This is a genomic window from Solwaraspora sp. WMMD937, from assembly GCF_029581175.1.
GTDB lineage: Bacteria > Actinomycetota > Actinomycetes > Mycobacteriales > Micromonosporaceae > Micromonospora_E.
The window spans coordinates 1959661-2017331 of record NZ_CP120738.1 but is presented as its reverse complement, the minus strand read 5'-3'; the positions used below and the strand labels follow the sequence as shown (position 1 = coordinate 2017331).

Sequence of the window (57671 nt, the reverse complement as noted above, 5' to 3'; positions counted from 1 at the left end):
TGCAGCCTTGCTCAGGTTCGCCTTCATGCCACCGGCCAGCTTGGCCAGCAGCACCTCGCGGGACTCGAGGTCGGCCAGCTTGTTGACCTCGGTCGCGGTGATCGCGCGCCCCTCGAAGACCCCGCCCTTGATGACCAGCATCGGGTTGGCCTTGGCGAAGTCGCGCAGGCCCTTCGCGGCCTCGACCACGTCGCCGGAGACGAAGGTGAGCGCGGTAGGACCGGTGAACAGCTCGTCGAGTCCGTCGATGCCCGCATCCGACGCGGCCCGCTTGGCCAGGGTGTTCTTCGCCACCGAGTAGGTCGCGCTCTGCCCCAGCGAACGGCGCAGCTGGGTCAGCTGGGCGACGGTGAGACCCCGGTACTCGGTGAGCACCGTGGCACCCGATTCACGGAACCGTTCGGTCAGGTCGGCGACCGCGGTCGCCTTGTCGGCACGAACCGGCTTGTCCGCCATGTCCCTCCTCTCTGGTGCTCCAGGCTGGTGGACGGCCGGCGGGTCGCCAGCCGGCCGTGAAGATCCCGCGCCCACGAAAAACGCCCCGGGCGCAGGGCGCACGGGGCGAGACAGCCGTCAGTTGACGGCGATGACTCATCGTCCGTTCCGCCCCTGCGCGGGCCGCCCGTGGAAACGGGACCTTCAACCGTGCCGAGGCACGGTGACCAGCGGTCTTTGGGTGTGGATATGGCAAGCCTACGGCACCGCAGCGGCAGGCACCAAATCCGCACGACAGACGGTGGGGGCGGGATCCGTCAGATCCCGCCCCCACCGTCTGTCGAACTGGACCGCTCAGCCTTCGTTGGTCGCCTCGTGCAGGTCCTTGACCACATTCGGGTCCACCGGCACGCCCGGCCCCATGGTGGTGGTCAGCACGACCTTCTTGAGGTACTTGCCCTTGGCCGCGGACGGCTTGGCCCGCAGCACCTCGTCGAGGACAGCCGCGTAGTTTTCGATCAACTGGGCCTCGCCGAACGAGGCCTTCCCGATGATCAGGTGCAGGTTGGAGTGCTTGTCCACCCGGAAGGCGATCTTGCCGCCCTTGATGTCCGAGACGGCCTTGGTCACGTCCATGGTGACCGTGCCGGTCTTCGGGTTCGGCATCAGGCCGCGCGGGCCCAGGATCCGCGCGATCCGGCCGATCTTCGCCATCTGGTCCGGAGTGGCGATCGCCGCGTCGAAGTCCAGCCAGCCGCCCTGGATCCGGGCAACCAGCTCGTCGGTGCCGACCTCGTCCGCGCCGGCGGCAACGGCCTCCTCCGCCTTCGCCCCAGCGGCGAAGACGATCACCCGGGCCGTCTTGCCCGTACCGTGCGGCAGATTGACCGTGCCGCGGACCATCTGGTCCGCCTTACGCGGGTCGATGCCGAGGCGCATCGCGACCTCGACCGTGGCGTCGAACTTCGCCGAGCTGGTCTCCTTGGCCAACTTCACCGCCTCGGCCGGGGCGTACAGCTTCGTCCGGTCGATCTGCTCGGTGGCCTTGCGGTAGTTCTTACTGCGCTGCATTGTCTCTGGCTCCTGTGGTCACTGGCGGGCGACGCCGTGCGCGCCCTCCCACGTCGGTCGGCTACGACCCGCAGTCGCGGGTCGGGACGGTCACTCCTTGACGGTGATGCCCATCGACCGGGCGGTCCCGGTGATGATCTTCTCCGCCTGCTCGATGCTGTTCGCATTGAGGTCGGCCATCTTCTTCTCGGCGATCTCCCGCAGCTGGGCGGTGGTCACCTGGCCGACCTTGGTGGTGTGCGGCACACCCGAGCCCTTCTGGATCCCGGCGGCCTTGAGCAGTAGCCGGGCAGCGGGCGGGGTCTTCAGCACGAAGGTGAAGGACCGGTCCTCGTACACGCTGATCTCAGCGGGCACGATGTCGCCCCGCTGGGATTCGGTCTGCGCGTTGTACGTCTTGCAGAACTCCATGATGTTCACGCCGTGCTGACCCAGCGCCGGACCGACCGGCGGTGCCGGGGTGGCCTGACCCGCCGGCAACTGCAGCGTGAACGTCTTGACGAGCTTCTTCTTCGGAGGCATGTCACTTCCTGGGGCTTGATCTGGTGTTCCGCACCGGATCTGCGGGACGTCACCGGCGACTGGCCGTCGTCCGGCACGGGCTGGCGAGCCCTCGACACGCGCGCACGGTCAGGCGCGGCCCAGGGCCGACGTTCTAGGTTAGCGCAGCTGACGGCGGCAACCCCAGCTGGGGTTGCCGCCGTCGGTGCAGCAGGTGGTTACGCAGGCTCCGAAAGACCCGCCGGCCCGGCTGAGCCGGAGTCAGATCTTGGCAACCTGGTTGAAGTTCAGCTCCACCGGGGTCTCCCGGCCGAAGATCGACACCAGCACCTTCAGCTTCTGCTGGTCGGCATTGATCTCGCTGATCGTGGCCGGCAACGAGGCGAACGCGCCGTCGGTCACGGTGACCGAGTCGCCGACCTCGAAGTCCAGCACCTTGACCTCGGGCTTGGCCTTCTTGGGCTCGGCCGCTACCGCCGGGACGAGCCACTTGAGCACCTCGTTGAGCGACAACGGCGCCGGCCGGTCGGCCCGGTCGGTCGCCCCGACGAAGCCGGTGACGCCCGGGGTGTTACGCACACAGGAGTACGACTCCGGGGTGAGGTCCATCCGGACCAGGATGTAGCCGGGGAAGACCTTGTTCTGCACCTGGAGCCGCTTGCCGTTCTTGACCTCGACCTCCTCCCGGGTCGGCACCTCGACCTGGAAGATGTACTCCTCCATGTCGAGGCTGGTGATCCGGGTCTCGAGGTTGGTCTTGACCTTGTTCTCGTAGCCGGCGTACGAGTGCACCACGTACCAGTCACCCGGCGCGTAGCGCAGCTTCTGCCGCAGCTCGGCGACCGGGTCGAACTCCTCGTCGTCGGCCGCAGCGGCGGGTTCGGCGACGTCGGCCGCAGAACTGTCCGGACTGTCCGGCCCAACGGCGGAACCGTTGGCGTCAGCCGGGGACTCGTCCGCCCCGGCAGTGGGGACCGGTGGTGCGCTGGCGGCCTCAACCGACTCATCAGCCGCCGCCGTGGCCACCGTCGACTGGTCGTCGGTGACGCCGGCGGTCTCGTCGTACTCAGGCACGCTTGCTCACTTCCGTCACAGAATCAGCTGGGGTTGCCGAATACCCACAGCACACCCTTGGCGAACACGAAGTCCAGCCCGGCCACGATGGTCAACATGACCGCGATGAACACGACCACCACGGCGGTGTAGGTCAGCAACTCCTTACGAGTCGGCCAGATGACCTTACGCAGCTCGGCGACCACTTCGCGGACGAACCGGATGATCCGCCCGAAAAACCCCACCCCGGCCCCGGCTTTCGCCTTCGGTCGCCCCTCCGACGTCTCCGCCTTGGCCTTGCTCCGGGTGGCCGTACCACCCCGTGCCGCCGGCTCGTCGTCGTCGACCTCGTCCTCGACCGACGTCTCGTCGATCGACTCCTCCTCGGGGCGGTCGTCCGCGGCGTCATCGCCACGCCGGTTCCTCTCGGCCATCTCGCCCTCCGTCGCGGTGGTCGGGTCGCGCGCCAGGTCAGACGCGCTGCGTCGTGCACGTCGGCCATTCCCCTTGCGGGACGGCCGCCAACGGGGACGGCAGCCGACCCACCGGGTCGGTCAGGCCTTGGGCGCAGGGGTGACAGGACTTGAACCTGCAGCCTGCGGTTTTGGAGACCGCTGCTCTGCCAATTGAGCTACACCCCTGTGCGGGTCGGCAACCCCACCCAACCCCGCGAGGCGCACGGCCACGCAGGACTGAACAGGGGTCACAGGCCCCACGGCGGACCAGTGTACGGGTAGAGCCACCACTTTCCCAACCGGTACCGGCACCGCGCGTACCCGGACCGGTACCACCGGCCGTCAGCGCGAGGTACGAACCAGTGCCCGGGCCTGGCTGAGCACCTTCTCGCCGACGCAGACGGCCGTGACGTCGATCCGGGTCAACCCGTCCTCGGTGGTGCCCTTGACCGCCCCGGTCACCTCGATCTCGGTGCCTTCGTCGTCGTCCGGGACCACCACCGGGCGGGTGAACCGGACCGAGTACTCGACCACCGCGTCCGCCGATCCGGCCCACTGCGTCACCGCGCGCCCGGCCAACGCCATGGTGAGCATGCCGTGGGCGATGACACCTGGCAGGCCGACCCCGGTGGCGAACCGGTCGCTCCAGTGGATGGGGTTGAAGTCGCCGGAGGCTCCGGCGTAGCGGACGAGGTCGGCCCGGGTGACCCGGAACCGTTGCGGAGTCAGCTCCATCTCAGTCCTCCCCCCGGACGACCAGCTTCATCCAGACGGTGACCACCGGTTCACCGGTCGCCGCGGTGGCGACCTCGGTGCGGATGGTCAGGAAGTCATGTCCACTACGGGACATGATCTCCTCGATGGTGTCGGTGCACACCAGTTCGTCGCCGGCGACCACTGGGCGGACGTACCGGAACCGCTGGTCGCCGTGCACGACCCGGCTGTAGTCGATCGCGAGATCGGGGTCGGAGATCACCCGCTCGGACGAGGACATGGTGACCGCCACCGGGAAGGTCGGTGGCGCGACCACGTCCGGATAGCCCGCTTTGCGGGCGACGTCCGGATCGTGGTGAACGGCATCGCTGGCCCCGATGGCGGCGGCGAACTCGCGGATCTTCTCCCGCCCCACCAGGTACGTACCGCCGGGCGGGTAACTGCGACCGACTAAGGACGGATCCATGGGCATGCGCAGCAACCTACCCGCTGGCCGGCGCCCGGACGACGTGCGGGCCGCCCGGAACGGCGATGGTCAGCGGGTCTCGCGGTGCAGCGTGTGCTTGCCGTCCCGGGGGCAGAACTTCTTCAGCTCGATGCGGTCCGGGTCGTTACGGCGGTTCTTCCGCGTGATGTAGTTGCGCTCCTTGCACTCCACACACGCCAAAGTGATCTTTGGACGGACGTCGGTCGCCTTGGCCACGGCGGGGTGCCTTCCTCGCTATCGGAACAACTACAGCGTGCCAGCGTAGCCTGCGGCAGCGCGGACATGCAAAGCGGGCGCCCGCGGCGCCCACCCGTACTTCGTACCACCGGCCTCACCCGCGAAGCCGACCGTAGCGGTGGCCGGACTTGAACCGGCGACACAACGATTATGAGCCGTTTGCTCTACCACCTGAGCTACACCGCCGTGACGGGTCCAGTGGAACCCACTGAGCCCCCTTACGGAATCGAACCGTAGACCTTCTCCTTACCATGGAGACGCTCTGCCGACTGAGCTAAGGGGGCCGAACACCCACCCGCCTGGGCGGATGCGCACGGGTAAGAGTACACGGCCCCGACCGCGAGGTGAAATCAGCTTGGCCCGTCTGCGCCGCCGCAGGTCAGAGGCCCTGCCCATCGCGAATCAGGCGCTGCCGGTCGGGGCTCAGGGCACGGCCCGCAGCCGGCGAACCTCGCTGGACTGCAGGCTCTCCGGGTCGGCCTGGGCCTCGTACCAGGCGGCCAGCCGCTCGTACGGCAACGGACGGCTGAACAGGAAGCCCTGCCCGACCTGGCAGCCGATGTCCTGCAGCAGTTCCAGGGTCAGTTCGCTCTCCACCCCTTCGGCCACCACGGTCAGGCCGAACTGCTGGGACAGCGTCACGACGGCGTTGACGATCGCCAGGTCCCCCGGATCGGTCGCCATCCCCTGCACGAACGACCGGTCGACCTTCACCTCGTGCACCGGCAACCGGCGCAGGTGCGCCAGCGAGGTGTAGCCGGTGCCGAAGTCGTCGACGGACAGCCGCACCCCGAGGTCACGCAGGCGCCGCAGCGTCGGCATCGGCCGGTCCGTACCGTCCAGCACACCGGCCTCGGCGATCTCCAGGGTGAGCAGCTCCGGAGCGACCTGCGCGTCATCCAGCAGGGTCCGGACCAGCTCGGGAAACTCCGGATCGGTCAGGGTACGGGCGGACAGGTTGACGGCCACCGGCAACGGCTGCTGACCGACGCTCCACTCCCGGCTGCGGCGCAGCCCTTCGCGCAGCACGAACTCGGTCAGCCGACCGAGCTGGCCGGTGTGTTCGGCGACCGCGACGAAGTCCTCCGGCGAGACCGAACCGTGCGTCGGATGCTCCCACCGGGTCAGGCACTCGACCCCGACCAGCCGGCGGCCGTGCAGCGTCACCTTCGGCTGGTAGTAGACCTCCAGCTGCATCTCATCGAGCGCGACCCGCAGGTCACCGGCGAGACCGAGCCGGCGTACCGAGCGGGACTCCAACGCCGGATTGAACAGCTGGACGCCGCCGGGCACCGACTTCGCCGCCGTCGCGGCCAGGTCCGCCCGCTGCAGCAGCGTCGCGGCGTCGCTGCCGTGGTCGGGGTGCACCGCGACACCGGCCACGGTGTCGACGTCCAGGGTCAACGCGCCGAAGACCATCTGGTCGCGAATCTGGTCACGGAGCTCGACCGCGAGCTGTACGGCGTACTCCGCAGCCTCCATCCGCAGGGTGACCACGAACTCGTCTCCGCCGCTGCGGCCGACCAGCGCGGCCGACGGGGCGCGGTCCCGCAGCCGCCGGGCGACCTCGGCCAGGACCTTGTCCCCGGCCGCGTGGCCGAGGGACTCGTTGACCTGCCGCAGCCCGGCAACGTCGAAAAGCAGGACGGCGACCACTTCACCCGGGGTCCGGATGGCCACCGACTCGTCGAGCGCTGCGGTCAGCCGGCGGCGGTTGGCCAGCCGGGTCAGGCCGTCGTGGGCCGCGTCGTAGCGCAGCCGGTCGACCAGGCGCGAGTTCTCCACGGCGACCGCGGCGTGCACCGCGATCGCTTCCAGTAGCCGCAGGTCACCGGGCCCGAAGTGGGAAATGTCCCCGAGCCGGCCGGACACCTCCAGGCAGCCGATCACCAGGGAACCGGCTCGCAGCGGCACTACGACGGCGTCCTTGGCACCCCATTCCCGAAGTGCGGTGTCGAACGGGCCGTCGCCGAATTTCGCGCCGACAGCCAGGGAATTTCCGGTCTCGAAGACGTGTTCACGGATCGATTCCGGGGCGCCTACCGTGTCGACCAGCCCCTGTCCGTCAGCGGTCGCGGACAGCAGCACCTCGGGGTACCGCCCCTGTTTCGGCAGCCAGAGGGTGGCGTACTCGGACTGCAGCACCTCGCGGACCCGCTTGAGCAGTACGTCGACGATCGTCCCGTCGTGCGGTGTGTCGGCGATCGCCCGGGTCAACGCGTAGATCTCGGAGAGCGTGCGGTTCTGCCGCAGTGATTTCGCGTATGACCGGTAGGCCAGCACGAAGAAGGTGATCAGCGCGACCAGCAGGATCAGCGCCCAGTCGCTCTGCGCCAGCAGGATCAGCACCACCAGACCGAAGGTGATGTTGATGGATGCGACGACCAGGGCGGGGACCGTCGTGGTGGTGAGCTCCTTGGTGGACAGTCGACCCTGGGCCAGAGTGATCACCACGAGCACGGCGACCAAGGTGATGATCTGGTAGGCGATCATCGCCCCGACCAGTGTCAGCCAGGTACGCGGCTCGGCTGCGTCGAGTACGTCGGCGTTGACGACTATCGCGGTGGCGATCGACGTGCCAGCGGCCACGTTCGCGACGTTGAACCACAACTTGACCGGTGGTTGCCGCCGGCTGAGATGGCCGAGTACGGCGGCCAGCACCCGGCCGATGATCAGAGTGAGTGGTGGCAGGAAGAACAGACCCAGCAGAAACGGGATCTCGCCGATGTTGAGGGTGAACGACTGCCGGCGTACCTCGAACAGCAGGATTGCCGCGTGCGCGGCGAGGAACAGCCCGAAGAACAGCAGGCCCAGCGGCCAATCTCCGGTCGGATTGGGGTGGCTGATGGCCAAGGCCACAGAGATGAGTACGGCTATCAGAGCGAGTGGCCCGGTTACGAACCAGGCCCGCCTGGAAGAATGCCGTGAGATCGCCTGTGGCCTTGGCACTCGATCCCCTTGGTGTCGGCTGCGGCGATCAGGTCCAGCTGAAGTCGTAGAGCGAGACCTGCGCATCCACCGTGGCGTCGAAGCCGTACTTGTCCACCGGGGAAACCACAGGCACTTCGTCACCGACCGTAACCCAGGCTTGGGCAGCCTGGGCGGCGGTCCCAGCGGTGAACGAGACAGCAATCCCGAGTGCGGCGACCGCGACGACCCTGCCGAGCCGGCGGCCCATCGTGTGTCCACGCATGTTACAGACTCCCGTCCAAGGAGGCGAATGAGTTACGCGAATGAGGGGCAGAGTCCTGATGGTGCCACACCGGACCGCACCAACGGTAGGTTGACGCGGCCGGCCTGCACCTTCGGCACCGCCCATCCTAGCCAATCGGACGAGGAGAACCTTAGCGGCGGCTTTGCCCTGCGGCTTTCGTCCCGCTGCTGCTCCGGCTGGGTGATCCGGCTCGACGACAGGCGGTGGCGCCGCGAAGAGGATTAGCAGGCACGGACACTAGGCAAACCTCGCACTGAGCGACGCGACCGGGTCAATATCATGACCGACATGCCGGATTTATTACGAATCAGCGAAGGAAGTGATTTGTTGCTCTTTTATGCAACTAAAATCCGGGATATATGGTCAACTGACCGAGTCATCAGCCTGCCGACAACCGACCGTCGCCGGGTCTCGACGCTAAGCCCTGCCGACCATTCGATGGCACCCTTTTCGGTCACGGCTCGGTGTCGGTGGCTACTCGCCAGTTCGGAAAACGCAGCCCAAACGGTGTACCGCAACCGAGAACGCTACCCGGGGTGCGGGTCGACGACTCGCCGAACGCTCAATGGCCCGTTCGCACACCGCGTGCCCACCAGCCGGCGGGCACGCGGGACTGTCGTGCCCTCCAGACCCGCTGGCGACGATGAGCGCCGACTAGTTGACGCAGCGTCACAGTCCCAGGGTCGGCTGCACCAGTCGAGCCTGATGCCACAGGTGCATCAGGATGCACCTGTGGCATCAGGTCCGCAGAAGCACCTTGGGTCCGCAGAAGCACCTTGGGTCCGCAGAGCACCTTGGGTCCGGAGCCTTGGTCCCGGAAACCGGGGACGGCTGGACCTGGCCGGACCGGGCGGGACGGCACGCCGGCCCGTACGACAACAGCCCTTGACCTGTTGGTGCAGGTCAAGGGCTGTTGGTGCGCCTGGTGGCGGGTAGAGGATTCGAACCTCTGTAGCTTTCGCGACGGATTTACAGTCCGCTCCCATTGGCCGCTCGGGCAACCCGCCAGGGCGTGCCACCTCGTCACGCGAGGCGACGCAGGAAAGGATAGCGGCATGACGGGGCTCTCCCGCAACCGGGTACCGTCAGCGGGAGTCAACTGTCCGGCAACGTCCGATACACCGTCCGAGACCCGCGCACCGTCCGAGACCCGCACTGGCAGGGAGCAGACCATGGCAGCCAACCCGTCGTTCGACATCGTGAGCAAGGTCGACCGGCAGGAGATCGACAACGCCCTCCGGCAGACCGAGAAGGAGCTGTCCACCCGCTTCGACTTCCGCGGCACCGGCGCCGAGATCGCCTGGTCCGGCGAGGAGGCCGTGACGTTGCAGGCGGAGACCGAGGAGCGGGTCAAGGCCAGCCTGGACGTGTTCAAGGAGAAGCTGGTCAAGCGGAACATCTCGCTCAAGTCGCTGGACGCCGGTGACCCACGCTCGTCGGGCAAGACCTACAAGATCGACTGCAAGGTCATCCAGGGCATCGAGTCGGACAAGGCGAAGGCGATCAGCAAGAAGATCCGCGACGACGGACCCAAGGGTGTCCAGGCGCAGATCCAGGGCGACCAGCTGCGCGTCACCGCCAAGAAGAAGGACGACCTGCAGGCGGTCATCGCGCTGCTCAAGCAGGAGGACTTCGGCATCGCCCTGCAGTTCACCAACTACCGCTGACCCAGGCCCCTGTCACTGGGCCGATGACGACCGGGGCGCCGGTCGGATCAGGCCGGACCGCCGAGCAGGGCCCGGTCCAGGTCGACCGCCGCGCGGGCTTCGGCACGGCTGATCGGGCCGGCCGGCCAGCCGGCCAGCAGCGCAGCCAGGGCGAGCGCGGCGGCGGCGAACAGGAAGGCCGCCGCCGGGCCACCGGCGCGGTCCACGAGCACCCCGGCGACCGCGCCGCCGGCCGCGCTGGCACCGACCGCCATGGTGGTAACCCAGGTGTACGCCTCGTTCAGCATGCTGACCGGGGCGATCCGGCCGACCATGGTGTTCTCGACGGTCAGCGCCGGGGCGATCACGGCACCGCCGATCGTCAGTGCCACGCCCAGGGCCAGCGGGTGCGACATCACCGCGTACACGACGAAGCTGGCGGCGACCCCGGCGAGCAGCCAGGCGAACTGCCGGGAGGCGTCCACCGCCGGTCGGCGGATACCGAAGTAGATCCCGCCGGTGGCGCTACCGACGGCCCAGACGGCCAGCAGTACGCCGGCGAGGCTGCCGCCGTCGTCGTTGGTGCCCAGGTAGTTGGAGGCGTACGCGGGCACCGCCACGCCGGCCGTGCCGAAGCCGATGCCCAGACCGCCGACACAGGCCAGCAACGCAGGGAAGCCGGGCACCCGCAGCGGGCCGAGGCCCCGGGCGTGGCCTTCGCGTGAGTGGGGTCGCCAGCCACGCATCGCCCTACCGAGCGCCACCATGGTGGTGCCAGCCAGGGTAAGTACGGCTGCGGCGACCAGTGCGGCTGCGGCGTCGGCGAGCACGATGAGCCCGGCGACGAGCAGCGGGCCGATCACGAACACCACCTCGAAGATGGTGGTCTCGGCGGCGAGCGCGGTGTTGCGCAGCGGGTAGCGGCCGCTGGCCGGGCTGGTCAGGTTGTTCCAGGCGCCCCGGATCGCGGCGCTGAGCGGCGGATAGCTGGCACCGGCGAGGCCGGACACCAGGAACACGGCCAGGATCGAGCCGCCGCTGCGGGTCGCGAACAGCAGGGCGATCAGGGCGACCGGGTGGGCGACCCCGGTGACCAGCAGCACCGGGCTCGGGCCGAGCCGGTCGGCGATCCGCCCGGCGACCGGGCTGACCGCCGCCCCGGCGAGGGCGTAGACGCCGCCGGCGATCGCGGCGAGCGAGTACCGGCCGGTGGAGTCGCTGATCACCAGCAGCAGGGCGAGGGGGGTCATGCCGATGCTGAGCCGGCCGATGACGCCCGGGATCAGCAGGGTGGGCCCGCCGGGGATGCGCCAGACGGCGACATATTTCCGCAATCCGGACACTGTTCCGTCCCTTCACCGGCTGGTGGCACCGGCGGCCCGACGTGCTGCGGACTGGCCGATGGGCCGGCGGCGGTAACGACCGCTCGGCCTGCCGACCCTAACCCGCTGACGGCCCCGCACCCCACCGGTTTCGGTCCGGTACGGGGTGCGAGGCCGCTCACACAGGCGGATTCACAACCGGCGCTGCACCGGGCCGCCGGCACCGGCGTACGCCAACTGCTCCAGCCGGGCCACCCGCTGCTCCATCGGCGGGTGGGTGGAGAACAGCGCGGCGAACCCGCCCTTGCGCAGCGGGTTGTCGATCATCAGGTGGGCCGAGCTGGCCAGCTGACCCTCGGCCGGCAACGGCATCCGCTGCGTACCCATGTGGATTTTGCGGAGCGCGCTGGCCAGCGCGAGCGGGTCGCGGGTCAGTGCGGCGCCGGACGCGTCCGCCTGGTACTCGCGGTTGCGGCTGATCGCCAGCTGGATGATCGACGCGGCCAGCGGGCCGAGGATCAGCATGGCGAGCAGCGCGGCCGGGTTGGCGCCCTCGTCGTCGTCCCCGCCGCCGAACGGCAGGAACCAGGCGAGGTGGGCCAGCATGGTGACGATGCCGGCGAGCGACGCCGCGACGCTGGAGATCAGGATGTCCCGGTTGTAGACGTGGGACAGTTCGTGCCCGATCACCCCGCGCAGCTCGCGGTAGTCGAGGATCTGCACGATCCCCTGGGTGACGCAGACCGCCGCGTTGGCCGGGTTACGCCCGGTCGCGAACGCGTTGGGCTGCATGGTCGGGCTGACGTAGAGCCGGGGCATCGGCTGCCCGGCGTCGGCGGCCAACTCCCGGACCATCTGATGCAGCGCCGGGAACTGCGCTTCGCTGACCGGCTGGGCCCGCATCGAGCGCAGCGCGATCTTGTCGGACCAGAAGTAGGTGCCGGCGTTCATCGCCAGCGAGACTCCTACGGCGATCATCAAGCCGCCGCTGCCGCCGAACCAGTAGCCAACGCCGAGGATCATGGCGGTGAGCAGGCCGAGCAGGGCTGCCGTCTTGAGACCGTTGTGGTGGCTGTGCACGTTCACTCCCTCTCCACCGGGTCGTCTGGAGACCCCACGGCAGGTGCAACGCCCACGTACCCACTGCGCATCCCGCAATAGCTGAGAGTTGGCTGTCAATCAAGACCTGGCGGGCATGTTTCACTCAGGCAGGAACTCGCACTCAGCCCGCGACGACGTCAAAGACCACCTGTGGCGCAAACCCGAGCAAAACCGCCAGAACGGTCGCGACGGCGAGCGTCGCCACCACCGGCCACGCCACCGGACCACCAGGTGCCGACGGCGGCGTCGGCTCCGGCTCCGGCTCCCGGGCGTACAGCGTGGCACTGACCCGCAGGTAGTAGACCAGGCCGAGGACCGCGTTGGCCGCGACCACCAACGCCAGCCAGCCGGCCCCGCCGACCAGCAGCGACCGGACCACCGCCACCTTGGCGAACAACCCGGCCAGGCCCGGCGGCAGACCGGCCAGCCCGATCAACGCCAGCGTCAGCGCCGCACCGATCCACGGCCGACGGCGGGCCGCGCCCGCATACGCGGCGATCGAACCGCCGTCGCCGGCCGCCGGCCGCAACGCCACCACCGCAGCGAAAGCGGCAAGCTCCAACAACACAAAGAAGACGGTGTACGCGAAGACCGCCGCGACGGCCACCGCCTGCTCCTCGACGCCCCGACCGGCCACCCCGGCGGCCGCCGCCAGCGGCACCAGGATGTAGCCGGCCTGCGCGATCGACGACCAAGCCAGCAGCCGCACCATCCGCCGCTGCCGCAACGCGACCAGGTTGCCGACCGTCATGGTCGCCACCGCCAGCACCGCCAGCACCGGCCCGGACGCGGCCAACTGCGGCGTGAGCCCCTCAGTCACCACCGCGACGATCGCCACCACGCCGCCGAGCTTCGACGCGGTCGACAGGTACGCGGCGACCGGCAGCGGCGCGCCGTCGTAGGTCTTCGGTGCCCAGGCATGCAGCGGCACCGCCGCCACCTTGAACGCCAGGCCGGTCAGCAGCAGCACCACGCCGACCCGGGCCAGCCGGGCCTGCCCGTCGGCCGAGCCGCCGACGACCGTACCGGCCGGCTCGGCCAGACCGCTGGCTCCGGCGAGCAGGTCGAGGTGCACCGCGCCGTACGCCGCGTACAGCAACGCCACGCCGAGCAACGCCACCGCCGTGGACACCACGCTGACCACGAAGAAGCTCACCGCCGACTCGGCCGAGGCGGCCCGCTGCCGGCGCAGCCCGACCAGGATGTACAGCGGCAGGGTGAGCGTCTCCACCGCCACGACCAGGGTGATCAGGTCCCCGGCGGCACCGAGCACCACCCCGCCGGTCATCGAGCAGGCCAGCAGGAAGCAGTACTCGCCGGCCGGCACCGCACCGGAGTTCAGCAGCGGCGCGGACAGCGCGAGCACGCCGGCGGTGAGCGCCGCGAACAGCAGCGCGACCAGGGCGGCCCGGCTGTCGGCGACGTACGAGCAGGCCAGCCCACCGACGGCCAGTCCGCCGTCGGGCAGTCCGCCCTCGGCGGGTACGCCGGACGGCGTACCGCAGAACGTGGCCCGCGCCGGATGCGCCAGCGCCACCAGCGCGGCGAGGCCGACCCCGGCGGCGCCGGCGACAGCGGCCGCCCCGGTGACCGCCCGCCGGCCGACGAACAGGTCGGCCAGCAGCACCGCGACCGCCGTCGCCGCCGCCAGGTACGCCGGCAGCAGCGCCAGGTGGTCGATCGTCTGTGCCGCGGTCCCGTCGGTCACCGGATCACCTCCAGCAGGATCGTGACCGGCGACTCGGCGACGCCGAGCACCAGCGCCGGCACCAGCCCGATGGCCAACGCCAGCAGCACCAGAGGTGCCCAGGCCAGCGCCTCGGGGCGGCTGATCGCGAAGACGGGTGTGTCCCGGACCGCCGGCCCGGCCGGGCCGTGGGTGACCCGGCGCAGCATCCGCAGCAGGTACGCGGCGGTCAGTGCCGCCCCGACCGCCGCCGCCACGGCCAGCGTCGTCCACAGCGGCCCGCCGCGCTGCCAGGCGGCGACGACGGCGAACGCCTCACCCCAGAAGCCGGCCAGGCCGGGCAGGCCGAGGGAGGCGATCGCCGCGTAGCCGAGCAGCCCGGACAGCGCCGGGGAGGATTCCCGCAGCCCGCCGAGATCCGCCAGCTCGCCGGTGTGGTAGCGGTCCTTGACCGCGCCGGCGAGGAAGAACAGCAGGCCGGTGATGACGCCGTGGGCGACGTTGCCGATCAGCGCGGCCTGGATGCCGGTGGCGCTCAGCGTGGCGATGCCCAGCAGCACGAATCCCATGTGTCCGACACTGGAGTAGGCGATCAGCCGTTTCAGCTCGGTCTGCGCCAGGCACACCAGGGAGCCGACGATGATCGCGGCGACGGCGAGGGCGCCGAGCACCGGGGCGGCCCAGCGGGCTCCTTCGGGGGCGACGCCGACGGCGACCCGGATCAGCCCGTACGTACCCATTTTGAGCAGCACCCCGGCGAGGATCACGCTGCCGACGGTGGGTGCCTGGCTGTGCGCGTCGGGCAGCCAGCTGTGCAGCGGCCACAGCGGTGCCTTGACCGCGAAGGCCAGCGCCAGCAGCGTGAACGCGAATAGCTGGGTGCCCCGGCCGAGTCCGTCGCCGCCGGTGAGCACGGTCAGGTCGGCGGTGCCGGCGGCGGTCGTCACGGTCACCACGCCGACCAGCAGCAGCACCGACCCGGCCAGGGTGTAGACGGCGAACCTGGTCGCCGCCCGCCGGTGCGCGCCATCGGCCCGGTCGCCGCCACCGGCGGTACGGTCGCTGCCGCCCCAGCCGGCGATGATCGCGTACATCGGCAGCAGCACGACCTCGAAGAAGACGAAGAACGGCACCAGGTCGAGAGCGAGGAAGGTGCCGACGATGCCGACCTCGACGACCAGCAGCAACGCGACCAACGCCCGCCCGTTGCGGCCGTGCGGGGCGCGCCAGACGGTGTACGCGCAGCACAGCAGGGTCAGTCCGGTGGTGAGCAGCACCAGCGGGTACGAGATGCCGTCGACACCGAGGTGCAACCGCAGGTCCAGGGCGGGCACCCAGGGCAGGTCGAGCTGATGCCAGGGCAGCACCCCGGGTGGGCCGTCCAGCGGCGGACCGTACGCGAACCAGCCGACCCCGGTCGGGTCGCGCAGCAACGGCAGGCTGACCAGGAACGTCACCGCCGCGAAGACGGTGCCGGTGATCCGGCCGGCCCGGTCACCGCCGACCGGCAGGGCGAGCAGCAGCGCGCCGAGCGCCGGCACGACCAGCGCGGCCAGCAGGGCGAGCTGCCCGACGGTCCACCCGTCGTCGGCGTACGTCATCATCGGCGGCCCCCGCTCATCCCGCGCTCCCCAGGGCGGCGGCCGCCGTCGCCAACCCGATCAGCAGTACGCCGGCGAGGACCATGGTGACCGCCCGGGGCAGCGGGGCGGTGTGCCGGCGGCGCAACCAGTCGCCCAGCCCGGTCACGGTACGCCCGGTGCCGGTGACCGCGCCGTCGACGCCGGACTCGTCGCCGACCCGGGCCGCGGCGGCGAGCGCCGTCACCGGGCGGACCACGACGGCCCGCTGCACCGCGTCGAGCCAGAACGCCGCCGCGAACGCCGGCCGCAGCGGGCCGAGCGCCCGCGCCGGGTCGGCGGCCGGGTCACGTCGGTGCAGCCACACCGCCGCGCCGACGCCGACGGCCAGCAGCAGCACCGGCAGCACCAGGTCGGGGCCGAAGTGGATTAGCCCGTCCGGCGGGGCACCGAGCCAGCCGGTGAAGGTGGGGCTGAACGCGGCCAGGCCGAGCAGCCCGGCCGGCACGGCCAGGGCCAGCACCGGCCAGCGCATCAGCGCCGGCGGGTCGTGCGGGTGCACGCCGGCGCGCACCCGGGACGGCCCGAGGAAGGTACGCAGCAGCAGCCGGGTGGCGTACCAGGCGGTGACCGCCACCCCGACGAGACCGGCCGTCCAGACCAGCCAGCCCAGCCACGCCGGCACCGGCCCGTCGCCGGGGTGGCGGGCGGCTTCGCCGGCCGCGTACAGCACGCTCTCCTTGCTCCAGAAGCCGGCCAGCGGTGGCAGCCCGGCGAGCGCGCCGAGCCCGACGGCGGTGGCGGAGAAGGTGACCGGCATCGGCCGGCGCAGCCCGCCCATGGCCGACATCAGGTTGCTGCCGACGGCGTGGATCACGCAGCCGGCGGCGAGGAACAGCAGTGCCTTGAAGGCGGCGTGGGTGAGCAGGTGGAACAGGGCGGCCGGTGGGGAGCCGACGGCCAACGCGCCGGTCATGTAACCGAGCTGGGACACGGTCGACCAGGCCAGTACCCGTTTGATGTCGTCTGCGGCGGTCGCCGCGAACGCGCCGAGCAGCAGGGTGACGACGCCGAGTACGCCGAGCAGGATCAGCGCGGCCGGGGCGGCGACGAAGACCGGGTAGAGCCGGATCACCACGTACACCCCGGCGGCGACCATGGTGGCGGCGTGGATCAGCGCGGAGATCGGCGTCGGGCCGGCCATCGCGTCGGGCAGCCAGGTGTGCAGCGGGAACTGGGCGCTCTTGCCGGCCACCCCGGCGAGCAGCAGCAGCGCCGCCGTGGTGACCGTCGCCGGCGGGTAGTCGTGGGCGAGCACCTCGGCGATCCGGAAGCTGCCGGCACCGATGCCGAGCACCGCGATGCCGAGCAGGAATCCGACGTCACCGACCCGGGTGACCAGGAACGCCTTCATCGCCGCCGCCGGCGCCTCGGGCAGCCGCCGATCGTGCGCGATCAGCAGGTACGAGCAGGCGCCCATCACCTCCCAGCCGACCAGCAGCATGATCAGGTCACCGGCGACGACGACCAGCAGCATCGCGGCGGTGAACAGGCTCACCTGGGCGGCGTACGCCGGGTAGCGGTCGTCGCCGGCCAGGTACGCGACGGAGTACAGCTGCACGGCGAGCGCCACCGCGCCGACCGCGACGGCGACCAGGGCGGCGGGGCCGTCCAGCCGTACGCCGAAGGTGACCGCCAGCCCGCCGACGTCGACCCACGGCCGGGACTGCTCGACGGTCGGTGCCCCACCGGCCAGCAGCGCGACGGCGGTGACCAGCGCGGCGGCGGCACCGCCGACGCCGAGCCCGGCGGCGACCCGGCGGCGGGTGGCGGTCAGCGGGTCGGGCCGCAGGCTGACCAGCAGGCCGGCCAGGGCGGCCGCGAACGGTACGGCGGGCAGCAGGTGGCCCAGGGTCGACCCGGTCACCGGGTCACCTCCTGCCGCTCGGCGACGCTGCCAACCTGCACGGCAGCGGTGTCGGCCGGCGGGTCTGCGTCGGCCCGCCCGTCCGCGTCACCGTCGAGTGGCACCTCGTCGACGACCACGCTGGACCGCAGCCGGTACAGGTGCAGCACGATGGCCAGCCCGACGCCCACCTCAGCGGCGGCGATCACGATGATGAACAGGGCGAACGTCTGCCCGGTGTACGGCAGTGCGGCGCGCACCGTGGTGTCGGCGGTGACCAGGACCAGGTTGACGGCGTTGAGCATCAGCTCGACCGACATCAGCAGCAGGACGGCGTTGCGGCGGCGCAGTACGCCGTACAGGCCGAGCCCGAACAGCGCGGCGGCGACGAGGTACGGGATGACCGGGCGCATCAGCCGCGCCCGCCCGGTCCGGCCTGCCCAGCCGGCTCGCCCGGCCCGGCCCGCCCAGCCCGCTCGGGCTGCTCAGCCTGCGCGCCGACGTCGGGGCGGGACAGCACGATCGCGCCGATCAGCGCGGACAGCAGCAGCACCGACAGCACCTCGAACGGCAGCACCCAGCTGCCGAAGACGGCCGCGCCGAGCCGGTCGGCGGTGCCGGCGTCGGGCAGCTCGACCCGCGACCAGCGGTACGCGTCGACGAACAGCGCGGCCAGCCCCAGCCCGGCCCCGCCGCCGATCAGCGCGGCCGGCCAGCCGGGCCGGTCCAGGTCGGTGGCGGCGCCGATCGGCGCGCGGGTGAGCATCACCGCGAACAGCAGCAGCACCACGACCGCGCCGACGTAGATCAGCACCTGCACCCAGGCGACCAGTTCGGCGGTCAGCACCAGGTACAGGCCGGCGACGGCGCCGAGGCAGACGACCAGGTACAGCCCGGCGCGGACGATGTGCCGGGTGGTCACCACCAGGGCGGCGGCACCGACGGCGACCGCGCCGAGGGCGAGCAGCAGCACGTCCGTACCGGTCATGTGGTCGCCCCACGGGCAGGCCGACCGGGCGCGGCGGCCTTGCGGGCGGCGGCGGTCTCCTCTTTGGCCGGTTCGCCGTTCGGGTCGTGCGCCGGTGGCGGCGGTACGCTCGCCATCCACTCGCCGAGGTGTTCCTTGTCGTGCAGCAGGTCCCGGATGTCGTACTCGGCGTACTCGAACTCGGGCGACCAGTAGAGCGCGTCGAACGGGCAGACCTCGACGCAGATGCCGCAGTACATGCAGAGCGAGAAGTCGATGTCGAACCGGTCGAGGACGTTGCGCTGCCGGGCCCGTGCCGCACCCGGCACCTGCACCTCCTCCTTGTGCGAGTCGATGTAGATGCACCAGTCGGGGCATTCGCGGGCGCAGAGCATGCAGACCGTGCAGTTCTCGGCCAGCAGCGCGATGACCCCACGGGAGCGGGGCGGCAGATCGGGGGCGACGTCCGGGTACTGCTGGGTGTGGACCGGGGAGACCATCGTCTTGAAGGTCGTCGCCAGGCCTTTCAGCAGCCCTTCGCCGTGCCCGCCGCGGTGCCCGCCCTCGCTGTGCCCGGCACCAACGTGTCCGGTGCCGCTGTGTCCGGTGCCGCTGTGTCCGGTGTCGTGCTCCTCGCCGCTCATGCCGGTCGTCCGCCGCGTCGGTCCATGCGCCTCATCCTGCCGAATCCGTGCCGGGCACGCGAGCACCTGATCTCCGTTGCCTTCGATCTCCGTCGGCCGATCGCCAAACCCGTCACCAGCGGCCGAGGCAGGCGTACCCGGGGTCCGGTTCGACGGCCGGCGGCTGCGGGTCCGGGCCGGCGGCCAGGTCGACCAGCACCCAGGCCGCCGTCGAGGTCGACCAACGGTCGGCGGGGAAGTCACGGATTTCGACGATGGTGCCGAGCTCGGCGAGCTCGGCGGCGACCCGGGTCGGGTAGTCGGCCGGCTCGCCGCTGAGGTTGCGGCCGTGCACGTACCAGACCCGGTCGGCGTCACCGAGCCACTCGTCGAACGCCTGCGGGTCGCATTTGTCGTAACCGGACGGGTACAGCCGCACGGTACGCGGTGCCAGGTCGTGCCGTGGCCCGTACCAGACCACCATCCGGTAGCTGAACCAGTAGGTCAGGATGACGTCGCCGGGCTGGGCACGGGCGGCCACGTCGGCGAGCGCGGCGGGGCCGGCGTCCTTCATCTGTGGGTCGACCACCTGCCGGTACGCCGCGACGGCCGCCGGGTGGGCGATCACCGGCAGCACAGCGGCGGCCACCAGCAGCGCCAGGGACGCCACCGCCACCCGACTGACGCGCCGCGCCCCGGTACCAACGCGCGAAGTCAGCCCGGTGCCGGCCCGCGAGGCCAGTCCGGTGCCAGCCCGCAGAGCCAGCCTTACGCCGCCGTCGAGGCCGGCGACGACCAGGATCACCGTCGGGGCGATCAGCCAGGTCGCCACCCGGTCGGCGAGCGGCAGACCACGGGCCGCCGCGGCGGCCACTGCCACCAGCAGGGTCCCGCCGAGCATCGCCGCCCACAACGACCGGCGCCGCCAGATCAGCACGGCGACGCCGGCCACGGCGAGCAGCAGGACCAGCAGCGGTTGACGCCAGTCCAGGGTCACCGTGACGAAGCTGGACCACATCCGGGGCAGCCAGGCGAGGATGTCCACCGGCCCGGAGCCGGCCGGCGGTGTGCCGTCGGCGAAGTAGTCCGACTGGCCGGGCATGAACGGGAACCGGCGGCGGCGGTGGATCAGGTAGCCGGCGAAGGCGACCGCCGGCGCGGAGCCGGCGAGCAGGACCACCGCGGCGGTCCAGCGGCGGCGCAGCGCGAGCAGCAGGGTCATCCCGGCGACAGCGGCGGCGAGGGCCAGCACCGCGGTCAGGCTGATGAAGACGGCGACCAAGGTGGCCGCCGCCCAGCCGACCGGGAGCAGCCAACGGGACCGGCCCCGGCGGTGCCCGACCGAGGCCAGGTACCGGTCGCCGAGCAGCAGCACCGCCAGGGCGACCGCCGATTCGACGGCGTACTGCTTGAGCTCGCCGACGTAGGTCAGGATCATCGGCGCGGCGGCGATCAGCGTGGTCGCGGCGACCGCCGCCCACCGCCCGACCACCCGGCGGGTGATGATCGCGGTCAGCGCCAGGACGGCCAGCATGCCGGCCAACGACGGCAGTCGCAGCACCCGCTCGCCGTCGCCGAACGCCAACCACAGGGTCTTCTCCAACCACAGCCAGCCGACCGGGGCGACCTGCTGGAACTCCATCCCCCGGGTCAGTTCCAGGAAGGTGCGGCGCAGGTTGATGGCGATGGCTGTCTCGTCGTTCCACAGCCAGTTGCCGGCGGCCCAGACCGCGATCTGCCCGGCTGCGCCGACGGCCAGGGTCACGGCGAGGGCGATCCGGGCCGGCCAGCGCAGCCGGTCCGGGTCAAGCCGGCGCCGCCGGTCGACCGGCGGCTGGCGTAGCCGGTCCCCCGGCGGCCCACCGGTGCCGGCCGGCGGCGGCTCGTCGGGTCGGTCGGGCTCGTCGGGTCGGTCGGGCCGGCCGTCCGCACGCTCCTGGGTGTGCGTGGCGCTGGTCATCCGATGGTCACCTTCACCCCTGCCGTGAGCACCAGCTGGGCCAGGGCGAGCGGCACCAGCACCAGCCAGCACAACCGTTGCAGCTGGTCCTCGCGCAGCCGGGGGAACGACACCCGAATCCAGATGATCACGAACGCGACGGCGAAGACCTTCAGCAGTGTCCACAGCCAGCCGAGCTGTTCGACACCGAACGGCCCCTGCCAGCCGCCGAGGAACAGCACGGTGGTCAGCGCGGCGATGACGACGATGCCGGCGTACTCGGCGAGCAGGAAGAACGCGAACCGCAGCCCGGTGTACTCGGTCAGGTAGCCGAAGACCAGTTCACTGTCGGCGATCGGCATGTCGAACGGCGGGCGGCGGATCTCGGCCATGCCGGCGAGGAAGAACACGATCAGGGCGGGTGCCTGCCAGAGCAGCCACCAGGGCCGCCACGCTTCGACGATGCCCGACAGCGACAGGGTGCCGGCGGCCATCGCGACGCTGGCGGCGGCGAGCACCAGCGGCAACTCGTAGGCGAGCAGCTGGGCGGCGCCGCGCAGCCCGCCGAGCAGGCTGTACTTGTTGGCCGACGCCCAGGCGGCCATCAGCACGGCGACGACGCCGACACCCATCACGGCCAGGACGAAGAACAGGCCGACGTCGAGCGGCTGGCCGACGAGGTCACCCGGCCCGAGGGGGATGACGAGCAGGACCAGCAGGTACGGCACCAGGGCGATCGCCGGGGCGAGCCGGAACACCGGCCGGTCGGCTTCACGCGGGGTGATGTCCTCCTTCTGCACGAACTTGACGCCGTCGGCGATGAGTTGCGCCCAGCCGTGGAAGCCACCGGCGTACATCGGGCCGAGCCGGCCCTGCATGTGCGCCATCGCCTTGTGTTCCAGCTGCCCGACGAGCAGCGGCAGGGTGAGGAACGCGACGACGACGGCACCGACCCGGATCGTCAGCTCCAGCCAGAGCGGCATCAGGGCGTACCCCCGTCGGGTCGGGGTCGGTCGGGGTCGGGCCTGCCGGCCGCGTCGGGGTCGGCGTCGGGCGCGGACCTGGCGGCCTGCGGACCCCATTCGGTCGGCAGCGGTACGCCCGGTGGCCGCATCGGGGCCCGCCGGGCTCCCCCGCCGCCGCCGGCCGGTTCGCCGGGCTCCTTGGCGCCCGGCCACGGTTTGGCGACCCGGGCGGCGAGGACGAACTCCTTACGCAGCGGGTGGCCTTCGAACTCGGGTGGCAGCAGCAGCGGGGTGAGGGCGGGGTGGCCGACGAAGTGGACGCCGAACATCTCGTGGGTTTCCCGCTCGTGCCAGTCGGCGCCGGGGAACACGTCGACCACGGACAGCAGCTCCGGGCGTTCACGCGACACCCGGGTGCGCAGCAGCAGGCCGTGCCGGTGCCGGGTGGACCACAGGTGGGCGACGACCGCGAAGCCGTCGTCGAGCTCGTCGACGGCGGAGAGCCAGTCGAAGAAGTCGCAGGCCAGGGCGGCGTCGTCGCGGGCGGCGGCGAGCGCGGCCGGCCAGCTGTCGGCCGGTACGTCGACGGTGGCCCGGGCGTACCGGTCGCCGCCGCCGGAGACCGTGGCAGTGACCTGCGTGGCCGCCGACGCAGCCGCCGACGCTTCCGTCGGCTGGTCGAGGAGGCTGACCAGGTGCGCACCGATCTCCTCGGGGGTCATGGGACTGATCCTAAGGGCGCGGTGCGCCGGAGACCGCCCCCTGCGGACCATGGCGAAAGGTCAGGGCGCGAACGCGCCGGGCAGGTCTGCCTCACCCGGAGCAGGCGCACCCGGGGCAGGACGAACCACACGACCGGTCAGCTGGTCGCGGCGACGGACGAGGTAAGCGGTCTCAGCGGTGTTGCGGGACAGCTCGATGGCCCTTCCGTACGCCGCCCGGGACGGTCCGCTGCGGCCCAGCCGACGCAGCAGCTCCGCCCGGGTGGCGTGGAAGGCGTGGTAGCCGTCCAGCGGCAACGCGTCCACCTCGGCCAGGGCGACCTGCGGGCCGTCGATCTCGGCGAGCGCGATCGCCCGGTTGAGCCGCACGATCGGTACGGGGTCGAGCCGTACCAGCTGGTCGTAGAGCGCGACGATCTGCGACCAGTCGGTGTCGCGGATGTCGCGGGCATCGGTGTGGACGGCGTTGATCGCGGCCAGGAGCTGGTAACGCCCCGGTGCCTGGCCGGTGGCCAGGCGTGCCCGGACCAAGGCGTGACCTTCGGCGATCAGGTCCCGGTCCCAGGCGCCCCGGTCCTGCTCGACGAGGGGGACGAGGACACCGGTTGCCGACACCCGGGCGGGTCGGCGTGCCTCGGTCAGCAGCATCAGCGCCAGGAGTCCGACCGCCTCGCCGTCGGCCGGTAGGAGCGCGTGAACCAGCCGGGCGAGCCGGATCGCCTCGCCGGTCAGGTCGGTGCGGACCGCCTCCCGGTCCGGGTCCGAGGTCAGGTAACCCTCGTTGAAAATGAGGTAGAGGACGGCGAGCACGCCAGTGACCCGGGCCGGGACATCCGCGCGCAGCGGCACACCGTACGGGATCCTCGCGGCCTTGATCTTCGCCTTGGCGCGGGTGATCCGCTGGCCCATGGTGCTCTCCTGGACCAGGAAGGCGCGGGCGATCTCGGCGACGGTCAGCCCGCCGACCAGCCGGAGCGTCAACGCGACCCGCGCCGGTACGGCGAGTGCCGGATGGCAGCAGGTGAAGACGAGGCGGAGCCGGTCGTCGTCGATCGCGCCGAGCTGCTCGGCGGGGCCGGACAGCATCAGCGCCTCCCGGTGCTTGTCTCCGCGCCGAATGTCCCGCCGGATGCGGTCGACGGCCTTGCGCTGGGCGGTCGTGGTGAGCCAACCGTTGGGGTTCGCTGGGACACCATCGACCGGCCAGCGGTGCACGGCGGCCGCGAACGCCTCGGCGGCCATCTCCTCGGCGAGATCGAGGTCGCCGAAGCGCCTGGTCAGGGTCGCGACCAGCCGGGCCCAGTGGGCTCGGTAGGCCCCGGCGACGGCCTCGTCCACGTCGGTCATGCGGCCAGGAACGGCCGCAGCTCGACTCGGCGGTTGCAATGCTTCGAGCCGAGGGCTGCGAGCCGCAGCGCGACGTCGAGATGTGGTGCGGTGATCACCCAGAAGCCGGCGATGTACTCCTTCGACTCCAGGTACGGTCCATCGGTGATCACTGCCTCCTCGGCGCGGCCGTCGACGACGGTGGCGGTGGACGGTGCGGCGAGGCCACCGGCGAACACCCAGTGACCGTCGGCCACAAGCTGCTCGTTGAAGGCGTCGATCGCGGCCATCTCGGTGGGAGTAGCGCTACCGGTCGCCTCGTCCAGCACGGAGATCAGGTACTGCGTCACGGTCGTCTCCTGTCTGCAGGTGTCTTCAGGTGGCCGCCCTCCGGAGGCTGCCCCATCCTCATTACGCACGCGAGGGCCGCGATCCGACACGACGCCCGTGCCGCGATCGAAACTCAGCCCGGCTTCGCGGTGTAGCTCCCCGCCGTACGGGGCAACCCGCCGGCATGCGTGCGCTGACTGTCACCCCGGGCAAGGCCGACTCGCTGCGGCTCGTCGACGACGCGCCGGAGCCGTCACCCGACGAGGGTGAGGTGCTGGTCGAGGCGGTCGCGGTCGGCATCTGCGGCACCGACGGGGAGATCCTCGCCGGTGACTACGGCGAACCGCCGCCGGGCCGGGACACGCTGGTCCTCGGCCACGAGTCACTGGGCCGGGTGATCGAGGATCCGAGCGGGACGACGCGGCCGGGTGACCTGGTCGCCGGGATCGTCCGGCACCGGGATCCGGTGCCCTGCCGGTACTGCGCGGCCGGCGAGTGGGACATGTGCACCAACGGGCGGTACACCGAGTGCGGGATCAAGGGGATCGACGGGTTCGCCCGGCAGCGGTGGCGGGTGCCGGCCGAGTACGCCGTACCGCTGCGGCCGGAGCTGGGGCTGGCCGGGGTGCTGCTGGAGCCGACCAGTGTGGTCGCGAAGGCCTGGGACCACGTTGACCGGATCGGCGCGCGTGGTTTCTGGGCGCCGCAGCGGGTGCTGGTCACCGGGGCCGGCCCGATCGGGCTGCTGGCGGCGCTGCTGGGCGTGCAGCGTGGTCTGGAGACGCATGTGCTGGCCCGGGGCACGTCGGGGCCGAAGCCGGAGCTGGCCCGCCGGCTGGGTGCGACGTACCACGCGGTGCCGGTGGATGAGCTGGACTTCGACCCGGACGTCATCATCGAGTGCACCGGCGCGCCGCCGGTGGTGCGTGAGGTGTTCAACAGGTTGGCGCCGAACGGCATCGGCTGTCTGACCGGGATCAACACCCACGCCCACCACACCGAGCTGGACCTCAACGAGTTGAACCGGTGCCTGGTGTTGAAGAACAACGTCATCTTCGGCACGGTCAACGCCAACCGCCGGCACTGGCAGCAGGCCGCCGACGCGCTGGCCCGCGCCGACAACGACTGGCTGACGAGCATGATCACCCACCGGTACGGTCTGGACGACTACCAGCGGGCGTACGCCGAGGAGGAAGGCATCAAGACGGTCATCGAGTTCTGACCGCGGCGGCCGACCGGTCGGACACGTGCGCGTCAGGCCGGTCGCCAGTGGTCGGCGTGGGCGGTGCAGAAGTCGCGCAGGCTGGTCGGTGCCCGGCCGGTGACGTCGGCGACCGTACTGGTGGTCCTGTTTTCGGCTCCGGCGGCGATGGCAGCGTCCATGCCGGCCAGCAGGGCGGCGAAGCCGTCCGGGATGCCACTGTCGACCAGCCGGCGGCGCATCGTGTCGACGTCGACGGTACGGTGCCGGACCGGCCGGCCGCCGGCTTCGCTGATCATCGCGGCGACGTCGGCGTAGCTGTGGGTCTGCGGGCCGGTGAGCAGATGTTCGGCGTTGTGCGGCACGGGGTCGGTCAGGGCCCGGACGGCGACGGCGGCGATGTCGGCGGCGTCGATGAAGCCGACCCGGCCGTCGCCGGTGGCGGTGACGATCTCGCCGTCGCGGCGGATGCTGGCGCCGTGGTGATGGTGCTCGGCAACGAAGTTCTGCATGAACCAGGACGGGCGCAGCACCGCCCATTCCGGGAACCGGTCGGTGACGGCGGTGGGTAGTTGGCCGGGGCCGGGGTTGCCGGTGCGGATCGCCGAGGAGCTGAGCAGCACGACCCGGCGTACGCCGGCGTCCTGGGCCAGGTCGAGGAACGCGCCGACCTGGCCGACCGGGTCGGCGCTGACCGGCGGCGGCATCAGGTAGACGGCGTGGACGCCGCCGACGGCGGGGCGGTGGGTGGCCGGGTCGTGCCAGTCGAAGGGGATGTGGTGGGCGGCGGCGGCCGGGTCGGTGGGGCGGTGCCGGCTGGCGGCCCGCACCGGGTGGCCGGCGGCGGCGAGGGCGGCGACGATGTGCCGGCCGATGTTGCCGGTCGCGCCGGTGATCAGGACGGTCCGCTGGTCGGGCATGGTGCTCCTCGGTCGGGGGCGGGTTCCGGGTCGGCTCACGGCGCCGCACCGGTATGATCCGGACTGACGGTCCGGATCAACTATACGGACCGGTGGTCCGGATATCCGAGGCGGGGGCGAGAGGATGGTCAGCCGTGCCGGCAGCAGCACGTAAGGAACGGGTCGACGCCGCCCGCAACCGGGAAACCGTGCTGGCCGCCGCCGGCCGGCTGCTCGACGCCGCCGCCGACCCGGACGAGGTCACCATGGACGCCATCGCCCAGGCGGCCGGCGTCGGCAAGGGCACCCTGTTCCGCGGCTTCGGCGACCGCACCGGCCTGCTGCAGGCCCTCGCCGCCCAGCGCGGCACCGCCCTGCAGGCGACTCTGCACGATCATCGACAGGAAGCCGACCGGGATCCGGCGACCCGGGTCATCGCGATCTTCGACGCGATCCTCGACTACAAGCACGCCAACCGGGCACTGGCGCTGGCGTTGGAGAGCGCCGGCCGGGGCAGCCCGTACCTCAACCCGGCGTACGGCGACCTGCACCGTCACCTGACCGGCATCATCACCGGCGTACGCGGCCCGGAGCACGCCGACTTCCTGGCGCACGCCCTGCTCGCCGCCGTCCGCAGCGACCTGCTGCACCAGCTGCGCGACGAGCCGCCGGAACGGATCCGGGCCGGTGTCGTCACCCTGATCCGCTCCGTACTGAGCTAGGACAGTTCGCCATCGTCCGGTTCGTCGATGTTCAGGCCCATGTACTGGAAGAGTCGGGCCTGGATCTCTTCGAGGCGCTCGGCCGTCAGGACCCCGAGATGGTCCTGGAGATCTGACTTGAGTAGCGGTTGCACCGCGACCACCCGTACCCAGCACTTCTTGGGCAGACCACCCTCGCTGGCCCTGAGCTTGACACAGTACTCCGTCTTGAGGGTAGTCGATGTGGAGATCGGAGCGACCAGGACGGTGGGCCAGCCTGCGACGCTGTTCGTGTTGGGACCACTGAGCACGACGACCGGCCTACGCTCGTCGTGATAGTTACGGCCGTCGTTGGGCGGCAACGAGATGGCTAGATCTTTGACGTAGTAGACCCCGCCGTTGATGACGGACTTATTGATCATCGTCAAGTAGCATCCCGTTTGCTCGTCGGCGCCCTTCGGCCAACTCAGCCATCTCCCGCTCAAGCTCCTGGCCGATACCCGGGTCGTTCTCCTGCTCCGGGAGCCGCCTGAGCACAGCCGACATCCTTCGCGCGAGCTTCGTAAGCTTGGGGCGCGGGCGCGCCAGCGACAGGTCGAGCACCACGCCCCGCTCGCGTTGTAGCGCGTCCTCCATCGGCGGGGTCTGGTAACTCAGGTCCTTGAGAGTCGCAGCCGCCAGCCCGCCCAGCTCGGTGAGAGTCTTCTCCAGAATCGCCATGTCCTCCGCAGGCATGTCGTAACCCGGGAGTTCACCGACGAGCCGGATTTGGAATCCCTGGTAGTAGGGATCGCGCCGCACCACGCCGTGCTCGAACAGCTCATTTTCCAGGAACTGCAGGGTGTTGTTGAACGGGCCGTGGTGCAGCCATCGCCATTCGACCCCGGAGACGGGGTCTTCACCCTCGCGTACCGCAGCTAGGTCGGTCAGGTAGAGAAACTTCGCCATCTTCAGCCGGGTGACCACGTACCCGCGCTCGCGAGCCAACCTCAGCACCGCCACGTACGCCGCGACTGTTCGTCGCGACGCGGACAGCGGGGGCGGGAACTCTACCATCTCTCGCAACGCTACCCCACCCTCGCCCGACGCAGCATACTTGGCACTCATTAGAACACACGTTCGAGCGCTGGGCCAACGTGCATCCCCGGGCGGCCGAGAAGTCGTCGCGGTCAGACCCAGGGCAGTTGGCCGTTGCGGAACAGGTCGACGAAGATCCGGTGGTCGGTGCGGGCGCGGGCACCGTACCGGTGGGCGAAGTCGACCAGGCCCGCGACGAAGCCGGCCTCGTCGGCGTCGATCGCCGCGACGATCGCCTCCTCGGTGGAGTAGTCGACCAGGTCGTGGCTGGACTCGTCGTCGGCGACCGAGTGCATCCGGGCCACCGAGTGGGCCAGGTCGGTGACGATGCCGGTCAGCTCGGCCTGCTCGTTGACGTCGGACCAGTCCAGGTCGGCGGCGTACGGCGAGACTTCGGCGACGAGCTGGCCGACGCCGGCCAGCTCGGTGTAGCCGAGCCACGGGTCGGCGTGGGCCTGCAGCGCCCGCTGCGACTCGGCGGTCCGGTGGCCCTGGTGCCGGAAGTACGACCGGACACCTTCGTCGTGGACGTGCCGGGCGACGGCCGGCACCTGGGCCTGCTTCATGTAGACGACGACGTCGTTCTCCAACGCCTGGGTGTGGCCTTCGAGCAGGATGCTGTACGACGGCAGCCCGGCCGAGCCGATGCCGACGCCCTTGCGCAGCACGATGTCCTTGATCTGGGCGGCGACGGCGCGACCGCCGCCGGCCCGGTGCGGCAACGTGGCCAGGTAGTCGGCGAAGGCGGCGGTGACCGCGGCCCGGGTGTCGTCGTCGACCTCGTACACCCCGTCGCGGATGATGAACCGCCGCTCGTAGTCGTTGATGGTGGTGAGGTTCTCCAGCAGGCCGACGCGGGTGTTGAGCCGGGCCTCCTGCAGCACGTGGCGCAGCACGCCGGTGGCGTTGGCCAGGGTGATCGAGCCGATGGCCTCTTCGCCGCCGGCGACGATGGCCCTCAGCTCGGCCAGGTAGGCGGTGGCGAACTCGCGTACCAGGGTGCCGATGATCTCGTCGGAGAGCGCCTTGGCGTAGCCGATCAGGGCGAGGCTGGCGGCGAAGCGGCGCAGGTCCCAGATGAACGGGCCGACGTACGCCTCGTCGAAGTCGTTGACGTTGAAGACCAGTTCGCCGGAGCCGTTCATGTAGGTGCCGAAGTTCTCGGCGTGCAGGTCGCCGTGGATCCAGACCCGGCTGGTCTGCTTGTCGCAGAAGCTGTCGTCGTTGAACGGCCCGTCGGGCTCGGTCTGGTCGGCGTAGAACAGGCAGGCGGTGCCCCGGTAGAACGCGAACGGGCTGGCGGCCATCTTGCGGAACTTGCGGCGGAAGGCGGCCGGGTCAACCGCCATCAGCTCGCCGAACTCGGCGGTCAGGATGTCGACGATCTGCGTCGCGCGCTGAGAATCACTCACGTCCGCGCAGGCTACCGCGTTTCAGCAACCGCGCCACTGAGTGCCGGGTCAGATCCGGCGGTACGCCGGGTCAGCCCACCGGTCGGTCGGGTTCCGGCTGGCGGGCCGGGTCAGCTCGGTGGCTTGACGACCGGTGCGGTGAGCCGGTCGACCGGCGAGGCGAGCGGGTCGGGCCGGTGCACACCGCCGATGCCGGACCGCTCGGCGGCGATCTTGTCCTGCAGCCGCAGGATGCCGTGCAGCAGGGCCTCGGGCCGGGGCGGGCAGCCGGGCACGTACACGTCGACGGGGATCAGCTGGTCGACGCCCTTGGTCACCGAGTACGAGTCCCAGTACGGGCCGCCGCAGTTGGAGCAGGCCCCGAAGGAGATGACGTACTTGGGTTCGGGCATCTGGTCGTAGAGCCGCTTGATCGCCGGCGCCATCTTGTCGGTGACCGTGCCGGAGACCACCATCAGGTCGGCCTGGCGCGGCCCGTGGGCGAACGGGATGACGCCGAGCCGGATGAAGTCGTGCCGGCCCATGCTGGTGGCGATGAACTCGATCGCGCAGCAGGCCAGGCCAAAGTTGAACACCCACAGCGAGTAGCGGCGACCCCAGTTCAGCACGAACCGGATCGGCTCACCGAGCACCGCCGGCACCTGCACCACCGCGCCGCCACCTCCTCCGGCCCGCTCCGAGTACGTGCGACCCAGTCAACCACAACAGCGGTACGGGCAGCGGTAGCGCCGAGGCGGGTGGCCGGACCCTGGAGCACTATGGTGGCGGCATGGTGGGACAGGGATGAGGCGGACACCCGCCCCCTTGAACGCGGATGTCTCGGCCCAGATGCGCCGGATGCCCCGGGCACGGACCAAACCAGAGATGCTGCTACGGCGGGAGCTGCACCGCCGGGGCCTCCGATTCCGGGTGAACGTCAGCGATCTGCCCGGGCGACCGGACGTCGTCTTCACCAGGGTGCGCCTTGCCATTTTCGTCGACGGTTGCTTCTGGCACATGTGTCCCGCGCATTCAACAATGCCGAAGAATAATGCGGACTGGTGGAAAACCAAACTGGAACGGAACGTTGAGCGGGACAGGGAGAAGGACCAACTGCTGCGCACGGCGGGCTGGCATGTCCTGCACATATGGGAACATGAGGACGCTGTCGCAGCTGCCGACAGGATTCAGGATCTTTGGCGCACGCTGCGGGACGACCTTGTCCACAGGCCGACAGGTCGCCTAACTGATCTTGGGGATCCTGTGGCATCCTGGTCGTCACCGACTACGTGACGGAGGACCCAGTGGCCGGCAGAGCGTGGTACGAGGTGTCGCCATCGGCGGCACGGTTGACGAGTTCACTGCGTGACATCGGCTACGACTTCCAGACGGCAGTGGCCGATGTCGTCGACAACAGTGTCGCCGCCGGTGCCAGCCGCATCGAGGTCACCATCGAGCATGACGGTGCGAACTCACGGGTCCTCATCGCCGACGACGGACGGGGTATGACACCGTCCGGTCTCCTCGAAGCGCTGCGCTTCGGCACCCGTCGCGACTACGAGCGTGGCGAGCTGGGGCGCTACGGTCTCGGGCTCAAGACCGCGTCGCTGTCCCAGTGCCGCCTCCTGACCGTTGTCAGCCGTAGTTCGACGGCAGCCCTCCGCACCTGCGCGAGGGCACTCGACCTTGACCTGATCGGCGAGCTGGACCAGTGGGTCATCGTCGATCCCGCCAGCACGGAGCCGATGGTCGCCCGTGCCCGACAGTGGCTTGCAGAGGGAGCGGGAACGGTCGTGATCTGGCAGAACCTGGACAGGGTTCTCCCTGAGCGACGACCGGAGGGCGGATGGGCGCGGCGACGCCTCGAGACGCTGGCAACCCGGACCGCCGAACACCTCGGGATGGTCTTCCACCGCTTCATCGAGGGCGTGGGCGTACTGCCTGAGCTGGTCATCACTGTCAACGGGGAGAAGGTCGAGCCGTGGGACCCGTTCGCATCGCAGGAGCCTGCGACCGTTGAGCTTCCGGAGCAGCGGTTCGAGATCGAGTCGTCCGGAACCAACGGGAAGGTGGCGCTGCGAAGGTTCGTCCTTCCCGCACGGGACAAGTTCGCCGATCCGGCAGGGTTCGACCGCATGTCCGGTCCACTCAAGTGGAACCGGCAGCAAGGGCTGTACATCTACCGCGCGAACCGGCTGGTCCAGTGGGGCGGCTGGGGAGGCATCCGGGGAATTGACGAACATACTAAGCTTGCCCGCGCAGCTGTTGATTTCGATACCGACCTCGATGCAGCTTTCACGATCAATGTCGCGAAGATGAAGGTCAGCATTCCGGCTCAGCTCCGACAGTTGATCGAGCCGTCGGTCAATGAGCTCTGCATCCTTGCCGACGACGCGTACCGCAAGACGTCCCGCAGCGGGGACCGCGCTCAGGTCCCTGCCGACCTCCGCTCACCGGCCGAGGTCCGAGCTGTCAGCCAAGCTGCGGTCCACGCCGGACTCGCCCTGCGGATGGCAGCGATGCAGGCTGACCAGTGGGCGCCATGGGAGCAGATCGAAGCTGTCCTCCGGCAGACCGCACCGGAGGTGGTGGAGCTGCTCGGCCTCGAACGGTAGCGCCGATCCAGTCGAGGGATCAGAACAGCGGGTCCGACTGGGTTCTGGCCTCGACGCAGTTCTTCGCAAGCGGGCAGGCTGAACACACCGGCTCCTGCGGCCGGCAGAGCGTGTTCGCCAGATCGATCAGACCCAGGTGGGCGCTGCGGGCGTCGCTGTCGATACCGATCATCCGGGCGACCTCGAGACGCCCGTCGGTCAGCCGGTTACGGCTGCCGACCGGGGTGCCGCTGAATCGTGCGGCGACGCGAAGGACGCCCTTGGTGACCAGGACCGGCTCCTCTGCGTTGTCGTCATCACCTGCGGGAGCGACGAGGATGGCCAGATCAGCAACGGACTCGTAGAGTCCAGGCACCCGCCGCAGGGCGTCGTCATCGCGGAGCAGGGTCGGGTCGTCGGCCAAGGTACGCGCCAGCTGCGCCACCGTGTCAGCTCGCGCCTCGCGGGAGATGAAGCGGCCGATCCTGCGGAGGTCCTCCTCGCGGGCGATCGTGTCCTGGGGCTGCCGCCAGGTCTGCAGCATGTGCCATACCTGGCGGAGCACGTCGGGGTGCGTCCTGTCGAGCAGGATCTCACCCTGGATGACCTGCCACCGGGTCTGCGCCCGCAGCCACGGGATGCCGTTGACCTGGTCTCCGTCGAACCACTCAGCGAGAGCGGCCGCAACCTTCTGGGTACTGACCTTCGCCAGTGTCGCGGCCTGCAGCGACGTCGAGATCGCGCGGGCAAGGTGTTCACCCAGCATCGGGGGAACGGCGTTACCGATCTGTTTGAACGCCGCCGACGGTGGACCGGCGAACCGGAAATCGTCAGGGAAGGTCTGCAGCCTGGCCGCCTCACGGACTGTGATGGTGCGGTGCTGCTCAGGATGGATGTACCAGTAGCCGTCCTTCGCGATGTGTGCCGTGATGGTGCGCGACAGCCCGTGCATGTCCAACCGCTTGTACTTGTCGTCGAAGATGTCGTCGCGGTAGCGCTTCATCTCCGCCGGCAGGTCGGAGTAGCGGGTATTCGCGTCCATGAGCCGGAACGCTTCGAGGTCGTCGTCGCGGACCGGACGGGTGATGTGGTCGAAGACCTTGGCCCTGTCCTCAGCAGCCACGTTGCGGCGCATCCGACGCTGAAAGTCCGTCTTTGGCCCCTCGTAGTCGGCCCAGCCTTCGGCGCCACCAGCCGGGCGCCAGCCTCCCTCCACCTCGGGGAGGTCGCTGATGGCGTTCCACACGGTGGGCCGCTCCGGTGACTCAGAGGGCCATTGGAACGAAATGCCGTCTCTCAGCGCTACCAGGATCAGTCGCTGCCGGAACTGAGGGACGCCGTAGCGCCAGGTATCGACGGCACGTTCCTCGACCGCGTAGCCGAGAGACTCCAGTTCGTGCACCATCGTCCGGAGGATGAACATCTCCTTGTCGAGGGCCATGTCCGGCACGTTCTCCATCAGGACCGCAGGCGGACACGCCAGGCGGATCACCTCGAGGAAGGACCGCCAGAGGTCACGGCGCTCGTCGTACGGGTCCCGCAGGCCATTGCGGACCTTGTGTCGGATCATCGACCGCCCAGCCTTGGAGAACGGCTGGCAGGGCGGGCCTCCGGCAAGCAACTCGATGCCGGCGCGCTTGACCAGGTCGGCGACCTCCCGGATGCGCTCGGGGTCGCCGAGGTCCCAGTTGACGCTCAGGCCGGCGTGATGGTGACGGTGGGTCTCGACCGCCTCCGGGTAGTGGTCGACGGCAAGGACTACCCGGTAGCCGGCTTCTTCCAAGCCAAGGCTGAGCCCGCCCGCACCGCTGAACAGGTCCGCAGCGAGCCGCTCGCCACGGCTACGAGCCTGCTCCGCGTACGTGAGCATCGCATCGGGCTCGTCGCATGCGTCCGGATGCTTCGGCAACTGGACGAACGGCCCGCGGATAAGCCTGACCGCGTATGCGCCACGTGCAACGGGTCGACCACGCGCCGGCAAGGGCGGATGCTCCTCGGCGGCAGACACGACCGCTGACACTACCGCCCCACGGCCAGGTCGCCAAGCAACCAGGAGTGTGGCAGACCATCGGATCGCCGATCAGGCGCCGACGGAGCTAGATGAAGGCACCGCCACTCATGTCTCTCGCCGCCACAGCTCCGGCGATACACGCCAAGTTGCCTCGGCAAACGTGGCACCACGTACTAACCCCTACCGTGAGTGGGAGCGTCAGGGTCGAATGGACCTGACCATCGGCAGCCGCGACCTCGACTCAGACCGTTCAACACCAGCCGTTCCGTCATGAACCGCCGGCCAAGCCGAGCATGGACTGGCAACCAAGCCTACGACGACATAGACCCATTCCGAACCAGCCCTAGGGCCATCGCCGTCCCACCGAACGGACAAGGCAGGCATCATCCGTGCCTCTATCGTGAAAACACACCCTGGTCTCGGCCTGTACAACCACCTACCCGCCAACGGTAAGGTGCTGCGGATGGACGCGCTCGATCGGCTCGAACCGCCCCACGGCCCAGACCGCACCAAGGCCTGCGGTAGCAATCAAGCTGCAGATGTCTTGACCAGCAGGTATCACCCAAGGTCTATTGAGGCGAGTCGCGGAGGCCTCCCCGGCCTTCACGACGGTTTTGAGCGCGCCACGCAGGGTCCGTCAACCCGGTCTTCTAGACTCATCGAGTGCCACACAAGAGCCCGAGAGCAAGACTTCAGTGCAGAGAATTTGACTGCTAACTCCCGCGCGATCCTCTCGCAACCGACAGGAGCACCTTCCATCACGTGCCGATCGACATCGCGAGTCTGCCGACGCTACGACCCGCTAATGAGAGACCTCCGCGGCACTCAGGTTCCGCGCATCACAGTCAACCCCCCAGCCACTGAAGGTCGATAATGGACCACACCGCAGTTCGAAAATTGATCATTAGCGCCATGCGTCAGCAAAGAATGTCACTGGACCGGGCAGCTGAATGGATCGCGAACATCTTCGATGCAAAATTGGCTGATCTAGCTCCCGCGGTGGACAGCATTCGGCGCGAAGGCGCCCGCAACAAGCTGCTCGACTCACCACCCGGCGTACTGCAGGAGACGGCCGCCGAGGCTCGAATGTCGAGCTGGTATTCCGGATCAGAGGAGGGCGACGAGCTATGGCCCCGCTTGGAGAGCAGAATCAAGTCAGGTCCGATGGCAGATGTCGTCACAGAGATAGACAATGCATCGACTAAAGTTGTAGCCAACTTGGCAGATCCCTCCGTCTATGGACTACGAAAACGTGGACTAGTAGTCGGATACGTGCAGTCCGGTAAGACCGCGAACTATACCGCCGTTATGGCCAAGGCAGCCGATGCAGGATACGGACTATTTATTGTGCTGTCCGGAATGTACGACAACCTGCGACGGCAGACTCAGGTCCGACTGTCGCGGGACATCGTTGATCACGATTGGGTTCCACTGACGACAGATGATGCAGATTTCGGAAACGTGGTCAACGGAGCCGCGTTCCTTGCACGCGGCACAAAGTCTATCGCGGTAGTAAAAAAGAACCAAGCGCGCCTGCGGTCCCTCCGAGACTGGCTCCGAGACATCCCACAAGACATTCGGCGCAGAGTACCGGTACTGCTGCTCGATGATGAAGCCGATCAGGCTACGCCAAACTCAGCGACGAGGCAGGATCGACAGACCCGAATTAATCGGCTGATACGTCAGATATGGCAGGAAATCCCGACCGGCACATACCTAGGATATACTGCAACTCCGTTCGCGAACATCTTTATGGACCCGAACGATGATCAAGAGTTGTACCCAGCCGACTTCATCATTGATCTACCGCGACCGAAGGCCTACTTCGGAGCGGAACGAGTATTTGGCCGAGAGCCACTCAATGATGCGGATGATCCCGACCCCGGCCTTGATATGGTCCGAGACGTGCCGGACGAAGAGGCCAAGGAACTCCGCCCGCCAAGCAATAGGGAAGCTCGTCAGACTTTCGATCCCGCGCTACCACCATCGCTAATAGAAGCGATTCGGTGGTTCCTTGTTGCTACGGCAATTCGCCGAGCCCGTGCCCAACATGACGCTCACAGCTCAATGCTCATCCACACCACACACTACATCCAACCCCACATTGCAATGCAAGGAAGGGTCCAAGCACTTATTTCAACAATCCGCGCTGATTGGCAGGACGGCAACATCTGGGACCTTGATGGCTGCTACAGGCGAGAGGCCATGCGCGCGAAAGAGGTAGCAAGCGTCGAGCTACCTGCGTGGAGCAAGGTAAAGCAGGCGATTGCCCGGGTTTTAAGCGATGTCCGAATCTTGGTCGACAACGGCGAGTCGGATGACCGCCTCGACTACGACAGAGTCGTGGATGGCAAACCGGTACCCGAGACGGTTATCGCAGTCGGCGGCGGAACGCTGTCACGAGGTCTGACCCTGGAAGGGCTCGTAGTTTCCTACTTTACTCGGACTTCGAACACGTACGATACTCTACTCCAAATGGGACGCTGGTTCGGTTACCGGACTGGCTACGAGGACCTGACACGCATCTGGATGCAGGCGAGCTTGGCTGAGGAATTTAGGTTCCTGGCACTTGTAGAGCATGAGATCCGTCAAGATATGGCGCATATGGAACGGATGCAGGTAACACCGCGGCAGCTGGGAGTGCGGGTCCGAGCTCATCCCGGGCGACTTGCCATCGTCGCACGCAACAAGATGCAACATGCAGACATCGTGCGCATAACCTACGCAGGCAGGCGACTGCAGACATTCATCTTCGATGAGCTCGGTAGATCGGTAATAGCTCGGAATCAGGATGCAGCCAAGGAACTTGTCACGTCGTGTCGCAAAGTGGTACCCGAAAGACAGATACTGGGACTTCCCCGATGGATCTTCACAGACATTCCAGCCCAACAGATCACCTCCTTTCTAAAAACCTATCAATTTCATCCCGACCAGGTAGGCTTACACGGCGACCACATGATCGGTTGGATCGAACGAGCCGCTCCATCAAATCCCTGGAACGTAGTTGTCATTGGTAGCGACAAGATCCACCGCCGTGACGACAATTCACCGATACCGCTGGGCGAGATGGACCTCGGCCTACCGATGCCGGTGCCAGCAGTGAACCGCGCACCATTGCGGATGCCGGAACCGGGGACCGCCAACATAAAAGCCTTGCTATCACATAACGACTGGTTTGCAGACCTGCCCCCAGGCCTTGTGGCAGAACTTGGTGAATCGTCGGCGGATCCCCGCACAATCCGAAGGGAGAGATCCAAGGGAAGAGGACTCTTGATTATCTATCCCGTTAGCTGCCGCTCTACACCGATGGGGCCAGCCCGCAAGACCAACAGCCGTCGTGACATGCAGGCACCCGACCACCTGATCGGGGTCGGCATCATTTTCCCAGAAGTTGAACAGGAAGGACTAGCGAAGGACGGCACCTACTATTCAGTTCATCCTGACTGGGAAGTCGAAGCAGTAGACGAGGAGGACTTGCCGCAGGATCGCGAAGGCAGCCACATAATCGATGGCCACAAGGTGGGAATCCGGCCATGACTACGGTCTCCGAACATTACGTCATGCTTGAATCGCACGCTGAGCAGTTCGGGGCGACATCGCTGCTCACTCGTGATGTCGGCGTACAGGTTGGCGGAAGGGATGTCCTGGCAGCTATTGATGCCGCCGGGCAGAAGCACCTTTTGATACCGGTGTTGCAACCAAAGTTTGGCACCGACTATACAAGCCAAGGCGTTACGTTAGGATCTCGCCTGCTACGTGTCGGTGGACGCAGTTTGATGTTCGCCGACCTTCATTGCCGCCTTACCTCGCTCGACCTAGTTTTCGAGCACTTAGTTGAAGACGTGGTGCAGCGTCTCGCTGACGATGGCTCATCGCCAGTTGCTACCTGCCAAGTTGTGTTGGACGAGTGGCGAAAGCTCCTACAGCCCGCATCTGAGGGCCCATCACAGCAGGCAGTTATTGGACTAATTGGGGAACTAGAAGTTCTACGATTGATGGCAGCGCATGATCCGCTGGTATCACTTGATCTGTGGAAGGGTCCAACGGGAACGACTCACGACTTCGTCCGAGCCCGCCGCGCGATCGAGGTAAAGACTGTAACGTCCGCCGACGGCCTGTTCGTTCGCGTCTCTAACATCGACCAGCTCGATCCGGATGCCTTAGATTCACTCCATCTTATAGTGGTTCATTTGCGACAGGATCAAACTGCTCCCAGTCTGGTTGATCGCATTGACGATGTGTTAGCACTAGGCACTCCGCGGAGTCTACTGCTCGAACGGATAAAAATGGCAGGCTATCTATATGGAAGCCCTCTCAGAGAAAACCAGGATCGGTTTTTCGTTCGATCAGTGCGCGCTTGGGTTGTCGAAGACTCGTTTCCTGGCCTACGGCGCAGCGAGCTCGGGGAGGCGCGGCTCCGGGGAATCAGTCGGATCAGCTACGATTTGACATTGGATTCCACTCCTCTCCACCTCACCGAAGAGCAGTTTGATCGACTACTCCAAGAGTGGACTGTGAACAAATGAACGATCATGATCTCATGCGAGAGTGGGATTCGGTTCGTGAGTACTTCTACGGACGTGACGTAACCGTCAATACGGTTCTTGCGGCGCATCTCCGAGCTAAGAACCTTCCTGCCTCTGGCCGGCCATGGGAAGCGGCTAAGGCGGCGATGAGAGCTGGATCGAGCTTTAGCCAAGCGGTCGCGGCCGCCCAACTGATCCTCGAGGAGGAGGCTGCCGCAGCCCTCACTAACGACCGAGGCCAGGCAGCCGCCACCGCCGCTGCTGGCGACCGAATCTCGACAAGTCTCGCTACTGGCCAAGCAGCTTCGATGGACACCTCGATGCCTGCTCGTACGAACGCCCTTGATTGGTTTCCGAAGCGGTTTGGTCCGGGCGACATCGATGGCGGCGGTGCTCGGCGTCTTCTCGGGACTCCAAATCTAGATTTAGCATCAGTCCTAGTAAGGGAGATGGCACAGAATAGCTGGGACGCTCGGGGCGGCTCTTCCGAAATTGAGTTCACTCTAAACCTGCGACGGCTCAATTCCGCGACTATCGAGTACCTACGAAAGGTGGTGTTCACCGGAGAACCCTCGCGCACGGGCTTGCCTGAGCTTCTATTGAAGGAGGAGATCTGGGCCCTAGAAGTGTCCGACCGCGGAACAGTAGGTCTCACAGGGCCAGTTCGAAACGATAAGGCTGTAGACCCCGGCGAGGACACTAACTTTATCGATCTAGTGCTCAATATCGGGGCACCACGCGATGTTCATCTAGGTGGGGGAACATACGGCTTTGGGAAAACGATTAGCTACCTGGCGAGCGGTGTTGGCACAATACTTATTTGGTCCAGATGTGAGGGTGGAAATGGACTAGAGCATCGGCTAATTGGAAGCGCGATCGGGGCTGGCTATGACGACGGCGAATCGCGCTACACTGGACGCCATTGGTGGGGACGCAGTATCCCAGGCGAGGATCGCGTTGAGCCGGTTGTAGGCGCCAGAGCAGCGGAGATAGCCGAAAAGGTGTTTTCTGCCCGCTATCCTGCGCGCATGGCCGGCACTAGCATTCTGATTCTCGACCCAGCCCTTGGCGGCTCCGATCGCGGTGCGGATATTCAGCGACTAGCGGAGGCGGTTGTTTGGAACCTATGGCCAAAGCTTTTGGTGGACCAGCGGGACCGTTCGCGCATGCGTATCAGTGTCCAAGCGGATGGCGAACCCATTTATCTGCCTTCCATCGAAGACCACCCTACGCTCAGCGGGAATGCCCAATGCTTGCTGGCAGTTCGAGCGGCACAGTCGGGTGATGATCCACCGAAATCTTCACCCCTTTACCCAGTCTCAGTGCATGAGATCTGGTGTAAGCTTCCAGAAAAGCTTCTCGGCCATCTCGCACTAACTCGATTCCCTCATTCCTCGAGAACAGCAACCCCTCCTTCTCATGCAATCACCCTTATGCGGCATCAGGCTGAACTTGTTGTGAAATCCCTGGAGCGACGCGAGCTGGACATACCTGGTGTGCAATGGGCGGGGGTCTTCAAGCCGGTAGCAGACCTGGATGATTCATTCGCGGCCGCTGAGCCACCCGCCCACGACGACTGGGTTGCCAAGGCAGTCCAAGACAAATCTCTTCGTCGCGATGTCAACGTGGCCTTAAGGAGAATCCGTGAGGCTGCCGATGAGTGGCTTGAGCCCAGGAACCGAGATATCTCTTCGGCCGAGAAGGCACCCTCTGTAGCTCACGTCGGGGACATGTTGTCGGGCCTTGTTGTTGGACTCGCTGGATCGGCTCCGTCCAGTCGCACAGGAGTTCTTGGAGACACCTTCGAAACAACCAACGACAGGCATCGGGAGACAAATCGAGCGCCAAAAGGTGGCACTTCCTCTACTCGGGCTCGCGACAGAGGGATAGCAAGCCGACCAAAGGTTGACTTTACAATCTCATCTCAAGTACCCGCTCCAAGGAAAGGCTGGACTCGGACAACTCTCGACGTCTGGGTCGACGGATCGGCTGCAGGAGAGTGCCTTGTGGACCTCGTAGTTCAAGTTGGAGCCGATGGCGGTAGCTGGCTCGATACCTCAGCTGTTATTATCCTTGGCTGGCGAGACAGCTCTACAAACTTGTTCGATCCAAACCCGCGCAAGCTTACACCAGGCGAATCCTGCCACTACACCTTTGATGCCGATTCCTACCTGGCAATCGATGTCCAGTCAAAGATTCTGGAAAGCTGATGCCCAGAAAACGACTTTATCCCCATCGGCAGGCTGCCCCCGGCTCCGTAACCTGGCACGATTGGTGGACTGAACGCGGAGGTCGCCGCGAGCCACTTCCCTCCCTATTGCCAGGATGGGATTATGCAAGCGAGGAAACGGTTGGCGTATCAGTTGAGATCGGAGTAGAAGAAGTTCTTCAAAGCACCGGTCTATCCGATCTAAGTGACCTCGAGGTAGTCGTTCTTGGAGACTGCCAGGAAACGAATCGTCGGTTCGCACAAGCCGTTGGATTAGACGGATATACCGACGGGGATACCTTGGAGATCAGACTTCAGTTACCGCCCGGCCAGGTTGCCGGTTCAGTGCAACTTTCCGCACATCTCGTGCTCGCAAACATGAGGCCGCGAAGCTCGGACCGAGTAGCACATCTTCGCGGATCTCGCTTAGGCTCATCCCCCTCATTCCGCCTTACGCTCGAAGGCGACGCTGGACGCTTCCCAACCGAGTCAGCCGCTTTCTCCGAATCAATGATTGGTTACGCGCCGTGGACAATTATTACGTTCTATGACGACCTATCGGAATCGTTCATGGGGTCAGTTCGTCTGCTAATTAACACCGAGCACCCAGCCGCACAGCTGCTACTAGCGGCAGTGCCAGACCCACGCATCGAGCGCATGATCAAGGCAGATGCGGTCCGCCTTTTAATCGCGCAGACTGCCCGGCAGGCGCTAGACACCAGTGAAAGCACTTACGCCGAAGAGGGAAGTCTCGGCGACGTACTCGACACAATGTCTCGATTTTTCCTTGGGCGCAGCCTTCGAAGCTCGGCGCGACTGTATGTCGAAGATCCCGCCGAGTTCGACATTTTGATACATGATCGCATGCAACCAATGGTGGAGCCGTCGACATGAGCAAGTTCATCTATCCTCGCCTACCGCTTGCAGCCGCGAAAATCCGGATCGTTGAAATTGCTGAAGCGATGGAGAGTGGCGGGCGTGATGCAGTCCTCAAGCTGGCCGATGCAGCGCACCCCCGTTCAGCCCCAGTAGCCACTGGCGGCCGTGTTGCCGATCCCGGCACTATTGCTGATGTTCGTCGAGCAGTGCTGAAGGATCTCGAGGAAGGCGTCCTGTCCGGCGTGGTTACGCGGATGAACGCTGCCGCGTTCGACGTTGAACTTGGCCGCACGCTTCATCGCAACCTCGCTATTGTTCCCGCCGACGCATCCCATGTCGATACGTGGAGCTTCTTGACCCTTGTTGTTTTCCCGGACATCGCCGTAGCACGGTTCCCCAATCTTCACATGGACCGCCTAGTCGGAACACCCCGAAATGTCCTGAGGCGCACTTGGTTACGCGAGGAGTTTCTTGGCGACCTACTACGTTCTGGGGAACGTCCATTGGGTGAAGACGAGCTTGTTGGCATGTTTGAACGCTCCGCTCTAGCACGTAACCAACGGGTCGTACAGCGACTCGCGGTTGCGGTCTTGTCCTACAAGGGACCGACAGCTCGTTCTGAGTGGGCCCGCGAGCTATACAAACGCGTGACATACGCCACAGGACCTCGCCTACTCGATGCCCTTACCGATAGCGATATCGATTTGCTAATCCACGGCGACGAACAGCGTCTTCTCCCTGAGTAGATCTGCGACACCCTCGGTACTGGTGGGAGTGTCAAGTTTACGGCCCTGGTTGATCTCCGGTAGCGACTTCAGGTAACTACCCCGCAAGGGCAACACGTGGGGTTGAAGTTGGAATTCCAAGGCTGGCAAGCTCTAGCCTCGGCCCTTCGTTAGGGGTTGTCCACGGACTGGACCAGAAATGAAGAAGTGCCTTCTGATCAGGGAAAATAGGGCTTGTCGAGAGTCCTATGCAACCCGTCACGGAAGGCACTTGCTGGGTGAAGGCTACCGCAACACGTCCGAAGATCACGGTGACCGGGGACGGGCGGGGCGTGGTCGGTCACGCTGGCGCCCGGCTGCTCGCCGATCTCGCCGACACCACCGGTCTGACCAGCGCGTTCGGGCGGGCCCTGGCCGGTCTGCGGCGACGCCGGGGCGGCCACGATCCGGGCCGGATCGCGGTCGATCTGACGGTGATGCTCGCCGACGGCGGTGAGGCCATCTCCGATCTGGCCGTGCTCCGTAACGAGGCGGCCCTGTTCGGCCCGGTCGCGTCCGACCCGACAGCGTGGCGACTGTTGTCGCAACTCGACGCCACGCTGCTGGCCGAACTACGGTCCGCCAGGGCGCACGCGCGTGAGATCGCCTGGGCCCAGCACGTCGACACCCGTGGTGACCTGCCGCAGCCCACGGTGGCCGGCCAGCAGGTCGACGGCCTGGTCCTGGACATGGACGCCACCATCGTGACCTGCCACTCGGAGAAGGAATCAGCGACCCGTACCTGGAAGAAGACGTTCGGGTTCCATCCGTTGTTGTGCTTCCTGGACAACACCGGCGAAGCTCTCGCCGGTCTGCTGCGTGAAGGCCGGGCCGGGTCCAACACCGCCGCCGACCACATCACCGTGCTTGACCGGGCCCTCGCGCAGATCCCTGACCAGCACCGGCACGGCACCCCGATCCTGCTGCGCTGCGACGCGGCCGGTTCCAGCCACGGCTTCCTCGCCCACGTCCGCGGCCTGCGTGAGCAGCATCTGGACATCCGATTCAGTGTCGGCGCCGCGATCACCGAACCGGTACGTGAGGCGATCCGCGCCGCGACCGGCTGGGTCCCCGCCGTCGATACCGATGGCGACCTACGCGAACACGCCGAAGTCTGCGAGATCACCGGCCTGTTCGACCCGGCCGGCTGGCCCGAGGGCACCCGGTTCGTGGTCCGCCGGGAACGCCCGCATCCCGGCGCCCAGCTGTCGCTGTTCGACACCATCGAAGGCTGGCGGCATCAGGTCGTGGCCACCGACACCCCCGCCGGTGACGGATCCGTCCAGTTCCTGGAGGCCCGCCACCGGGCACACGCCCGCGTCGCCGACCGCATCCGCTGCGGCAAGAACACCGGCTTCGGCCGGTTCCCGTCCCGACACTTCGCGATCAACCAGGCCTGGCTGCAACTGGCCCTTGCCGGTATCGACCTGCTCGCCTGGACCCGGATCCTGCTCCTGGACGGCGACCTCGCCACCGCCGAGCCGAAGAAGCTGCGCTACCGGCTGCTGCACGTCGCCGCCCGTATCACCCGCACCGCCCGGCGGACCCGTCTCGCCATCGCCGCGAGCTGGCCCTGGACCGACGCCCTGACCAGCGCGTTCAGCAGACTCGCCGCACTGCCCCGACCCGCCGGCTGGCAACCCGGCCCACGTTCCGACCAGCGATCACGGAGGAAACCCGGCCCCGCGCCGGGCCCTCGTCATGCCAACAAAACGGTACCGAACACCCAAAACCCGTTTCATCGAATGACGGCTATGGGCCGACGCTCAAGTGAAAGACCGAGGCTAGGAGGGAGATGCCGCAATCTAGGCCGCCATCCTATATGCGCTGTTTGTGCGTACTTGCTCATGCAGCCCACTCGGCCACTAAGAGTGACCGGCAATAGGCGTTACCTGAGTCGGCGGGTTGTCGGCCGGGTGTCCCAGCGGTAGAGCGTGCGGGCTCGTTGGATGAGTTGACGGATCGTGACGATCGCGGCGGCCAGGTAGAGGTAGAAGTCGATGATCGTAGCGTTGCGGTCGGTGCAGCGGCGGATCTTGCCGAAGCCGTTCATCCACGAGTTCGTGCGCTCGACCACCCACCGCCTACCGACTTGGATCGGGGCGGGTACGCCCTTGCGGGCGATCTCGGCGTCGAAGCCGAGTTCATCGAGCAGCTCCCGGGTGCGGTTGCTGTCGTAGCCGCGATCGAGGTGGGCTGTGACCCGCTCAGGCCAGTGATGGCGGAGTTGGGCGCTGCACGCTTCGAAGGTGTCGCGCAGCAGCGGCGAGTCGTGCCCGTTGGCCGGGGCACCGGTGATCCCGAGCGGGATGCCGTAGCCGTCCACACCGGTCGAGCGCTTCATACCGCCCTTGCCGCGGTCGACCGGTGAGCGGCCGGCCCGGTCGCCGCCACACGGCGCTTTCGTGATCGCGCCGTCAGCGCTGACGTCAGTCAGGTCCGGGAGTGTCAAGTTAACGGCTGATCTTGGCTGTTGAGGTGGTCAGTCGTTGGCCGGGGTGAGCCGGCCCTCGAAGGCGATCTGGAAGGCGTTCAAGGGTGCCTTCCAGCGCATGGTCCATCGGCGGCGGCCGGCGCCGGTGGGGTCGAGGCTCATCAACGCCATGTAGACACACTTGAGCGCTGCGGCCTCGTTCGGGAAGTGGCCGCGGGCGCGGACGGCCTTGCGGATGCGGGCATTCACCGACTCGATCGCGTTCGTGGAGCAGATGACCTTGCGGATCTCCACGTCGAACGCGAGGAAGGGCACGAACTCGGCCCAGGCGTTCTCCCACAGCTTCACGATCGCCGGGTACTTGCGGCCCCAGGTTTCGGCAAACTCGAGGAACCGTTCGGTCGCGGCGTCCTCGGTCGCGGCGGTGTAGACCGGCCGCAGCGCTTTAGTGATCTTGTCCCAGTCCTGCCGGGCGGCGTAGCGGAACGAGTTGCGCAGCAGGTGGACTACACACGTCTGCACGATGGTGCGCGGCCACACCGTCTCGACCGCCTCGGGCAGGCCCTTGAGTCCGTCACAGACGAGCATGAGCACGTCCTGGACGCCGCGGTTCTTCAGCTCGGTGAGCACGTGCAGCCAGTGCTTCGCGCCCTCGCCGCCGTCGCCGGCCCAGATGCCGAGGATGTCGCGGTGCCCGTCCACGCTGACCGCCATGGCCAGGTAGATCGGCCGGTTCGCGACCTGCCCGTCTCTGATCTTGGTTCTGTCGACGATCTTGTGATGGTCAGGGGGCGAGTAGGACGCGTTTGCGGAGCAGGCCGAGTCCAGCCCGGCCGAACATCTGCCGTTTGATCATCTTGAGGCGGTTGATGCTGCCCTCGACGGGGCCTGAGCTGTGTGGCATGGTCAGGCCGTTGCGAATCGCGTCGATGTCGCGGCGCAGGTTGCGGGCGAACCCGGCCAGCGGTGTCAGGGTGTCGGTCTCCGCGGCGGTGATCCACTGTTCGAGGCGTTCGCCGTGGCGTCCGGTCATCATCGCCGCGAACGCTCGGACGTGCTTGACCAGGCGGTTCAGGTCTTGGTCGCGGTTGCGGATGTCGCGTAGTTTCGCGGCGTCGCGGGCGTCGACTCGGTCGGGGTGGGTCATGATCCATGACGTGACCTGGCGGACGGTGGGTGGCTTCGGACCCGGGTGCGGGGCGTGCCCACGGCCTCTCCGGAAGCTGCGTAGGTAGCGCTGGACAGCGAGATCCCCGCCCGGATAGCCCTGTTGCTGGATCTCACGGAAGAGCTGGGTGGCGTTGCGTTCCCCTTCGTTCCAGCGTTGATGCAGGTAGCCGGTGAACGGGTCGACCACATGAGTACGTTGCTCGGTGACCGCCGTCAGGTCTTCGACGCTGCGGGCGTTGGCGAACTTGCGAACGGTGGCCGGATGCAGGCTGAGCCTGCGGCCGATCGCCGCTTTGGACATGCCCTGAGCAGCAAGTTCCTGGACGGCGTTGTAGTTTTCACGCAGCCGGGTGACGATCTTCTTCTCCGACGGCGGTTGTAGCATCTTCGGCGCGGTGTCGCCGGTCTGCGGTGGTGTCGGCGCGATGAGTGCGGCCCGGTGAAGGTTGAGCGTCTTCTCGACCGCTTGGCCCAGGTTCTGCCAGAGGTGGAAGCGGTCGGCGACCTGCACCGCGTCCGGGGCGCCCTGGCGGGCTCCCTCGCCGTACCCGCCGGCTCGGTCTCGGCAGATGACCTCGACGCCGGAATGTTGCTGCAGCCAGGCGGCGAGGCTGTCACCGTCGCGGCCGTCGAACAGCTCGATGGGGCGGTGGGTGTCCATGTCGATGAGGATGGTGCCGTAGTGGCGGCCTCGCCGGAACGCGAAGTCGTCGACACCCAGGACCCTCACCGCCGTCACCGTCGGATCGGGCAGCGCTTTGACCAGCTGTAACAGCGTGTCGCGGCCGGCAGGCACCCCGATCGCGGTGGCCAGGCGGGCTCCGGCGCGGCCAGCGAGTGCAAGGCCGATCTCGGTCAGCAGCCCTCTCAGCCCCGGTGTGAACCGGGCGTACGGGGAGGTCACTCCATTGACCTGCTCGACGAAGGTCACCACCGGGCAGCCGAGGTTGTCGCAGCGGAACCGTCGTACCTGCAACTGGAGTAGCAGCCTCAGTCCGGCGATCGTAACGTCGCGTAGTCGTCGCAGGTAACGGCCATGAACACGGGTGGAGCGCTGTCCGCAACCGCCGCATCGGGCGGTCGAGGACCGGACCCGGGTGCGAAGCACGACACCTTCCTTCCCGTGCTCAACACCGTCGATCAGCAGGCCGGACAAGTGCGGCAGCAGTTGCTCCAGAAATGAACACGCTCGACATGATCACCGACAGCCCGGCTGCGCCGAGGCGACTGTCTACATCACAAGATCGTCGACAGAACCCGGATCTTGACGTTGATGGCATCGATGAACACGACCGGGTAGACCCGGTCCAGGGGCCGGTTCTGCCACTCGGCCATGCCGTCCATGACCTTGTCGGTGATCGTGGAGATGGTCTGCTTGGACACCTCCGCGCCATAGACCTCGGCCAGGTGCGCGGCGATTTCGCCGTGCGTCAGGCCCTTGGCCGACAACGACAGCACCATGTCGTCGACGCCGGTCAGGCGCCGCTGCCGCTTGCGCACGATCTGCGGCTCGAACGTGCCCGCCGCGTCGCGGGGGACCCGTACCTCGACCGGCCCGACGTCGGTCAGCACGTGTCGGGGTACCCGCTGTAGTGCAGAGGTGCGTACGGCTTGATGTGCAGAGGTCAGGCGACGTTCATGGTGGTGTTGTCGATGGCGGCGAGGCGGTTCTTGAGGCGGTAGCTGGGGCCGTTGATCGGGACGACGTCGCAGTGGTGCAGGAGACGGTCGAGGATGGCGGTGGCGAGGACCTCGTCGCCGAAGACCTGTCCCCACTCGCCGAAGCTCTTGTTCGAGGTGAGCAGGGTGGAGCCCTTCTCGTAGCGTTTCGAGATGACTTGGAAGACGAGGTTCGCTTCGGCGCGTTCGAGGGGCTGGTAGCCGACCTCGTCGATGACAAGGACGTTCGGGCGGAGGTAGGCCTGCAGCTTTCGGGTGAGTCGGCCGATCGCGCTGGCCGCGGTGAGGTGGCGGACCATGTCGTCGAGGGTGGTGAAGTAGACGGTGAACCCGGCGCGGCAGGCGGCGACAGCGAGGGCGATGGCGATGGCGATGTGGGTCTTGCCGACTCCGGGCGGGCCGAGCAGGGCGACGTTGGCTTTGGCCTGGACGAACGCGAGGGTGGCCAGGTCCCGGACCTTGCGGGGGTCGAGGTCGGGTTGGAAGCTGAAGTCGTAGTCGTCGAGGGTCTTGTGGTGCGGGAGCCGTGACAGGCGCAGACCTGCCCGGTAGCGGCGTTCGTCCCGGACGGCGATCTCTTCTTCGAGGACGAGGTCGAGGAACTCCAGGTAGCCCATGGAGTCGGTCTCGGCGCGGCGGGTGACGTCCTGCAACGCGGTGGCGAGGTGGGACAGGCCGAGTTTGGTGGCGCTTGCGCGGATGCGGCTGGTGACCAGCTCACTCACGGGTGACGTCCTTCGTGGTGTGGTTGGTGAACGGGCTGGCCTGAGCGATCTGGTCGTAGACCGACAGCGGGCGGGCCTCGACGGTGATCTGCGCTGCGGCGGCGCGGGTGAGCAGGGCTTGCAGCGGTCCTCGGGCGGTTTCGTGGCCGGGCCGGCGACGACCCGTGGCGCCGTGTCCGGCGGGGTCTGTGGTAGTGACGGCGCGGGTGTGTCCGTCGGGCAGGCCGTCCCAGTGTGTGTCGTCGACGACGCGGGCGCCGCGACCGACCGCCCGCTGGTGGGTCGCCAGCAGGGTGTTGCCCTCGGTGTCGGGGACGGTCGCGTGGATGGCGATCGTCGCGGCGCTCGCGCGGATCTCGACCAACTGGCGGTGTCGGACCCGGCGGGCGGGCACGGAGTAGAGGTTGCCGGCGTAGGCGACGAGGCAGTCCTTGCCGACATGGCGCAGGTGCCGGTCCGCGATCACGTACGGCCTGGCGGGGATCGGCCGCAGGGCGGCGTGGTCCCGGGCGGCGCGGACACCGATGACCTCGCCGTGGGTGCGATGTGTGCGGGCATGTCGCTGCGGGACCCAGGCGAGGAACGCGGCGTCCAACTCGGCCAGCGAGGAGAACCCTCGACCGGCCAGGACGTGGTCACGCACGATGGTGACCTGGCGTTCCACCCGGCCTTTGCCGGTCGGCCGGTAGGCGGCGAGTACATCGATGTCGAAGTCGTAGTGCCCGGCGAACGCGACCGCTTCCGGGTGCAGCGGCACCGCCTCGCCAGGGGCGACGTGGCGGCGGACCACGGTCTTGGTCCGGTCGTAGACGACCGCGGCCGGTACCCCACCGAAGTGCGCGAACGCCCGTCGGTGACAGCCCCAGAACGAGGCCAGGTCCTGGCTGGTGGTGAAGCAGCAGAACGGGTCCCGCGAGTACGACAGCACCATGTGGAACGAGTAGACCTTCGGGATCCCGACATGGGCCAGGATGCCGCCCTCGTCGCCCCAGTCGACCTGCGCCTGCGCGCCCGGAACGACCTCGAAACGGCGATGCAGCCCCGCCAGCTGGTCCGGGGCGATCCCGAGTTCGGCGGCGATCCGTGGCCGCGCCTGCTGCAGATACAGCTTCACCCGCTGGTAGTTGCCGGTGAAGCCGTACTGCTGCACGAGCCGCTCGTGGATCACCGTGCCCTTCAGCAGCAGCTCCGCCCGCAGCCACGCATCGACGACGTGCGCGAACGCGTCGATCACCTGACCGGTCGACCGCCGGGTCGGCTTCGGCGGTGACACGCCCGCGTCACCGGCCAGGTACTTCTTCACCGTCCGCCAGTTCAGACCGGTCGCACGCGCGATCTCCGACACGCTCGCTCCAGCGGCGTGCAACGCCCGGAACCGACGCACGTCCAGCCACCGCTGCTCATCCAACGCCCCCATCGCCAGCCGCCCCACACAGGTCCGATCACGACCCGGGCAGCGTCACACCACCCCAGCCGATCACGCCGGACAGAGTGTGCGCACCTCTGCACATCAAGCCGTGCTTATCTCTGCACTCGAACCCGTACCCCGACAGCGCGGTCTTGGTCCGGCTGCCGTTACGCGTGTTCCCGCCGTTTCGACCAGCTGGGTCGTGCTTGTCGTAGCCGACGTGGTCGGTGATCTCACCGTCCAGCGCCGACTCCAGAACCCGCTTCGTGAGCTGCTGCAGCAGCCCACCCTCGCCGGTCAGTTGCAGCCCGTCACCACGAGCCCGATCGACCAGCATCGCGATCAACTGTTCATCCGTGACCGCACCCACCGGCTCGGCGGCCGGCTGTCCCACGGTGGTCTCGGTCGTCATCTGGCGTCTCTCCCTTGATCGGTCGATCAGCCGTTATTTGTACAGTCCCGTGACAGCCCAGCGGATGGGCCGGGTCGAACTCGGGTTGTTCGGGCCACAACGCGGCGAACTGGACCCAGATGGGTTCGAGCAACGATGATTGCAGCGCAGGCACGGGACTCCATCGGTTGCAGAGCGTAGAGAACTCCGATGATCGATGGACCCGTGCCTGCCTACTACTTCCAGGTACCCGCATGTCCGGATCTTGGACCCTATTGCCGGTCGCTCTAAGGTCATCACTCACTGTTACCACCCGATGTGAGCCAGGGGTGTTAACTTGACACTCCCGTCGCCGGCGCTAGCCTCGGTCTTGCATTAAGTGTTGATCATGGTCGTTCGACGGCTTGTTGATCTTGATGCGTTGGTCGATGACGTCGGGGCATGGTGGTGGCCCGACGCGGGGTCGGGTTCCTCCAGTGGCTGTTGGTCGGGATCGTGGTCGTGGTGTTCAGGTGATCGGTTGTCCGCGATGGCCTCACCGCCGTCGGCGATCGTCACCGCCAGGCCACCGCGACCCGTCCCGGGTCGTGCCCGCCCCGCCGCTGCCGTGACCCTGACAGGGCTTCGCTGAATGCACTGGTCAACCCTGCCGCGTCGGCGACGTCGGTCAACAGACGGGCGCCGGCGTGGCCGACCACGCCACGTCCGTCGCCGCTGACGATGATCTTCGGGCGTGTTCCGGTAGCCTTCACCTGACAGGTGCCTTCCGTCTGGGATAGATGAGACCCTCAGCAAGTCTTATCTTGCCAGTTCGGAAGGCATCTTTCATTCAAGATCCACTATCTGGACCCGCCCTTAATGAAGGGCTGAGGCTAGGCAGACGACGCGCTTGCATACTCGCCAGCGCCGCCTCGGCCAAGTGCTCCCGCATCCTCGCTCGGCCACCCCGCAGTTCGGTCGTCAGACCGGCGAGTGAGACAAGGCCTTCCGCATCGTGATCCTTCCCGCTAGGTTGCTCTCGCCGAGACGGGGAGGACGATAGATGGCGACCGTGGCTGCTAGTGGGTCGAACGCGTGGCTAGTGCTGGCTGTCGGTGCAGAGCGAGAGCACGGTGGCAACGATGGGTATGACGACGACCCAGACGCTCGCTACAGCTGGGACGATACCGTTCCGAATGCCCGGACCGTAGCTGTCGGCGATCGGATCGTTCTGTGGGACAAGGAGGCGGTCATTGGCGCCTCCGTCATCGAGGCGATCGAGACAGGCCACGCGGAGAAAATCCTCTATCGGTGTCCTCGGTGCAACGGGGCGAATATCAAGAGACGCAAGCGAGAGTCACCGCAGTTCAGGTGCTTCCCCTGCTCCGACACGTTTGTCGTAGCGTCGACGCGGGTTGAGCGGGTTGAGACTTTCCAATCGCGTCATGACGCCAACTGGGTCGATCTCGGCCGTTGCCTGGACGGGCCAACCTTACGCAGCCTGTGCGTCTCCCCAAAGTCCCAGCTCAGCATGCGGCCACTGCGGTGGGATGACTTTGCTGACGCGCTACGTCGCGTTGGCAGAGCGCGGGAGGCAACGTTCCTTGATGAGGCGGCTCCTTGGGTGCACCCACGCCCAGGAGGACATCGGCAGGCAAGGGTGCGCGTTCGTGTAGGTCAGGGTGGGTTCAGGGATCGCCTTCTCGCGGTGCAAGGGCCGGTATGCGCCTTCACCGGGCCCGGTCCGGCTGCCGCGCTGGAAGCGGCGCATCTGTACAGTTACGCAGCAGTTGGCCTACACCACGACGACGGCGGTCTCCTGTTGAGACGGGATTTTCACCGGCTCTTTGATCAGGGAGACATTGCCGTGGACCCTCGCACTCTCACCGTCCGCCTGCGGGACGAACTGCTCAGGTACCCCAGCTACGCCCCTGTACATGGCCAGCCGCTGGCAATAAAGCTCGAGCGGGGACAAGCGGCCTGGATTGAGAAGCACTGGAGGCAGCACCGAGCAGGTGCGCGTTAAAAGCCCATGCACGCCGTAACGGACCGTTACGAAGGGCAGGCGCACAGGTCAGCTCGCGGTCCATCTCGGTCAATAGAAACTGGCCTCCTTCTCAAGTCTGTCGTCTCACATGCGAGAACTGGGATGCGGCCATTGGTCAGGCGGGAGCCTTCCAACGGAGGTACCATCACTGTACGGTGTGAACGTGCCAGAGACTGAGCCCGATCACATCGACGAGCCGGAGCAGGATCTACCCGAAGACCTCGGTCCTCCGCTCGACGTTGACCAGAACGACCCTACAGACGAACCGGAAGCCGAGCTCAGCCTAGATCAAGCGATCGAAGCGGTCCGAAGAGCCGGATTCGATGCAGAACCAAGCCGAATCGACGTTTTTGTTGATCGATTTTCGAGTAGGCCGCGATGGATATCGCTATTCAAAGTTGGTCCAAATGGGAAGAAGCAGCCCATGGGCATCCTTCCCACATACGCAATTTCCTCATTTCTCGACGAGCTGGATGCCAGCTACATAAGGAGCGAGAGCGGGCTATCGATAGCGTCGAGTGACGGCAAGTACGTCGAATTAATGATTTCCCCCGGGGGTTCCGGCGTTAGCCTAATGAGCCTGTTCAGGGGCGACGATGTCCACGACTCGATCCGGCTGAGCTGCCCTCAAGCCGGCAGTGACCCTGAGCATCAGTTCGCGTTCAGGACAGCATTTGGGCGCTCAGATCGGCCGGTATCGGTATCAGACCTGTGGGGATCCGACCGCTACCGCAAGACGGTCGCAATGCATCTGAGCAACATGCACGGGGACTGTCTCGAAATATCAATACCATCCGCTACGATGGCCGGAGCCTTCTATCAGGTTGCAAACGGCTTTCACCCAGTCAATCTTCCGAAGGCCGCCTCGATTAAATTCCGCTTCACAGCTGCCTCCTCGGTGGAACTCGCCATCAAAAAAGCAGAAAAGATAGCCGCATCTCTCTTCTTCGAGCTCGCCGCTTTGGGCCGCCACACGCTCCGACTACATGAGCCACCCAAGGGCCGCCGACGACGACTTCCAAAGCCGCAAGACTACAACAAGGTGCCGCGTTACCCGCCCCAGTACGTGGACCCGCGCGCAAGTTCGTTCTTCGTTGGCGCCGCGGATGCCCCAACTCCCCTAAGCGCTTATCTCTCTTACTACCAGTCCATCGAGTATTTCCTACCCTATAGCGACGAACGCACAACAATTGATCGACTCCGGCGCGAGATATTCTCTCCTGGCTTCGACTTGGCAGACAATAAATCGCTGCTGCAGCTGGCGCGGGCGGCGGGCCGACAGGCAGGCAAGAGCGAGCGGGAGTCATTCCAGAACTTGCTCAATTTCGCCCTTTCCTCCGACAAAGCGGAGGCAGTATTCAGTTCAGTGCAAGACCGTTTCAAAGACCACTTCGGCCGCAGAGGGCCAATCAGCGGCGTGGGTGAGATCCACATTCAAGGAAAGCAGGCTCCGCTTGTGAGTCAGATCGCAGCAAGGATTTACGACCTGCGTTGCCGGATCGTGCACTCTAAAGTGGATGGCGGCAGCACCGGAACTGATCCACTGTTCCCGACCGATCCCCAAGTGGATCAGTTGCAGCCCGACATTGAGTTGGTCCAGCTTGTAGCAACCGAGGTAATCACCGCTTTCGCCACACCGAGCTTCCAGGCATAGCGGCAACTATTCGTAACGCAAAGTGTTTAGTAGTTCTGCACGGTTTGATCGCCGGCCTGGATCGTAACGGTACGGTAGCAGCAGGCGATGGTGACGAAGCGTCTAAGGGATTCGGTGCGACGACACCACCGCCCTCGGGGGATAGACGGCACCCTGCCAAGTCGTGTCTGAGTGGCAACAAGCCGATAGGCGAGGGTCAACAGACGATCACAGGCCTGCGGATATCCATCGAGAGAAGTCCGGCGCGTTACTTCCGTTCGGCGACGAAGACGCCAACGCCGGGCAGGGTCTCGGTGAGGCCCTTGACCCGCAGGTTCTGCATCGCGCGGTCGATGACGGGCTCGGTCACGTCGTAGTACTCGGTCAGCTCCCGTCTGCTGGGCAGCCTCGACCCAGGCGGGAACTCTCCCGCCCGGATACGTTCTTCCAGCTCGTCGGCGATCTGCTCGTATCGGTAACGCGGTGGCAAGGTGGTCCCTCCGGTCGGCAGTAGAAGTCAACCACCATCGACTGGCCCTTGACTACCCAAGGGGACCTATGGGAGCTTGATCCTCGCTTCCCTCCGGTCGGCAAACCTGGCAGGGCGGCACAGGAGCACCCAGACCGCCACGGGTGCTCCGGTCGGGGCGTGTAGCGAGTCATGCCGTTGGGCGTCCCGGCCCCGAAGGTTTGCCCTGGTCGCCGTACTGCCAAGGAGGGCTGCGGCGATTGGGGTGGGGGTGGCCCCGCCGGGATCGGCAAGCGGCAGGGCCACCCCCGTCCAGGCACACCCACGACACCCCCTGAACGGCACCAGCAGCGAAAACGGGGAGGAACACGTGATGCGAGAACTCTGGCGGCGCTGGCGACTGCGCTGGCAACGCCGCAAGATGGCCACCACCCCACCGCGCGACTGGCCCAACGGCAGCGGCGTCTACCGCGTACCCGCTGGTCGCAGCCGCAACCAGCGACCCACCGCGTACCGGCCGATCCGCCCTTGGCAGATCCGCAGCCACCGCTTCCCGACGGCCCCCCGGCGCGGCGGCCGGGGCCTGGACCCCGGCGAAGTCGCCGCCTTCCTCGAAAGGATCGCCCACGACCTCGGCATCGTCTACGCCGAACTCGACCGCACCTACGAGCAGAACGACCGCATCAAGGAAGCGCTCCGGCGCTGGCAGACCAGCCAGGCCCGCGCCGCGCAGACCACCATGCACCTGCCCGCCTGGACCGGCGCCAGCGCCACCACCCGGTACGCGGGGCAGTCGTGACCGAACCGCCCCCGCACCCCGTCACCGTCGTCACCTGCCCCGGATGCCACGGCAGCGGGCACGCCGCCACCAACGACACCGCCGACAGCCCCGCCCAAGCGTGTGGCCGCTGCGGCGGAGCCGGCAAACGCCGCGCCCAGCTCGTCCTCACCGCCGTCAACATCGACACCGGGGCGATCGCCTCCGCCAACGTGCTGCCCGGCATCACCGCCGCCGCACCGACCGACGACGACCCGTACTGGTTCCTGAACCTGCTACCGGTCATCTGCGACCTGACCCGCCAGGTCGACGCCGCCGACCTCCACGACCCGCGAATAGCCGGCCAGCCGATTTTCGCCCCCGAGATGCGGCTCGCCAGACAGTGGCAGCCCGACCTGCCCGTCGACCAGCGGTACGTCCTCGAAGCCGAAACGATCGCCGCCCAGGCCCACGACCCGTGGCGGATCTGGTACGGCCGCAGCACCCCCGAACTGCCCGCCGACCCCGCCCAGCGGCTCGCCGCCCTCGGTGAACTCGCCGAGCTGCTCTGCCTCGACCTGGTCGTTGAAGTCCGCCGCAGCCCACACGACCCCGACAGCGGCCGCTTCCACTGGGACGTCCGCTTCGAACTGCCGGGCAGCCCGGTCCCTACCGGCGTCGGCAGCTACGACAGCTTCACCGACGCCGCTACCTGCGTCGACGTCGCCCGAGCCTGCTATGCGCTGGTCGACCGCAGCCGGCACGCCCCCGCCCACTACGTCACCCCACGCCCCGCCAGCCACATCAGCCTTCGCCCGCCACCCGTCGACCCCGACCAGCTCGAACGCCGCATCGTCGCCGACTGCCTCGCCGCACTTCTCACCGACGGGCCGGCCCTCGGCGCGCAGGCCATCTGGCGCAACGGCCGCTGGTGGCACACCACCCTGCACGCTGACACCGACACCGACACCGACTCTGGCTCCGGCGGGCGGCTGGTCCGCACCTGGCAGCCGTCCCCGCCGACCTGGCAGGGCCCGCCCATCCCGTACCGGCGCTGCCCCGACTGCGCCCACTGGCCAAGCTGGGAAAACTGCGACTGCGCCCGGATCAACGGCTGCGCCACCTGCGGCGGCACCCACCGCATCTACCACGGTGCGACCGTCACCATCGCCGTCGGTCGCCGCCAGGTCCGCCACCTCAACTGGCCACCCCCCGGCGGTACCTCGCCAACTCCACCGCCCTGCATCGGCTACCACCCGAGCGGCAGGACCATCCACCAACTCCCACCGGAGTACCAGCTCACCCACCAGCTGACCGCGCTCGGCCTCGACCCGACCGAGTTGACCACCCTCGACGGATTGACGAAGTTCCTCCGCGACCACGAACTGCTGCACGGCTACGCCACCGTGCAGCAGCCCGGCGGGGACCCGATCACCGCCTACCTGGAGGACGTCACCAAGGGGCATCCCGTCGGCCGCATTCTGCTGCACGCCACCCCACCGAAAGTGCCACCACTGGCCACAGTGGTCAAACTGGCGTACGGCCTCGGCGTGGCCCTGGTCGTCAGCGTCGCCGACCACCGCCGCAGCGACGGCATCCCGTACCAGGTCCAGGGCCTGCGCTGGGGAGTCCGCCTCGCCCCACCCGACACCACCAGCCCACTCGGCCGCTGGTACCCCGGGGCGTACGAGGTCAGCCTGCCGAAAGCGATCGCCCAAGCCCTGGAGTACGTCCGCCACGCGAGCAACGCGATCCTGCCGACCGACCCGACCACCCCGATCCCCGCCCCCACCAACCTCGACGCAAGCTCGGGTGGCGCAGGCGGCGACACCGCCGACCCGGTGCCGGCGCTCACCGTACTCGCCACCCACCACCCCGGCACCGTCGTCACCGCCGTGCTCGCCCCACAGCGGTACGACGTGCACCTGTCCGACGGCTCACACCACACCACGCTGATTGCCACCGCCGACACCCTCACCGCAGCGGTCACCGCAGCGATGGCCACGACACCACCAGACCCGAACACCAGCAGCGAAGGAATGGGGAGGAACACGTGATGCGAGAGCTCTGGCGACGCTGGCGGCTGCGCCGGCAACGCCGCACGATGGCCGGCACGCCACCGCGCGACTGGCCGAACGGCAGCGGTGTCTACCGCGTACCCGCCGATGGTCGTAGCCGTAACCAGCGACCTGCCGCGTACCGGCCGATCCGGCCCTGGCAGATCCGCAGCCACCGCTTCCCGACCGTCACCCGCAAGGCGCACGGACCCGGCCTGGACCCCGGCGAAGTCGCCGCCTTCCTCGAACGGGTCGCCCACGACCTCGGCGTCGTCTACGCCGAACTTGACCGCACCTACGAGCAGAACGACCGGATCAAGGACGCGCTCCGCCGCTGGCAGACCAGCCAGGCCCGCGCCGCGCAGGCCGCCGTCAACCTGCCCGCCTG

The 57671-nt window shown here is 67.5% G+C and carries 47 protein-coding genes, 4 tRNA genes and 7 pseudogenes (2 of these 58 only partly in view); 15 read left to right on the top strand and 43 right to left on the bottom strand.

Annotated elements, in window-relative coordinates; all coding sequences use genetic code 11:
* The 14 genes from rplJ to O7621_RS08540 form a co-directional block, all read right to left on the bottom strand.
* Positions 1-456, bottom strand: the 5' portion of a protein-coding gene (gene rplJ / locus O7621_RS08605; RefSeq protein ID WP_282233522.1) for a 50S ribosomal protein L10. 87 nt of this gene lie to the left of the window's left edge; the window shows 456 of its 543 coding nt (coding positions 1-456); it begins with the start codon at positions 454-456; the stop codon falls past the left edge of the window.
* A 333-nt stretch (positions 457-789) separates the two neighbouring features.
* Positions 790-1506: a 50S ribosomal protein L1 gene (gene rplA, locus O7621_RS08600; RefSeq protein ID WP_282233521.1), complete on the bottom strand. Its 717-nt coding sequence runs from the start codon at positions 1504-1506 to the stop codon at positions 790-792.
* 90 nt (positions 1507-1596) lie between these two features.
* Positions 1597-2028: a 50S ribosomal protein L11 gene (gene rplK, locus O7621_RS08595; RefSeq protein WP_281551900.1), complete on the bottom strand. Its 432-nt coding sequence runs from the start codon at positions 2026-2028 to the stop codon at positions 1597-1599.
* Between the two features lie 240 nt (positions 2029-2268).
* Positions 2269-3081, bottom strand: coding sequence for a transcription termination/antitermination protein NusG (nusG, locus tag O7621_RS08590; protein ID WP_282233520.1), 813 nt, complete (start codon positions 3079-3081; stop codon positions 2269-2271).
* 23 nt (positions 3082-3104) lie between these two features.
* Complete coding sequence (gene secE, locus O7621_RS08585; protein ID WP_282233519.1) at positions 3105-3494, bottom strand: preprotein translocase subunit SecE; 390 nt, start codon at positions 3492-3494, stop codon at positions 3105-3107.
* A gap of 134 nt (positions 3495-3628) precedes the next feature.
* Positions 3629-3701, bottom strand: a tRNA-Trp gene (locus tag O7621_RS08580).
* Positions 3702-3857: 156 nt separating this feature from the next.
* The gene (locus O7621_RS08575; protein ID WP_282233518.1) at positions 3858-4250 is read right to left on the bottom strand and encodes a MaoC family dehydratase; all 393 of its coding nucleotides are present in this window, start codon (positions 4248-4250) and stop codon (positions 3858-3860) included.
* Position 4251: 1 nt separating this feature from the next.
* Positions 4252-4701 (bottom strand): MaoC family dehydratase N-terminal domain-containing protein, encoded by a 450-nt coding sequence (locus O7621_RS08570; RefSeq protein ID WP_282233517.1) that lies wholly within the window; start codon positions 4699-4701, stop codon positions 4252-4254.
* A 63-nt stretch (positions 4702-4764) separates the two neighbouring features.
* Positions 4765-4932, bottom strand: a complete 168-nt coding sequence (rpmG, locus tag O7621_RS08565) for a 50S ribosomal protein L33 (protein WP_046567246.1) — start codon at positions 4930-4932, stop codon at positions 4765-4767.
* A gap of 134 nt (positions 4933-5066) precedes the next feature.
* A tRNA-Met gene (locus tag O7621_RS08560) sits at positions 5067-5139 on the bottom strand.
* A gap of 25 nt (positions 5140-5164) precedes the next feature.
* Positions 5165-5237: transfer RNA gene (locus tag O7621_RS08555), tRNA-Thr, on the bottom strand.
* A 139-nt stretch (positions 5238-5376) separates the two neighbouring features.
* Positions 5377-7902, bottom strand: a complete 2526-nt coding sequence (locus O7621_RS08550) for a sensor domain-containing phosphodiesterase (protein ID WP_282233516.1) — start codon at positions 7900-7902, stop codon at positions 5377-5379.
* 28 nt (positions 7903-7930) lie between these two features.
* On the bottom strand, positions 7931-8146 hold the full coding sequence (locus O7621_RS08545; protein WP_282233515.1) for a hypothetical protein: 216 nt from the start codon (positions 8144-8146) through the stop codon (positions 7931-7933).
* A 944-nt stretch (positions 8147-9090) separates the two neighbouring features.
* Positions 9091-9174 (bottom strand) — tRNA-Tyr (locus O7621_RS08540).
* A gap of 165 nt (positions 9175-9339) precedes the next feature.
* On the opposite strand from O7621_RS08540, the gene O7621_RS08535 reads away from it, so the two are divergent.
* Positions 9340-9834, top strand: coding sequence for a YajQ family cyclic di-GMP-binding protein (locus O7621_RS08535; protein ID WP_281551907.1), 495 nt, complete (start codon positions 9340-9342; stop codon positions 9832-9834).
* Positions 9835-9881: 47 nt separating this feature from the next.
* Here O7621_RS08535 and O7621_RS08530 read toward each other — a convergent pair whose 3' ends face one another.
* The 13 genes from O7621_RS08530 to O7621_RS08470 all read right to left on the bottom strand — a co-directional run bounded on the left by O7621_RS08530 (position 9882) and on the right by O7621_RS08470 (position 24301).
* Positions 9882-11156 (bottom strand): MFS transporter, encoded by a 1275-nt coding sequence (locus O7621_RS08530; RefSeq protein ID WP_282233514.1) that lies wholly within the window; start codon positions 11154-11156, stop codon positions 9882-9884.
* A gap of 171 nt (positions 11157-11327) precedes the next feature.
* Entirely contained in the window at positions 11328-12215 is an 888-nt protein-coding gene (gene htpX, locus O7621_RS08525) for a zinc metalloprotease HtpX (RefSeq protein WP_282234501.1), read from the bottom strand.
* A gap of 142 nt (positions 12216-12357) precedes the next feature.
* The gene (locus O7621_RS08520) at positions 12358-13944 is read right to left on the bottom strand and encodes a proton-conducting transporter membrane subunit (protein WP_282233513.1); all 1587 of its coding nucleotides are present in this window, start codon (positions 13942-13944) and stop codon (positions 12358-12360) included.
* Positions 13941-15524 carry an NADH-quinone oxidoreductase subunit M gene (locus tag O7621_RS08515; RefSeq protein WP_282234500.1) on the bottom strand — a complete coding sequence of 528 codons (1584 nt, stop codon included), beginning with the start codon at positions 15522-15524 and terminating at the stop codon, positions 13941-13943. Before O7621_RS08515 ends, O7621_RS08520 begins: the two co-directional genes overlap by 4 nt.
* 16 nt (positions 15525-15540) lie before the next feature.
* A complete protein-coding gene (locus tag O7621_RS08510; protein ID WP_282233512.1) occupies positions 15541-17430 on the bottom strand; it encodes an NADH-quinone oxidoreductase subunit L in 1890 nt (629 codons plus the stop codon).
* Positions 17427-17822, bottom strand: coding sequence for an NADH-quinone oxidoreductase subunit NuoK (gene nuoK / locus O7621_RS08505; RefSeq protein WP_282233511.1), 396 nt, complete (start codon positions 17820-17822; stop codon positions 17427-17429). Before nuoK ends, O7621_RS08510 begins: the two co-directional genes overlap by 4 nt.
* Positions 17822-18397 (bottom strand): NADH-quinone oxidoreductase subunit J, encoded by a 576-nt coding sequence (locus tag O7621_RS08500; RefSeq protein WP_282233510.1) that lies wholly within the window; start codon positions 18395-18397, stop codon positions 17822-17824. Before O7621_RS08500 ends, nuoK begins: the two co-directional genes overlap by 1 nt.
* On the bottom strand, positions 18394-19020 hold the full coding sequence (locus O7621_RS08495) for an NADH-quinone oxidoreductase subunit I (RefSeq protein WP_282233509.1): 627 nt from the start codon (positions 19018-19020) through the stop codon (positions 18394-18396). Before O7621_RS08495 ends, O7621_RS08500 begins: the two co-directional genes overlap by 4 nt.
* Positions 19021-19132: 112 nt before the next feature.
* Positions 19133-20959 (bottom strand): hypothetical protein, encoded by a 1827-nt coding sequence (locus tag O7621_RS08490; RefSeq protein ID WP_282233508.1) that lies wholly within the window; start codon positions 20957-20959, stop codon positions 19133-19135.
* Entirely contained in the window at positions 20956-21921 is a 966-nt protein-coding gene (gene nuoH / locus O7621_RS08485; protein WP_282233507.1) for an NADH-quinone oxidoreductase subunit NuoH, read from the bottom strand. The genes O7621_RS08490 and nuoH overlap by 4 nt, the downstream gene beginning before the upstream one ends.
* Positions 21921-22625, bottom strand: coding sequence for an NADH-quinone oxidoreductase subunit C (locus O7621_RS08480; RefSeq protein ID WP_282233506.1), 705 nt, complete (start codon positions 22623-22625; stop codon positions 21921-21923). Before O7621_RS08480 ends, nuoH begins: the two co-directional genes overlap by 1 nt.
* 60 nt (positions 22626-22685) lie before the next feature.
* Positions 22686-23972: a DUF6596 domain-containing protein gene (locus O7621_RS08475; protein WP_282233505.1), complete on the bottom strand. Its 1287-nt coding sequence runs from the start codon at positions 23970-23972 to the stop codon at positions 22686-22688.
* The gene (locus tag O7621_RS08470) at positions 23969-24301 is read right to left on the bottom strand and encodes a YciI family protein (protein WP_281551918.1); all 333 of its coding nucleotides are present in this window, start codon (positions 24299-24301) and stop codon (positions 23969-23971) included. Before O7621_RS08470 ends, O7621_RS08475 begins: the two co-directional genes overlap by 4 nt.
* A 164-nt stretch (positions 24302-24465) precedes the next feature.
* Between O7621_RS08470 and O7621_RS08465 the strand changes: the two genes are divergently transcribed.
* On the top strand, positions 24466-25503 hold the full coding sequence (locus tag O7621_RS08465; RefSeq protein ID WP_282233504.1) for a glucose 1-dehydrogenase: 1038 nt from the start codon (positions 24466-24468) through the stop codon (positions 25501-25503).
* A 32-nt stretch (positions 25504-25535) separates the two neighbouring features.
* Here the strand turns inward: O7621_RS08465 and O7621_RS08460 are convergent, their stop codons facing one another.
* Positions 25536-26402, bottom strand: a complete 867-nt coding sequence (locus O7621_RS08460) for an NAD(P)H-binding protein (RefSeq protein ID WP_282233503.1) — start codon at positions 26400-26402, stop codon at positions 25536-25538.
* A gap of 134 nt (positions 26403-26536) precedes the next feature.
* On the opposite strand from O7621_RS08460, the gene O7621_RS08455 reads away from it, so the two are divergent.
* Positions 26537-27103 carry a TetR/AcrR family transcriptional regulator gene (locus O7621_RS08455; RefSeq protein ID WP_282233502.1) on the top strand — a complete coding sequence of 189 codons (567 nt, stop codon included), beginning with the start codon at positions 26537-26539 and terminating at the stop codon, positions 27101-27103.
* Here O7621_RS08455 and O7621_RS08450 read toward each other — a convergent pair.
* The 4 genes from O7621_RS08450 to O7621_RS08435 form a co-directional block, all read right to left on the bottom strand.
* Positions 27100-27504 (bottom strand): type II toxin-antitoxin system PemK/MazF family toxin, encoded by a 405-nt coding sequence (locus O7621_RS08450; RefSeq protein WP_282233501.1) that lies wholly within the window; start codon positions 27502-27504, stop codon positions 27100-27102. The two genes, O7621_RS08455 and O7621_RS08450, sit on opposite strands and share 4 nt — an antisense overlap.
* Positions 27494-28138, bottom strand: a complete 645-nt coding sequence (locus tag O7621_RS08445; protein WP_282233500.1) for a type II toxin-antitoxin system antitoxin SocA domain-containing protein — start codon at positions 28136-28138, stop codon at positions 27494-27496. The genes O7621_RS08450 and O7621_RS08445 overlap by 11 nt, the downstream gene beginning before the upstream one ends.
* Positions 28139-28251: 113 nt before the next feature.
* On the bottom strand, positions 28252-29571 hold the full coding sequence (locus O7621_RS08440) for a DUF2252 domain-containing protein (protein ID WP_282233499.1): 1320 nt from the start codon (positions 29569-29571) through the stop codon (positions 28252-28254).
* A gap of 110 nt (positions 29572-29681) precedes the next feature.
* Positions 29682-30218: an NADH-quinone oxidoreductase subunit B gene (locus tag O7621_RS08435; RefSeq protein WP_281555732.1), complete on the bottom strand. Its 537-nt coding sequence runs from the start codon at positions 30216-30218 to the stop codon at positions 29682-29684.
* A 136-nt stretch (positions 30219-30354) separates the two neighbouring features.
* On the opposite strand from O7621_RS08435, the gene O7621_RS08430 reads away from it, so the two are divergent.
* Together O7621_RS08430 and O7621_RS08425 are read left to right on the top strand one after the other, a co-directional pair.
* Positions 30355-30843, top strand: a complete 489-nt coding sequence (locus tag O7621_RS08430) for a very short patch repair endonuclease (RefSeq protein ID WP_348775293.1) — start codon at positions 30355-30357, stop codon at positions 30841-30843.
* 35 nt (positions 30844-30878) lie between these two features.
* Positions 30879-32165 (top strand): ATP-binding protein, encoded by a 1287-nt coding sequence (locus O7621_RS08425; protein ID WP_282233498.1) that lies wholly within the window; start codon positions 30879-30881, stop codon positions 32163-32165.
* 19 nt (positions 32166-32184) lie between these two features.
* On the opposite strand, the gene dcm is transcribed toward O7621_RS08425, so the two are convergent.
* On the bottom strand, positions 32185-34152 hold the full coding sequence (gene dcm, locus O7621_RS08420) for a DNA cytosine methyltransferase (protein ID WP_282233497.1): 1968 nt from the start codon (positions 34150-34152) through the stop codon (positions 32185-32187).
* 915 nt (positions 34153-35067) lie between these two features.
* Between dcm and O7621_RS08415 the strand changes: the two genes are divergently transcribed.
* From O7621_RS08415 to O7621_RS08390, 6 genes and pseudogenes are all read left to right on the top strand, one after another.
* On the top strand, positions 35068-37692 hold the full coding sequence (locus tag O7621_RS08415) for a Z1 domain-containing protein (RefSeq protein ID WP_282233496.1): 2625 nt from the start codon (positions 35068-35070) through the stop codon (positions 37690-37692).
* Positions 37689-38681: a PD-(D/E)XK motif protein gene (locus O7621_RS08410; protein ID WP_282233495.1), complete on the top strand. Its 993-nt coding sequence runs from the start codon at positions 37689-37691 to the stop codon at positions 38679-38681. The genes O7621_RS08415 and O7621_RS08410 overlap by 4 nt, the downstream gene beginning before the upstream one ends.
* Positions 38678-40891 (top strand): hypothetical protein, encoded by a 2214-nt coding sequence (locus O7621_RS08405; protein ID WP_282233494.1) that lies wholly within the window; start codon positions 38678-38680, stop codon positions 40889-40891. Before O7621_RS08410 ends, O7621_RS08405 begins: the two co-directional genes overlap by 4 nt.
* A 656-nt stretch (positions 40892-41547) precedes the next feature.
* Positions 41548-41784: a hypothetical protein gene (locus tag O7621_RS08400; RefSeq protein WP_282233493.1), complete on the top strand. Its 237-nt coding sequence runs from the start codon at positions 41548-41550 to the stop codon at positions 41782-41784.
* Complete coding sequence (locus O7621_RS08395; protein WP_282233492.1) at positions 41781-42515, top strand: hypothetical protein; 735 nt, start codon at positions 41781-41783, stop codon at positions 42513-42515. Before O7621_RS08400 ends, O7621_RS08395 begins: the two co-directional genes overlap by 4 nt.
* A 227-nt stretch (positions 42516-42742) precedes the next feature.
* Positions 42743-44167, top strand: a pseudogene (locus tag O7621_RS08390) (IS1380 family transposase); the annotation flags it as partial.
* Between the two features lie 254 nt (positions 44168-44421).
* On the opposite strand, the pseudogene O7621_RS08385 reads toward O7621_RS08390, so the two are convergent.
* From O7621_RS08385 to O7621_RS08345, 9 genes and pseudogenes are all read right to left on the bottom strand, one after another.
* Positions 44422-44973: pseudogene (locus O7621_RS08385) on the bottom strand (transposase); the annotation flags it as partial.
* A gap of 42 nt (positions 44974-45015) precedes the next feature.
* A pseudogene (locus O7621_RS08380) lies at positions 45016-45726 on the bottom strand (IS256 family transposase); the annotation flags it as partial.
* Between the two features lie 25 nt (positions 45727-45751).
* Entirely contained in the window at positions 45752-47245 is a 1494-nt protein-coding gene (locus tag O7621_RS08375) for an ISL3 family transposase (protein WP_282233491.1), read from the bottom strand.
* A 149-nt stretch (positions 47246-47394) separates the two neighbouring features.
* A pseudogene (locus tag O7621_RS08370) lies at positions 47395-47718 on the bottom strand (transposase); the annotation flags it as partial.
* A gap of 44 nt (positions 47719-47762) precedes the next feature.
* On the bottom strand, positions 47763-48542 hold the full coding sequence (gene istB / locus O7621_RS08365; protein WP_282233490.1) for an IS21-like element helper ATPase IstB: 780 nt from the start codon (positions 48540-48542) through the stop codon (positions 47763-47765).
* The gene (gene istA / locus O7621_RS08360; protein WP_282233489.1) at positions 48535-49959 is read right to left on the bottom strand and encodes an IS21 family transposase; all 1425 of its coding nucleotides are present in this window, start codon (positions 49957-49959) and stop codon (positions 48535-48537) included. Before istA ends, istB begins: the two co-directional genes overlap by 8 nt.
* A gap of 130 nt (positions 49960-50089) precedes the next feature.
* Positions 50090-50287, bottom strand: a pseudogene (locus tag O7621_RS08355) (transposase); the annotation flags it as partial.
* Positions 50288-50411: 124 nt separating this feature from the next.
* A pseudogene (locus O7621_RS08350) lies at positions 50412-50516 on the bottom strand (IS5/IS1182 family transposase); the annotation flags it as partial.
* Between the two features lie 347 nt (positions 50517-50863).
* Positions 50864-51093, bottom strand: a pseudogene (locus O7621_RS08345) (IS1380 family transposase); the annotation flags it as partial.
* Positions 51094-52530: 1437 nt separating this feature from the next.
* On the opposite strand from O7621_RS08345, the gene O7621_RS08340 reads away from it, so the two are divergent.
* Positions 52531-54021 carry a hypothetical protein gene (locus O7621_RS08340; RefSeq protein WP_282233488.1) on the top strand — a complete coding sequence of 497 codons (1491 nt, stop codon included), beginning with the start codon at positions 52531-52533 and terminating at the stop codon, positions 54019-54021.
* A 247-nt stretch (positions 54022-54268) separates the two neighbouring features.
* On the opposite strand, the gene O7621_RS08335 is transcribed toward O7621_RS08340, so the two are convergent.
* Positions 54269-54490 (bottom strand): GntR family transcriptional regulator, encoded by a 222-nt coding sequence (locus O7621_RS08335; RefSeq protein ID WP_282233487.1) that lies wholly within the window; start codon positions 54488-54490, stop codon positions 54269-54271.
* A 352-nt stretch (positions 54491-54842) separates the two neighbouring features.
* On the opposite strand from O7621_RS08335, the gene O7621_RS08330 reads away from it, so the two are divergent.
* The 3 genes in view from O7621_RS08330 to O7621_RS08320 are tightly spaced (each overlapping or abutting the next) and all read left to right on the top strand, a layout consistent with a single transcriptional unit that may run on beyond the window.
* The gene (locus tag O7621_RS08330) at positions 54843-55268 is read left to right on the top strand and encodes a DivIVA domain-containing protein (protein WP_282233486.1); all 426 of its coding nucleotides are present in this window, start codon (positions 54843-54845) and stop codon (positions 55266-55268) included.
* Positions 55265-57283 (top strand): hypothetical protein, encoded by a 2019-nt coding sequence (locus O7621_RS08325; protein ID WP_282233485.1) that lies wholly within the window; start codon positions 55265-55267, stop codon positions 57281-57283. The genes O7621_RS08330 and O7621_RS08325 overlap by 4 nt, the downstream gene beginning before the upstream one ends.
* Positions 57283-57671, top strand: the 5' portion of a protein-coding gene (locus O7621_RS08320; protein WP_282233484.1) for a DivIVA domain-containing protein. The gene runs 46 nt beyond the window's last position; only the first 389 of its 435 coding nucleotides appear in the window; its start codon is at positions 57283-57285; its stop codon lies off the right edge, out of view. Before O7621_RS08325 ends, O7621_RS08320 begins: the two co-directional genes overlap by 1 nt.

Excerpts from the sequence above, each read along its gene's own strand:
- rplA (WP_282233521.1), bottom strand. The coding sequence starts at position 1,506 with ATGCAGCGCAGTAAGAACTACCGCAAGGCCACCGAGCAGATCGACCGG.
- rplK (WP_281551900.1), bottom strand. The coding sequence starts at position 2,028 with ATGCCTCCGAAGAAGAAGCTCGTCAAGACGTTCACGCTGCAGTTGCCG.
- secE (WP_282233519.1), bottom strand. The coding sequence starts at position 3,494 with ATGGCCGAGAGGAACCGGCGTGGCGATGACGCCGCGGACGACCGCCCC.
- O7621_RS08575 (WP_282233518.1), bottom strand. The coding sequence starts at position 4,250 with ATGGAGCTGACTCCGCAACGGTTCCGGGTCACCCGGGCCGACCTCGTC.
- O7621_RS08570 (WP_282233517.1), bottom strand. The coding sequence starts at position 4,701 with ATGCCCATGGATCCGTCCTTAGTCGGTCGCAGTTACCCGCCCGGCGGT.
- O7621_RS08545 (WP_282233515.1), bottom strand. The coding sequence starts at position 8,146 with ATGCGTGGACACACGATGGGCCGCCGGCTCGGCAGGGTCGTCGCGGTC.
- O7621_RS08535 (WP_281551907.1), top strand. The coding sequence starts at position 9,340 with ATGGCAGCCAACCCGTCGTTCGACATCGTGAGCAAGGTCGACCGGCAG.
- O7621_RS08515 (WP_282234500.1), bottom strand. The coding sequence starts at position 15,524 with ATGACGTACGCCGACGACGGGTGGACCGTCGGGCAGCTCGCCCTGCTG.
- nuoK (WP_282233511.1), bottom strand. The coding sequence starts at position 17,822 with ATGCGCCCGGTCATCCCGTACCTCGTCGCCGCCGCGCTGTTCGGGCTC.
- O7621_RS08500 (WP_282233510.1), bottom strand. The coding sequence starts at position 18,397 with ATGACCGGTACGGACGTGCTGCTGCTCGCCCTCGGCGCGGTCGCCGTC.
- O7621_RS08495 (WP_282233509.1), bottom strand. The coding sequence starts at position 19,020 with ATGAGCGGCGAGGAGCACGACACCGGACACAGCGGCACCGGACACAGC.
- O7621_RS08490 (WP_282233508.1), bottom strand. The coding sequence starts at position 20,959 with ATGACCAGCGCCACGCACACCCAGGAGCGTGCGGACGGCCGGCCCGAC.
- nuoH (WP_282233507.1), bottom strand. The coding sequence starts at position 21,921 with ATGCCGCTCTGGCTGGAGCTGACGATCCGGGTCGGTGCCGTCGTCGTC.
- O7621_RS08480 (WP_282233506.1), bottom strand. The coding sequence starts at position 22,625 with ATGACCCCCGAGGAGATCGGTGCGCACCTGGTCAGCCTCCTCGACCAG.
- O7621_RS08475 (WP_282233505.1), bottom strand. The coding sequence starts at position 23,972 with ATGACCGACGTGGACGAGGCCGTCGCCGGGGCCTACCGAGCCCACTGG.
- O7621_RS08465 (WP_282233504.1), top strand. The coding sequence starts at position 24,466 with ATGCGTGCGCTGACTGTCACCCCGGGCAAGGCCGACTCGCTGCGGCTC.
- O7621_RS08460 (WP_282233503.1), bottom strand. The coding sequence starts at position 26,402 with ATGCCCGACCAGCGGACCGTCCTGATCACCGGCGCGACCGGCAACATC.
- O7621_RS08450 (WP_282233501.1), bottom strand. The coding sequence starts at position 27,504 with ATGATCAATAAGTCCGTCATCAACGGCGGGGTCTACTACGTCAAAGAT.
- O7621_RS08445 (WP_282233500.1), bottom strand. The coding sequence starts at position 28,138 with ATGGTAGAGTTCCCGCCCCCGCTGTCCGCGTCGCGACGAACAGTCGCG.
- O7621_RS08430 (WP_348775293.1), top strand. The coding sequence starts at position 30,355 with ATGAGGCGGACACCCGCCCCCTTGAACGCGGATGTCTCGGCCCAGATG.
- O7621_RS08415 (WP_282233496.1), top strand. The coding sequence starts at position 35,068 with ATGCGTCAGCAAAGAATGTCACTGGACCGGGCAGCTGAATGGATCGCG.
- O7621_RS08410 (WP_282233495.1), top strand. The coding sequence starts at position 37,689 with ATGACTACGGTCTCCGAACATTACGTCATGCTTGAATCGCACGCTGAG.
- O7621_RS08405 (WP_282233494.1), top strand. The coding sequence starts at position 38,678 with ATGAACGATCATGATCTCATGCGAGAGTGGGATTCGGTTCGTGAGTAC.
- O7621_RS08400 (WP_282233493.1), top strand. The coding sequence starts at position 41,548 with ATGATCAAGGCAGATGCGGTCCGCCTTTTAATCGCGCAGACTGCCCGG.
- O7621_RS08395 (WP_282233492.1), top strand. The coding sequence starts at position 41,781 with ATGAGCAAGTTCATCTATCCTCGCCTACCGCTTGCAGCCGCGAAAATC.
- istA (WP_282233489.1), bottom strand. The coding sequence starts at position 49,959 with ATGGGGGCGTTGGATGAGCAGCGGTGGCTGGACGTGCGTCGGTTCCGG.
- O7621_RS08330 (WP_282233486.1), top strand. The coding sequence starts at position 54,843 with ATGCGAGAACTCTGGCGGCGCTGGCGACTGCGCTGGCAACGCCGCAAG.